Raw genomic sequence first — 57,671 nt, 5'->3', positions numbered from 1 at the left:
AAACATGCAGCCAGGTCGTTTTACCTTGTACGTCGGCGGGGGCGGGCGCTAAAATGAGGCGACTGAGCTTCCCAGCTCGGCTGGGGTAATAGCTCGGCTACACGGGAGGTTCGCAATGAAAATCGTATCGCAGAGCCTGCTCATTGCAATCGTTGTGCTCGCGAGTGCCGCTTCTGCACGCACGGCCCAAACGGCCGATGCGCACAAGATCGTCTCGCCGCAAGACATCAAATGGGTACCTGCGCCCGCCTCGCTTCCGCCCGGCGCAGAACTTGCTGTGCTGTACGGTGACCCGAGTAAGGAAGGCGAGTTTGCCATGCGGCTCAAGGGAGCGAAGGGTTATCACATTCCTCCACATACGCATCCGAGGCCGGAAATCGTCACGGTGATCTCGGGGACGGTCCGTCTGGGAATGGGAGAGACTGCGGATTACGGTAAGGCTCAGCAGTTGCCCGTCAGCAGCTTCTTCGCGCTTTCTCCAGGCATGGCGCACTATGTCTTCTTTGACGAAGATACCGTCGTGCAAATCAACACCTCCGGACCGTGGGGCCTCAACTACGTCAACCCGAAGGATGATCCGAGGAAGTCGCAATAACGCGCTCGTCCTGTAGTGCGCGCGGCCTGATGCAAGCGGTCGGGCACGGCTAATGGGTCGTACAATAGCTCCGGCCGGAGCGCCCTTGCCTCGTCGGCTGGCGGCGTCCGCCTATGGCACCTTTGAGACATGCCCGCCTATCCTGACGACGTCCGTTCACCGGGGTAAACTGGAAGTCGCCGTGGTGCGGCGAAATCGCCCTTGTTGTAGAATTCTGTATATTTCGCGTTTGCCGCCTCAATCTCTGCCTTCTGTGCCGATGCTGGTCCGATCAACGCCAGCACGAATGCAATGACCAGTGCCATCCTACTCATGATGGGACCTCCGTTCCGCCCCCACTCATGTGCGTCATCGAAACTAAGAGAAGGTTCAACCCACTTCCGAATCTGGCACCTTTGAGACATGGCATCGGCCCTGTCGATGTCCGTTCACAGGGAGAGACCGGATGTAGTCGGCCAACGGCCAAAGTGACGCGATTGATGTGGTGGACGACGCCCGCTCCCGGCATCGAATGTGCCAAAGGGGTGATCGTTGAACAACGAATCACCGGAGGGTCGTCCACATGCATGTTAACACCATCGGCGTTGATCTCGCTAAGAACGTATTCCAAGTTCACGGCGTGGTGGGCAAGGTTGTCATCACCCGTCAGTTGCGGCGCAAGCAGGTCTTGGACTTCTTTAGCAAGCTTCCCGGTTGCCTGGTCGGTATAGAGGCCTGCGGAACCTGTCATCATTGGGCACGTGAAATCTCCAAGCTCGGCCACACCGTTCGTCTGATGCCGCCGAGCTATGTGAAGGGCTACGTCAAACGGTCGAAAAGCGATGCTGCTGACGCGGCTGCGATATGTGAGGCCGTGACACGCCCATCGATGCGGTTCGTACCAATCAAGTCGACCGATCAGCAAGCCTTACTCATGTTGCATCGAACGCGGGATCTCTTGATCCGTCAGCGCACGCAGCTGATCAATGCGCTCCGAGCTCACCTTGCCGAGTTCGGCCTCATTGCAGAGAAGGGACGCGAAGGCCTCGCGCAACTTAGCGCTATCATCGCGGCCGAGATGAACCGCGAAGCTCTTCCATCAGCGATGAAACAGGCACTGCAGGCTATTGTCGATCAACTCGCTGCTCTGGAATTGCAGGTCTGAAGAGGCTTGGCAACGGGAGCGTGAGGCGACGGCGGAGCGGGACAATCGAATTGCGAGGGTGATGATGGCGTGATGCGAAACGGTCGAGCCGTCGATTGGGAAAACCCGCTTCTGGGTCATGGGCGTCAAAAGCCCGTGCGATTGATTGGGACCCGATCCGCGGACTACATCAGGGCCAGCGGTCATGGTGCCGCGCAAACAGGCCGGACACATGACTTGCACCCGACCGCAAGCCGAACGTCAGATTCCTCTTGCAATGCGGGCGTCGTCCACACATGACCCTGGCTGTGTGAAAACGCCACTGCTTTGCTATGATTCTCTCGTGATTCTGCGGGAGAAGCTGATGAGGCGCTTCGTTAAGCAGGCGGATCGAGGGCAGTGGACGCTATTGCCCGAATGCCTCGATGACTTCATTGACGATAGCAACCCTGTTCGCGTGATCGACGTGTTTGTCGATGCGCTCGATTTGGCTGAGATGAACTTTGAGGGGGTAGAGCCGGCGGCGACTGGTCGGCCATCGTACCATCCCTCGGTTCTGCTCAAGCTTTACATCTACGGCTATCTGAACCAAGTGCAGTCGAGCCGGCGACTTGAACGAGAGGCTGGACGCAACGTCGAGGTCATGTGGCTGCTGGGTCGGCTCGCACCTGATCACAAGACGATCGCAGACTTCCGCAAAGACAATGGCTTGGCACTGCGCAGGGTATGTGCGCGTTTCGTCGAACTCTGCCGTGAGATGGGTCTTCTCGCGACGGCGAGCGCCGCCATCGATGGCAGCAAGTTCAAGGCCGTGAACAACCGGGACAAGAACTTCACACGGGCGAAGGTAGAACGGCAGCGTGCCCAGCTGGAGGAGAGCGTCGCGCGCTATCTGAGCCAACTTGACACGGCCGACCGGCAAGAGCCGACGGAGGCACTGACCGGGAAGGTGACGAGGCTTACCGAGAAACTGACGAAGCTGAAGGAAGAAATGGGCAAGCTTGCCGTCTACGAGAAGCAGATGCTTGCTTCGCCCGACCAGCAAATCTCTCTGACTGATCCCGACAGCCGTTCGATGGCGACGAGCGGGCGTGGTTCCGGCGTCGTCGGCTACAACGTGCAGGTCGCCGTGGATACCGAGCACCATCTGATTGTGACGCATGAGGTAACGAACAGCGGCTCAGATCGGGCTCAACTGGCCAATATGGCCAAGCAGGCCAAGGCTGTTCTCCAGACCGAGACGCTTGAGGCCGTTGCCGATCGCGGCTACTTCAGCAGCCTGGAGATCCTCGCGTGTCACCAGGCCGGCATCACGGTAACTCTGCCCAAGCCGCAGACGTCGGGTGCCAAGTCAGATGGCCGCTTCGGCAAGCAGGACTTTGTCTATTTGCCAGAGGAGGACGCCTATCGCTGTCCAGCCGGGGAGCAACTACCATATCGCTTTACGAGCGAGGAAGACGGCAAGCGGCTACGGCGCTACTGGACCACAGCCTGTCAAGATTGTTCGCTTAAATCGCAGTGCACGACAGGGCCAGAGCGGCGGATTCCTCGATGGGATCATGAGCATCTGCTCGAAGCTGTGCAGCAGCGCCTTGATGCAAACCCACACGCCATGCGCGTGCGTCGCGAGACGGTCGAGCATCCGTTCGGCACCATGAAAGCACGCATGGGAGCGACACACTTCCTCACCAAAACGCTTCCAAAAGTAGCTGCCGAGATGGCTCTCTCGGTCCTTGCCTACAATCTAACACGAGTCATGAACATCGTCGGGACCAAGCCGCTGATGGCTGCGATCGTGGCCTGAGACCGAACCGGTCCAGACCTCTCACAAACATCCCTGGGAAGGGCGTTTTTACACGGCCAAGACCCAAAGCCGACATGCACTCGCTTCCGCAAATGTCAGCGTTTAGACTGTCACAAACGTCGCGGAAGCCCGTCCGTCAGGAGGTCTGATCCAAAGCATCAAGGAGCGCCTTGGCCGCCCGCAAATCCGGCGTCGCCAAGCCCTCGGTGAAGCGGTCGAACACCGGACGCAGGAGGGCCGCCCCTTCGCTTGTACGGCCGCACTCGGCCAAGCGGGTTGCCAATCCGCCGGCAGCGCGAAGTTCCAGCGCTAGCGCGCCCTGCTCTCGCGCTAGCTGCAGCGCAACTCGATACTCTTCCTCGATACGGGGGCTTTTTGGGTCCAGCCGATGCAGCGCCTCGGCGCGGAGGCGGTGGAGATCGGGAACAAACATCTGCTGATGGGTTTCGACCGATAGTATCTGCAGTTCCTCGAGGAAATTCAGCGCCTCTTCGGTACGGCCCATCTCAAGCTTGGTGCGAGCCACCAAAGTGCCCAGGAAAGTCAGATAAAGCCGCTCTTTCCTTTCTTGGAGAGTGCGAAAGCTCGCTTCCATTTGGTCAGTGCCGCGCCCGATTTGACCCTGTCGCGCAATCACCCACCCGGCCTGAAAGCGACCGAGGCGAGCAGGCCAACCCAAGTTGGCTTCGGCGGCCACCGCAGCCATGGCTTGAGTGTTTGAATCGGCAGCCGCATCGTCCTCGACCATCATGGCGAAGAAGGTGCCCATCATGTGCGCGTTCGCCATGCTCAATGGATGGCCGAGTTCGGTGCCGAGGCCAATCGCCCGCACGCAGAGATTTTGAGCGCGTTCAGCCAAACCGGCCTGCCAAAAAGTGATAGCGCCACTGCTACAGGCACAAACGCCAGGATCATGAGCGCCATACATCGACCAGTGGTCGCGATGTTGGCCCAGATTGTACCGCGCAAGCCCATGTTCTATGGCTTCTCTGGCAATTAAGACATGACCGCGCGCCACCGCCGTGGTCCAGCGCGCATGGTGAGCCTGCAATTGTAAATCCTCGGCTCCGATCCGGTTGGCCATCCCCACCAGCACATCAGCGCGCGCGGCGGCTTCGGGCAGTTTTCCGCCCACCGAATGGACCATCCAATCGGCCCACCGGGCGCGGAATTGCAGCGGATCGTCGCCTAACGGCGCGCTAACTGTAAGCGCGTCGGTCGCTATCTGGGCGTGTTCAGTCGATGATGGACCCTGCAGTGCCACCATCGCGATGCCACGGTCCAGCAAAAGGCCGGTTTCCTCGCGTATCCTCGCTTCCGAAGGCGCCTCCTTTGCCACCAGCGCCAATGCCTTGGCGAAATGATTTGTTGCCTCGGCGTAGGTCGCGTTTGCCAGAGCCAGCCGGCCAGCACGGGTCCAATACTCCTTGGCTGGTGTCTCCAGTCCAGCCGCCTCGCAATGGAACGCAATCGTTTCGGGCTGCCGCGCCGTCAGATCCGGAAATTTCTCCGGCAGAACCTGCGCAATTCGGGAGTGGATTTGCTGACGTCGCGCCCGCAAAAGGCTGGCATAGGCGGCGTCCTGAACCAGCGCATGCTTAAAAACGTAGGTGGCATCGGGCGGCTCTCCCCGAACATAAACGAGTTCGGCGTTGGCCAATTGTCCCAACGCTTCCTTCAGCTCGTTGTCGCGCAACTCGGACACGGCAGCGAGCAGATCGTAGGAAAATTCGCGGCCGATCGCTGAGCCTATCTGCGCAACTTCCTTGACTGGCGACAGACGCTCGAGCCGCGCCATCAACGAATCTTGAAGGGTACTGGGAATCGCCATCGGCGGCATTGGGCCGGTATGGGCGTAACTTCCGTCACGTTCGATCAGCAGACCTGATTCTAGCACTGTCTTGGTCAGTTCCTCAATGAACAGCGGAATGCCATCCGTCTTGGTTACGATCTGCTCAACGACATCTGCCGGCAGCCGCTTGCCAGCGCACAAGCTGTCAATCAGCTCGGTGGATTGCCGTCGCGCGAGCCGGTTGAGTGTGAGCCCTGTCACGTGTGGCAAATGCCCCCAGGGAGGGACGAACTCCGGACGGAAAGTTATTAGCGCGAAGACCGGCAGGTCCCGAACGCGATCGAGACACAGGCCGATGAGCTCGCGCGTCGTGGGATCAATCCAGTGAACGTCCTCGACCAGCCAATAGACCGGCTTGATCCGCGCCAGCGCCACGAGCTGGCCGGCGAGCGCTTCGAGCGTGCGCCGCTTGAGCACGTCAGAAGTAACATTGGGCATGACATGGCCGCTGCCGAGCGGAATGCCGAGCAGGGTTGCCAGCAACGGCACCACCTCTTCCCTGTTCCGGGTCAAGGGCGCGAGCAGAGCTTCGAGCTTGGCCAAGCGGATAGTGGCATCGTCGTCCACGTTCAGGCCGGCGGCGTATTCGAGCTGGGAAATGACCGGCTGCAGGGCGCTACTGACATGGAATGGAGAACACTGGTAGCGGATCCAGGTGTGGTCGACCCCCTCCAGGCGCTGGCGCAGCTGCTCGGCGATACGAGACTTGCCAATGCCGGCCTCGCCGCACAGCAGCACGGCTTGCCCTTCGCCGCTTAGCGCCTGTTCCCAGCGACTGTTCAGCAGCGCCACTTCCGACTCGCGCCCGACGAAGCGGCCGAGCCCCGTTACGTGTGCCGCCTCAAAGCGGGAGGCAGCAATATCGCCTGCCACCTGCCAAACACGCGCGGGTTCGGAAATGCCCTTCAGCTTGTGGTCACCGAGATCGACATAGCGGAAAGCGCCACGCGTCAGTGCGCGTGTACTGTCCGCGATCACCACAGTGTTGGGCTCGGCCAGCCCCTGCAACCTTGCGGCCAGGTTCGGAGTGTCGCCAATGGCAGAAAGCTCGGAAGCTCCGTCCGGCGCGGAGACCGCGCCGACCACGACCATTCCTGTTGCGATGCCGACCCGCACCGACAGCCTATGGCCGCTAACGGGCGCCAATCGACCAATGGCCTGGACGATGTCGCGCGCCGCACGCACCGCGCGCTCCGCTGCGTCCTCGTGTGCATGAGGATAGCCGAAGTAAGCAAGCACGCCGTCGCCCAAATACTTCGCCAGGTAGCCGTCGTAGCGCGCGATGGACCCGGCACAGGCGTCCTGATAGGCGCGCATGACGTCGCGGACGTCTTCAGGATCGGCACGGGCAGTGAGTTCAGTCGAGCCGACGAGATCGGCGAACATTACTGTGAGCTGCCGGCGCTCGCCATCGGTTGACGATTGGCTCGCTGCGCCGCGGACTTCGGCTGGAGGCATGGCGATCTTGCCTGCATCGCCGACGACCGGCGCCGGCGTGCCATTCGCCATGCGCAATTCGACGATGGCCTTCATCAGGCGAACGCGATGGCCTAGCGAGAGCCCGAGTTCTTTGAGATGAGCCTCTTCTAGCTCGAGCAGCGCTGCGCCATCGATGTCGTTGTCGGCGAACGTCCCGGTATATTGAGACAACCCCAGATCTCTAAGGAATGGGGCAAGTTCGACCATCGGATGCCTCCCAAGAGCGGTCTTGGATGCTGACGGTCCCAAGCCCCCTGAACCAACATTAGCCTAGTCATTCCCAGGCGGGTTGGGGCGATTTGTCGCTCGCCGCGTCGGCTCAGTGATGTCCGGTTCGGGGCGGGAGCACGGCCGGTCCATCCTATTAGCGGACGTCAGCTGGGCTAGCCGGGCGACCAGCGACACAGCCCAATCCGCCCCTTCCTGAAGGACGGTTTAGCCCGTTAAGATGGCCTTCTTGACCCTGGGGGCGGATATGGCGCGGCCATCAAGAACGGGCGGCAAGATAAGCGAGGCGAAAGCCCGCAACGCAAGCCCAGCAAAGGGCCGCAAGACCACCAAGACCAAGCCCCGCATTGCGCCAGCGGCCACTCGAGTTAAGCGTCGTCCAGTCTCCGGTCCGAGCAAGGACCTAAAGGAAGCCCGCGAGCAGCAGGCGGTGACGGCCGAGATATTGAAGGTGATTGCCAGCTCACCGAACGACGTGCAGCCGGTGTTCGACGCCATTGTAGCGAGCGCCAATCGGCTGATCGGCGGCTTCTCGGCCGGGGTATTTCGCCTTGTCGACGGCATCGTTCATCTGGCGTCGTACACCCCGGTCAGTCCGACTGCGGATGAGGCTCTAAGGGCCTCATTCCCGCGCCCGGTCGCGGAACTGCCCTATTTCGATCTGGCGAAGGACGGCGAGGTGTCCCAGGAGGCTGACACCGAAACCAGCCGTGACGACCGCCTGAAGAATCTGGCGCGCGCCCGCGGTTTTCGCAGCAGGCTGCTCGCGCCGTTGATGAGCAACAAGACACAGATCGGTGTCATCGCGGTCACCCGAACGAACCCCGGTCCGTTTGCCGCGCATCAGGTCGAGTTGCTGCAGACCTTCGCCGACCAAGCCGTGATCGCCATCGAGAATGTGCGCCTGTTCAACGAGACCAGGGAAGCACTGGAACGGCAGACCGCCACCGCCGACGTGCTCAAAGTCATTGCGTCGTCACCAACTGATCTGGGGCCTGTTTTTCAAGCCATCGCTGATCGATCGAACCGACTTCTGGCTGGCCATTCCACGGCTGTTGCCAGGTTTGTAGACAACGTTGTCGAACTATCCGCCTTTACGCCCGTGAACCCTGATGCTGATGGCGCACTGCAGGCGGCTTTTCCAAGACCTTTGTCAACTTACCCGCTCTTCGAGTTGGCGCGAGACGGCGAGGTAGTGGAGATCGCAGACAGCGAATCCGAGCTCGGCGCGCAGGCTGGGTTGACCATGCTGGGCCGTGCTCGGGGTTATCGAAGCCTTCTCATAGTTCCTCTTGTTGGGAACAATGGCACGATCGGGCTGATCAGCGTAACCCGTAAAGAAACGGGACATTTTGCGGCAAACCATGTGCAACTGCTCAGGACATTTGCGGATCAGGCAGTTATCGCCATCCAGAACGTGCGCTTATTCGAAGAGGTGCAAGCACGGACCAACGACCTCACAGAGGCTCTGCAGCAGCAGACCGCCACCGCCGACGTACTCAAGGTCATCAGCCGCTCGGCATTCGATCTTCAGAACATTCTCGACACCCTGATCGAGTCAGCTGCTTTGCTTTGCACCGCAGAACGGGCAACCCTAGTCCATCAACAAGGGCAGACGTATGTCAGGGCGGCTTTGCACGGCTTTTCGAAGGAAGCAGTTGCGGAGATGAAAAACTCCGCGGTTGACCTGAAAGCTGGCACCATTGCGTCGCGCGCGCTGCGACAATGCGCAGTCGTTCACGTTGCGGATGTCAGTGCCGACCCGGACTATCCAGAAACGGCAGCTCTAGTTTTGGGAGGTGTTCGCACCGTACTAAGCGTTCCGCTGGTGCGCGACGGTCGGCCAATAGGCGCGATCACGCTGAGCAGAACTCGAGTTGACCCTTTTACGCCGACGCAGATCGACCTGATCCGGACCTTCGCCGACCAGGCGGTGATCGCCATCGAGAACGTCCGCCTGTTCGACGAGGTGCAGGCAAAGACCCGCGATCTGTCGGAATCCTTGCAGCAGCAGACCGCTACCGCCGACGTGCTCAAGGTTATCAGCCGCTCGGCGTTTGACTTAGGTTCGGTCATGAACACGCTAACACATTCGGCTGCCGAATTGTGCAAAGCAGAGATTGGCGCACTCTACCTTCGCGAAGGTGATGTTCTTGTCGCGCGCGGCGTCGCCGACGCTGATCCGGAACAGGTCGATTTTCTCCGACGAACGCCGCTACAGAACGACAGCTCAACCTATGTTGGTCGGACCATTCGTGCAGGCGCAATCCGCAATATTGCTGACGTTGCAAACGAGACAGAGATCGGCCTTCTCAAGAGGTTCAGCGAAGCTCTGGGTTTCAGGTCCATTCTGTTTGTCCCTTTGATGCGCGAGGGACGTGGAATTGGTGTCTTTGCCCTGGCCCGCAAGCGAACGGGACAATTCTCGCCGCGCGAAGTCGATCTAGTCCAAACCTTCGCCGACCAAGCCGTGATAGCGGTAGAGAACGTCCGCCTATTCGACGAGGTGCAGGCAAAGACGCGCGACCTCACGGAGGCCCTGACCTATCAGACCGGTAGCGCCAACATCCTCAAGGTGATCGCGTCCACTCCGACCGATGTCGGACCGGTGCTCAACGCGATTGTTGAGAGTGCTTGCGAACTTTGTGAAGCCTATGATGCCGTACTTGTCTTAAAGCAAGGCGACGAGTTGTGGGTTGGAGCGCATCACGGCGAGGTACCGCTGAATCGAACGAAATGGCCGACTGATCGCAGCACCTTATCTGGGCGATCGATTGCTGACGGGTTACCGGTGCATGTCCATGACATCACCCTTGAAGGTGCGGAATTCCCCCTCGCACGCGAAATGGCGCTCCGATACGGAGGTCGCAGCGTATTGGCGGTCCCAATGCTTATTGACGGGGAGAGCATCGGCGCGATCGTACTTCGCCGCACCGAAGTGCAGCCATTCGGCGACAAGCAAATCGCCCTGCTGCAAACCTTTGCCGATCAGGCCGTGATCGCGATCGGCAACGTCCGCCTGTTCGAGGAAGTGCAGGCCAAGACGCGCGACCTGGAAGAATCCCTGCAACAACAAACAGCCACCGCCGACGTGCTTCAGGTCATCAGTTCGTCGCCGGGCGATCTGGCACCCGTGTTCGACAAGATGCTGGAGAATGCAATTCGGGTCTGCGGCGCAGAATTCGGGTCGATGAATTTGAGTGAGAACGGTGGAATGCGGCCGGCCGCGCAATACAACGTGCCCGACGAATATGCCGCGGCTCGGAGCGACCATGTTTTTGTGCCGCATCCGCAGAGTCCGTTGGCCAGGGCAATCAGCACCAAGCAGGTAGTCCACTGGGCCGACTTGCGAACAACCGAGGGCTATCTCGAGCGCTACGCCCGGACGGTTGAATTGGTCGAACTCGCAGGCGCCCGTACGGTCGCCATCGTGCCGATGCTTCGCGACGACGAAGTGATCGGTGCGATAACGATCTTTCGCAACGAGGTGCAGCTGTTCAGCGACAAACAGATCGAACTCCTGAGCAATTTCGCCAAACAGGCGGTGATTGCCATCGAGAACGCGCGGCTGCTGAAGGAATTGCGCCAGCGCACCGACGACCTCTCAAAATCCCTCGACGAACTCCGCACGGCGCAGGATCGCCTGATCCAGACGGAGAAGCTCGCCTCACTCGGCCAGCTCACCGCCGGGATCGCACACGAGATCAAGAACCCGCTCAATTTCGTCAATAATTTCTCGGCCCTGTCTGGCGAGTTGATCGAAGAGGTTAACGATGTGCTGTCGGATGTCCCGCTCGATCCGAAGAAGCGCGAGGTGCTCGACGAGTTGATGCAGACGCTGAAGAGCAATCTTGAAAAGGTCGTGCAACACGGCAAGCGCGCTGACTCCATTGTAAAGAACATGCTGCTGCATTCGCGTGAAGGCTCCGGCGAGCATCGTGCCGCGGATATCAATTCGCTTCTCGATGAGAGCCTCAATCTCGCCTATCACGGCGCGCGCGCGGAAAGAGGCGAGTTCAATATTACCCTGCAGCGCGACTTCGATGCAGACGCGGGCATAATCGACGCGTTTCCGCAAGAGATCAGCCGCGCCTTCCTCAATCTGATCTCGAACGCTGTCTATGCTGCGACCAAGCGCAAGTTGGATGGCAAGGAACCCGGTTTTGAACCAATCCTCCGGGCCACAACGAAAAACCTCGGCAGTACCGTGGAGATCCGTATCCGCGACAACGGCAGCGGTATCCCGTTGGAGGTGCAGCAAAAGATGTTCAACCCGTTCTTCACGACCAAGCCAGCCGGCGAAGGAACCGGCCTCGGTCTTTCGATGACACACGACATCATTGTCAAGCAACACGGCGGTAGGATTGAGGTCGCGACCGAATCTGGGCAGTTCACAGAGTTCACCATCGTGCTGCCGAGAAAGAGTAATGTTTCAGGCACGGATCGAGGCAAGCCGTGAGCGTTCTGGTTCTTGTGGTCGACGACGAGCCTGACGTCGAGCCGTTGTTCCGCCAACAGTTTCGGCGCGACCTGCGTGCACAGCGCTTCGTCATGGACTTTGCCATTTCAGCAGCGGATGCGCTGACGCGAATCGCCGACCCCATCGAGCAAACCCTGATATTGATTCTCTCGGACATCAACATGCCAGGCATGACCGGACTTGAGATGCTGCCAAAGGTCAGGGAAATGCGGCCCGAGGTGCCAATTATCATGATCACCGCCTACGGCGATCCTGAAACCAAACGAAAGGCGCTAGAGGGCGGCGCGACTGGACTGCTGACTAAGCCCATCGACTTCACCTTGCTGCGGTCGGAGATTGACAGCCGCCTCCAGCCTGGACCTGCGAGCTAGTTGGACGATGTTTGCTTGTGGCACGTTTTCGACATGCCGGGCTCGTTCGGCGATGTCCGTTCCCGGGGGTAAACCGGAAGTAGTCGCCCGACGGCCAAGCCGACGCTTTTTGACCCGACTCGGACTTTGGCGCAGTAAGCCTTTCGCGACGCAGCATCATCGTTTTGCGTGGAGGGTTCCACTAGCGCATGATAAGGTCCGCAATGTTGGTTGGCGGGAGGCAACAATGTGGAGGAACGCGGGCACTATCATTGCTGGCTTGATGCTCTGTATGCCAATGGCGCATGCTCAGTTTGCTCGGCAGGACTTCATTCCGATACCGATTGAGGACATGACCGAGGCGGAATTCCTAACTGGGCAAAAGGGCAGGATTGTTACGGTTGCTGGGGCGCTCCGTCTCCCGAAAATCGGTGCGAAACTTCCTGTAGTTGTGCTGCTGCACGGTGGGAGCGGCATCGGCGGATCCAAAAACTATGTCGAAGTGTGGGCATCCGTTCTGAACACGGCCGGGTATGGTACGTTCACGGTGGACAGTTTCACCGGACGCGGCGCTTTTTCGCCTGCTGACGTGCGCATTCCGTTCGGAACGGTTGCCCCGATCCCGCGGACTATAGATGCGTACCGCGCGCTGCAGGTTCTCGCGAAGCATCCGGGCGTCGATCCAACTCGGATCGTCCTGATGGGATTTTCGCACGGCAGTCATGCTGCCCTCTACGGCAATACCGAACGCTTCCAAAAGCAATATGGCTCGCCGGATCTCCAGTACGCGGCATACATTTCTGTCTACGGTATCTGCATTACCAGATTTCGCGGTGACGAGGGTCTGACGAAGCCACTTCTCATGCTGCACGGGGTCGCCGACGATTGGGTGCCGATCAGCAAGTGCCGCGAGTATGCGGCGCGGCTACAGAAAGCCGGACGGAAGGTGAGCCTCATCGAGTACGCGGACGCACATCATGCGTTCGACGCGCCGTTCCTCCCTGCCGAGGTCAAGGTTTCCGATGGCAACTCGGTCATCAACTGCTCGCTCGAAGAGGGCGAGAATGGAGCCATCTTGAACGCCGTCTCGAAGCAGCCCCTCACACCGCAAGACCCGTGCGTGCGCAAAGGCCCGACGGCAGGCTACAACGAAGCAGCGATGAAGAAGGCGCATGAGGACGTGAAGGCGTTCCTCTTGGAGGTGTTCGCACAAAAATAGCGGGGGTTGAATGGCCACGTCCTGCGTAGAAACCATCGAGGCAGCTTGGTCTGTTGTTGGGCACTTTTCGGACATGGCGCGATGTCCGAGTTGAGTCCACTTTCTGGGGTAAAGCGGAAGTTGGAATTCCGGGTGGTCAGGGCAGCTTTTGATCCACAACAGGCTTCGCATATGGACGCGCCGGTCGATTATTGATGTGTGGGGTGGCCTTGCTCTCGCAAAGTGTTAAGGTTCCGGGCATCGGATTGCGCGTGTTCTTAGTAGGCCCGCCATGCGCCGCAAGGATTTCACCACCTTTGCTACGCGTGCGGCTGCTGGTGTGGCCGCGAGCAGCCTCATTCTCGCTGCCAACTCCGCCATAGCGCAGCAACATCACCATCCACCGCGAGATCAGGCCATCCATGAGCGGTTTTATTCCACCTGGATGATGCCAGACAATCGCACCGTGCCATGTTGCGACAACCAAGACTGTTCGCCAGCAGAATCTAGGGTTGAAGACGGTAATTGGGTTGCCCGCAAAGTCGGCGGTGACGGCTATTGGACCGTCGTTCCGTCGGCGAAAATCGAGCATGATCGCGAGAGTCCTGACGGCCGTAGCCACCTCTGTAGCCGGCGGGTTACCTGGCCCTGGGCTTTGAAGCTTGGCCTCGGGGATGTCGTGTTTTGCTTTATTCCTGGTGCAAGCTTTTGATCGGAACCTTGTCCGCCCACGCCGACGGGTTAATCTAAAACCTGAGCCTCTTCCGCTGTTGATGCACTTTCCGAACCTGCCGAGGCGGCCCGATGATGTCCGCTCCTGAGGGGATTGTGTTGAAGAAGTCGGCGTCCCAAATGTTTGGGATGTTGCAAGGAATTAGGGCGCACGTGAGTTTGTTTGCTCTCAGGCCGGCATTGGGCCACGCAGCGGGATCAGCTTTGCCAGTTTTCGGAGGTTCTGGGCGGTGGCAGCCAGCAGGAACTCGTCCTGAGCACCAAATGGACCTCTCAGCCTGAGCCGATCGAGGCGCAGGATGCGCTTCAGATGCGCGAACAGCATTTCGATCTTCTTCCGCTCACGGCGCGACCTGACATAGGCATCGGTCTTCGCGATGTCGCGCGCAACGTCTCGGGCCTGTTCGTGGATTGAACGCGGGACCTTGCGGGCAGGCATTTTCGGACAACACCGCGGCTTCAGTTCGCAAGCATCGCAGTCATATTTGCTGGCGCGGTAGAGCAGTGTTGCCCCATCATTCACCAGAGTTCCGGTAGAGCTCAGTACCTTGCCGGCTGGACAGACGTAGAGATCGTGTTCCTGATCGTAGGCGAAGTCTTCGCGGGAGAACGTCCCATCGTCCCGGGCCGACTTGTCGAACACCGGAATGTGCGGCTCAATCCCGTGCTCTTTAACCAGCCACCCCAGCATCTCGGCTGAGCCGTAAGCACTGTCGGCGGCCAAGCGCTCGGGACAGAGCCCGAAGCGATCTTCGGTGCGCTCAATCATTGTGCGTGCCGCACCGACCTCGGCCTGCCGGATAGCTCGCGTCGCCTCGACATCGACGATAATCGCGGCCTTCAGGTCGATCAGGTAGTTGTCGGCGTAGGCAAAGAAGGCATGCCCTTTGTGAGCGCCGGTCCATTGCGCGGCCGGATCCGACCTGGAGATGAACTTCGGTACCGTCTCGCTGGCTGCGCCCCAGGCAGCCTCATCCAGGGTATCGAGATATTCCCGGACGGATCGGCGCGTCCTGGCGACGGCCTCCCAGTCGACATCGTCAGACCCGGCAGCAGAGCGCTGCTTGTTGGCATCGGCGGCAATCAGGCTGGCATCGACACGAGCAGTTCGGGATCAATCGAAGGCCGGCCCGTCGAGCTATAAAAAGGCGCCAGATGGCCTCGAACCTCTGACAAATCGACAAAGCGATCAATCGACCTCAGCAAATGGCCGGTTGGAACATGTCGCTCAAGTGAGAACTCGTAAAACAGTGCCGCCTGATCGACCTGCCGAGGACCCATCATCGATTCAAATCTCCACCCACTAAGGGGAAATGAATCAGCGATCTCCTTCGGCTTCAACAGTCGCGTTTTTCAACACAATCGGTCAAAATCGGAAGTGGCGACCGGCCGCTTCGATGTCCGCTTCGCCCCCCACAACCGACATCACGCACCCGCAATCCGATGTCCGAAAAGTGCCAACGGACCTCGGCCCGCCGATGCGTCAGGTCCGTTTTACCCCCAGAAGCAGACTTCGGCAGGCCACACGCTCAGGTCCGTTCAGTGCCGCCATAGGCGGGCTCATGCACCGCAACAAACGACGTTCAAATGATGTAGTGGTTTACTCGAACACCTCGTCGGTGCGGGCGAGTAAGCGTGAACTCTAGCTCGGCATCATTCCGCTGACTCCGCGCGGCAGCCGATACGTCTGAAATGTGCCAGGCGCAGAACAATTTCTCGGGCATTTCGCGACGTTTGGCCTCACCCCTAATTTGTGAACCTCCAGTAGCCGAAACATACCTACTCACAAGCGGTAACCGTTCGCCCGGAGGCATCATGGGGCGGTATTGCGTAGCGCTGATCGAGTGCGGGATCTCGCGAATCGCTGTTAGTGCGGCTATCGCGATGATGATGTCGCCGGCGCCGGGACGCGATCTCGAGGGTCGCTATAGGAATTCACCGCTCCACGAGTGGTTCGAGAATCTGGCGAGCGGTAAGGGCCTCTGCTGTTCGTACGCCGACGGCCATGCCATCGAAGACGCCGACTGGGAAGCTGCGGACGGCCACTACCGCGTGCGACTACCGAAAAACGCCAACTCCAAAGAGATGATCTGGGTCGATGTGCCAGACGATGCCGTAATCAAAGTGCCTAACAAGGCCGGGCGCACTATGGTCTGGCCGGTCTACAACAACCTCTATCCAGACATATCTATCCGGTGCTTTATGCCAGGGAGCATGACTTAGATTGGCGGGCGATCTGGTCGCTAACGCCTTTCCGCTCGGCCGACGGCGGTCGATGCCGAAGGGGCGAGCATAATACCGACGCGGTCAAAACGATTGCGCTTGGCGGCGTCGGCACATTGCTGCCGGTCAGGACCGCCGCGGCCGATGCGGCTCACAGAACCTCGAAAGCAACGCCCGCAACTCTCAGCGGAGCCTCAGAGATCGATGCTGACCGCGATGTTACGGCCCGTCAATTCGGCAAAGGTAGCTGTGTGCGCGTACAGCTTTGTGAATGCTTCGTCCTTTGCCAATGCCTCCTGTACCTTTCCGTACACTTCCCAACTGGAATAGCGCGTAGAGATAAGGAACTCCCCGGCCCACATACCGGTGTGAAATCGGGAAAGTCGAAGAAATTCAGCACCGTGCTTTTCGAAGATTGCCTTCGCTTGCTTGGCGGTCTTGATCATGTCCTCAGGTTTGTCGCTCTTGAAGCGTGTAAATTGTACAATAGCCATGACCTAATCCCTCCGTTGAGCCCCCATGGGTAGGTCTAGGAGTGGCGGCAGAGGTTCACAGGAAATCCCTATGATGCAAGGTCCGGGTTAGGTCAAAAGCGCCGTTTTGGCCCTCTGCCGATGACTTCCGGTTTACCCCCATCAACAGACATCTCCCGGGTCGGTCGGCATGTCTCAAAGTGCCAATACCGGAAGTGACAAGCCTTACTCGATCACCTCGTCGGCGCGGGCGAGAATCGACGGCGGGACTTCAATACCAAGTGATTTCGCGGTCTTGAGATTAATGGTCATCAGATATTTGGAGGGCTGCTCAATAGGAAGGTCGGCCGGCTTGGCACCCCTGAGAATTCGATTGACATAGTGAGCACCAAGACGAGCCAAGGCGAGCATGTCAGGGCCATAAGAGATTAATCCGCCTGCCTGCACATTGTATTGGAACAGGTAGATCGACGGTATGCCTGCCTGCGACGCAAGATCGGGCACGCGGTTCGGAGGGTTATTAAGGATCGGGTCACCGACTACGTACAAAGCCTCCGCACCGTGGGCTTTTGCGGTGGCGATTGCGGCAGGAATTTCCCCAGCTTCGCGCACCTCGATAAAGTCGAGCTCAAAACCGAGAGTGGCGGCCGAAGGTGGCGCGTCCCTTGGGAATAACAGCTGATGGATCTCGTTTGCGGGGTTGATGAAAGCTGCCAAACGTTTCGCCTGTGGCAAGAGCTCTCGAAGAATGCCAAGCACCTTCCCGTTAAATTCGCCAGGAACCATTGTGGCGACACCCGTCAAGTTTCCGCCAGGGCGAGCAAGGCTTTGCACAAGTCCCATGCCGACCGGATCGGCGACGTAGAGTATCACGATTGGTATCTCGGCGGTCGCGTCCTTAACGGCGCGCGCGGCCGGAGGAGCGAAGGCGACGATGAGATCAGGTTTCGATCGCACAAGATCGGCGGCGAGCGCCGGCAGCCGATCGTAGCCACCACCCGCTTCCTTACACTCGATGACGATGGTCGTACCCTCGATCCAGCCGAGCTTGCGAAGCTCGTCCGATAGAGCGTTGCCAATCGGCCCCGGTGCACACGAGTTGGCGAGCATCCCTACGTGCGGCACTCTCCGGACGGCTTGAGCTGTGGCGGCCGACGCAAAGGCAAGCAGCACAACGAGAAGGACGGACATGGTAGCGGTAAATCGTTTCATTGATCACCGTGTCGGCGCTGAGGAGGATTTCGTAGCTTGCGCCGCCGAGCGCCATGACCCCGAGAGGTCCGAGCTATAGCAGCTTCAGAGCCGACCGGCGATCTAATGTCCGAGTTGGGTCAAAGTGAGAAGTGGGTGGCCTTCAACCGGCAGGTCGGCTTCACCCCCAACTTCGGACAATGGCGTTGCACCGCGCAAACTGATGTTTGTGCCCATTAACGGACATTGGATGATCAGCTCATTGGCATTCCGGCCTCTTGCAGGCCACTGTAGATACGGTCCCGAAGCGCCAAATAGCCCGGGTGTTGCGAGTAAGCCATGCGTCGCCAGCCCGCGACGGTCTTGATGCGCGCGTCTGGCAGCGAGAGATAACGCGCCAATTGCTCACGGGCCTCCTTCTCGTTTCCAGTCAGCGCAAGGGCAGCAACGAGGTACCCCGACGCAGCCGGGAATTCCGGATTGTTTGCCACTGCCTGACGAAGGCAGGCAACCGCGAGATCGTCTTCGTTCAGCATGATATGCGCCAGTCCCTCCTGAGTGTGAAATACGTAGAGATAAGGATCAGGCGGGCTCAGGCGTTTAACCTTTCTTGCGTGTTCAATGGCGTTCGCGGGCAAGCCAAGCATGAGGTTGGCCTGGCACAGGACAAGATAACTGGGAATGAAGCCAGGATTCAGCCGCAGGCTCCTTTCGGCTTCGATCAGCGCTTCCTCGGCGCGGCCCTGCGCGACGAGCAGGCGCGCCTTAGCATGATGCGCATGGTAAGAATTCGGGTCGGCGGCAAGTGCACGGTTCACCAGCTCTTCGCTTAACCTGATGTCGGCATCGCGATCGACGCTCTGCATGCCGGTGACCCGCATCGTTGTTCGTTCCGCCAGGATTCCGAGAGCGCGAACGTTGTTCGGGTCGATCGCAAGTGCGCGCTCGCAAAGCTGGAAACCTTGCTCGGACTCGCGCCGGCTTGGCCCATAACGGAGATAATTGGCCTCAGCTGCCAGAGCGAGATCCTCCGCACTGCAAAGTTCGACCGCACCGGGTGAGGTTCTGGCGCTCTCCAGCGCGGTCAGTTCGATTTGCAAGGCGCGGGCGAGACGCGTCACAATCTCGTCCTGCGCCTGCAAAGGATCGACGTAGCTGGCGTCGAAGCGCTCGGCCCACAAATGCGCGCCGGTGTCGACATCGATCAACTGAGCGCTGACGCGCACGAGCGAACCGGTATGCTGTTCGCTGCCTTCGAGCACGTAGCGCACGCCAAGCTCCTGGCCGATCTGTCTGACGTCAAGGGCCTTACCCTTGTAGGTCATAGCAATGCGGCGCGCGATGACGAAGGCATCTCGAATTCGAGACAGCAAGGTCGTCAGGCCATCGGTGATCGCATCGGCAAGATGGTCGTCCGTGTGACCGCCGCTCAGATTGACGAACGGCAGCACGACGAGAGAGAAGCGCCCTCCGTGGGATTTTCCGCCGGACGGGCTGCGGGCATGGCTGCGAGCGACGCCTTCGTCAGATACTTGATCCGGTTTCCCAGTCGAAACCGGGGCCTCAAAGACGTACCCGCGTCGGGTCACAGTCCTGATGACGGTTTGATCGCCATCCTCAAGGGCGAGCCGGATGTCGCTGATGCACCGTGTCAGCGATTCGTCCGTCACGGTCACATTCGGCCAGACCGTTTCAATGATTTCATCCTTGGGGACGAGGCGTCCGGCGTTCTCCACGAGAAAGCGCAGGACTTCGAAGCTCTTGGGTCGTAATTCGACTTCCCGATTATCGGTGCGCAGGCATCCGCGCCTGAGGTCGAGGATGAACTTTCCGAAACTGAAGCTTTTCCCGCTGGCGACTTGCATCGAAGTACCGAGGTGCTCCTTCAGGACAATTTCAGCATCTTTTCAGGGTTTCGGGACCCTCCGTTCAGGGCCCGGGTGAAGCGATCTTATAGCGTTCCGGGATCAAAGCTACCTGCGAAAACCTGCTCACGAGGCACTCATGACGGAAGCATTGAACTATCGGGCTCAAGCAGCCGCCGGCTACGACGGCATGTTCGCACAGGTCACGACCCATTTTGCACCCACCTTGCTGCGAGCGGCTCGTTTAGCGCCGGAAATGGACGTTCTGGACATTGCCACAGGCACCGGGCTCGTAGCCGAAGCCGCCCTAGACGTGATTGGCCCCACGGGCCGCATTACGGCCGCCGACCTCTCGCCCGCCATGGCCGAGAAGGCGCGGGAGCGCCTCGGCCAATCCGACAACGCGTCAGTCGCCGTGGAAGACGGACAGGCGCTTTCATTTCCCGATGCAAGCTTCGATGCGGTGGTGTGCAGTCTTGGTCTGATGTTCTTTCCTGACCCGCCGCGCGGTCTCGCCGAATTCCATCGCGTCTTGCGGCCCGGCGGGCGGGCTGCTGTTTCCGTGAATACCGTGCCGGAACGGTCCTACAATACCCGCATCAACCTCGCCATTGCGCGCTATGTGCCGTCGTTGGCGGAGGCTGCCGCTCGCATATTTTCGCTTGGTAATGAACTGAAATTAGCATCGCTGTTCGAGAGCGCAAATTTCCGCGACGTGGAGATCACCACAGAAACCAGAACTTTCAAGCTGCCTTCCTTTGCCACGTACTTCGAGCCTATCCAGCGAGGCGCGGGGTCGCCAGGGCAGGCATTTATCTCGCTGCCGGAGGCAGTCCGCTGCGCCGTGCGCGAGGAACTCCGCTGCGAGCTCGGCGATGCCGGCGGGCCCATTGAAGTAGAGGTCGAGTACCGGTTTGCGAGCGGGCTTCGATAAACCGAGCCCTGAGGAGTATTGCGATGGACAAGAGATCACAATGGCAGTCTCAAACCTCTGTCATGGAAGACAAGCCCTTGTCAGCAGACCCGGCGCTCCGCGAGGACCGTAGTAATGATTTTCCGTTCTTCTATGCGAACTGTTGTCTTGGTTTCTTTCCAGTGGATCCCCTCGATTATCAGGCGTTTGCAAAAGGACAATTGATAGCTATGGCAATCTTTGTCCCTGCTGCGATGGGGCTTTTCATTTTTTGCGCCTCGTAAAGCCTTCGTCAAATCGCAATGAAATTGGAAGCGTTGTGCCTACGCAAGAGAAGCGAGCCATTCGGACGCCGCTCCGGAGCCTGCGATAGACGTCCGGAACTTCCGCTTTGGGTCGGTCAAACTGAGAAGTTCGGACGCACGCGGAAGGTCGTCAAGCGCGGCTGTCAGGTCCGAAACGCGCGCCTTCTGAGGAAGCCGGGAACGGTGATGTCCCTTGAACGCCTATGGAGATTGAGGCGTTGACGCGATACTCGTTGATCCAGCACGTCCATTTTCCAAGCGCATTCCTAGCCGGATTTGCGTTTTGGGTAAGTTGGCTCGCGACCCGTGAATTTGGTGATGATTTCGCGCGGCTCGTATACTCAACCGCGTTCGCAAGCTGGGTAGCAGTCGGGTCGGGTATCACAGCGTTTATATTATTTAGGTGTGAGGAAGGGCGTACCAACGACCATGGCGTTCGCAGTCCCTGCAATAACGCGGAGCCCGGTCGCCCGCGCAGACGACGCGCGTGAAGCAAAGCCATTCCACGTTGGTACCGCACGAATTTTGACTAACGGTTTCATAGCCGACACCAAGCTCAGCTAAACCTCACCGCTTTCAGCAGCGACTCCAAGGCAGCAAGCATGGCATCGTCGCAGTCCCTTTTTTGGCATGCAAATCCGAGGGGCTCAAATTCACGGTTGTTGATCAGAATTTACCAGCTTCCGGTGAATGGACTTCGCGGGACGGACCGTGCATCCGGTGAACAACGCTCCTTTGAGGACCGATGTGCGCGCGCCGTCGCATCCAACGTCCCCAAAGACAAGGTTGCGGCAATATAACCGCCTAACCCCCTCACTTGGAAGGTGCCAAAGAGCCGGTCCGAGTTGAATTACTTTGGGAGCGAGCGAATGTCCGCATGGGAAAACTGGGAAGTCCGGACCTGCAACCGGGAGGTCGGCTTTGCCCTCAATTCAAAGGCCATTGGCATGCCTCAAACGTCCCCACACCAGACTTCATCCGCCTCACTCAGTTACATTGTTAGCGCGCAGTAGGATCGATGTCGGCAGCTCGATATTCAAGGCCTTTGCGGTCTTGAGATTGACAGCGAATTCAAACTTAGTGGGCTGTTCTACCGGCAGGTCGGCGGGATTAGCGCCGCGAAGGATCTTCGCAACGTGGCTGGCACTTTGGCGATACATGGCAATGTTATCCGCCCCGTAGGACATCAGGCCACCGGCCTCAGTGTACGCCCGGAAGATGAACATCGAGGGCAGGCGATGGCTCATCGCAAGTTCCGTCAACCGCTCGTTTTGTCGAGCAAAAAACGGGCTCGATAGGACCAGCAAAGTCTGCTGATCGGCGTCTGTAATGGATCGGAATGCAGCCTCGAAATCGTAAGGCGGATTTTGCATCTTCAGGGAATGAATTTGCAGGCCCAGTAGTTTGGCACGCCGCTCCGCTGTGCTGAACTGATTGGCCGAAATATCGTCCCAGAACACCGCCAATCGCTTCCTGTTTGGAAATGCTTCCGTCAATAGCTCGACCTGCTTCTCGGCCAATTCAGTCTGCCGCAAAAAGACGCCCGTAACGTTGCCGCCGGGCTTGGCCAAGCTCGTCACATAACCCAAAGCAATAGGATCAAAATTGTTGGCTACGAACACTATTGGAATTGTTCGGCTGGCGGAGATGCAAGCTTTCAACGACGGCTCTGCTCCAAGCGCCACAAGCGCATCAACATTCAAGCTCACCAGTTCCTTGGCGTCGGCAGAAAGAGCCGCCAGATTCTGCTCCGTCGGACGATGCTCTACTATCAGATTTTGCCCTTCATCAAAGCCAAGCCTGCGTAACTCCTCGACAAAAGCTCGATATGCGGGGCCCATAACAGGGTTGTCCGTGGCAGCACCAAGAACGCCGATACGCGCCCGTTTTGCAATCTGCTGCGCGTACAGTGGGGACGCCCATGGGACAGACATCCCAGCCAGAAGCGCAATGAAACCCCGCCGATGCATCACTGATCGCGCCTCCGACGCTGTCAGCGGGAGCGTATGCGATTTTACGGTACCGGTCCAAGCGGCCAAATGTCCGCCCCGGGTCAAACTCGGACCTCAGCGCTGCGTTGACGAGGTCCGCATTTCCCCCCGGGAACGGACATTGTCCGCGTCAGCGGCGAGGTTCGATAACTGCCAACGGGGACGTGCACCGTTCATTCGACGACCTCGTCCGCACGAGCGAGAATGGTGGGAGGCATCTTCAAATTGAGCGCATCCGCTGTCCGCAAATTAATCACAAAATCGAAGGCAACCGGTCCTTCAATCGGTAGATCACCCGCCGGGATGCCCCGAAGTATTTGAGCAACAAAGGCCGCCGTTCGACGACGAAGTTCGGCATTGACTGGCCCGTAACTGAGCAAGCAGCCCTCACGCGCCATATAGTCCCACTCGCACATTGTCGGAATGCCGATCCGAGTTGCGGCGGTTGACAAGATGGCCGCATCCCGCGCGAAGTCAGGTGCGGACGCAATTAACAGCGCTTCGACACGCTCGGCGCGCATTCGCTCGAAAGCCGGGGGATAATCCGTTGGGTCATCAGCGTAAAAGTAATGCAATTCGAGCCCGAGCTTTTTCGCCCGGTCGGACAAACCTTCCGTATTTCGGTCATGTCGCGGCGGGCGTCCCCTGAGTACGGCGATCCTCCTCGTCGTTGGAACGGCTTCTTGCAAAATTTCGAGCCGTTTTGCATCGAGTTGGTCAGAAAGCATCATAAGCCCAGTGACGCGTCCACCGGGCCGAGAGATACTTGTTGCTAGCCCCGCTTTTACCGGGTCGCTACCGATAAATGACATCACGACTGGAACTGTGGAATCCTCCTCTAGAATGGGGCGGATTGCGATTTCTGAAACGGCGATTACAACGTCGGGACGGGTGCGTACGAGGGTACGAGCTAATTCTGCCATCTTTTCAGGCGTGCCGAAGCGCTCCTCAACTGCAAGGTTTTTCCCCTCAATGAAACCTCGGCGGGCCAGTTCGGGAAGGGTGTATTGCCTAACGAGGGAAATCGAGGTTTCGCTCGGAGCAATTACTCCCAGACGAAATACGCGAACTGACTCCTGCGCGGTCGCAGACCCCGCGACCACGACCATCGCCATCGCCAGCAGCAACTTCATCTAATTACCCCGTTAGTTTGTGAGACATGTCATCCCGAAGTACTGTGGGCCAAATTATTTGAAGAGCAAAATCAAACGACCCCTTCGGGTCACAGGCCAACCCAGGGAAGCCCAGTGTAACGTCCGCTAAGCCAAACCAGGAAATAGCCCATCCTATTCAATCACCTCGTCGGCGCGGACGAGCAGCGAAGGTGACATGCTTATGCCGAGTGCCTTCGCCGTCTTGAGGTTCAAAACGAACTCGAATTTGGTAGGCCGCTCTACTGGGACATCAGCCACGCGGTCTCCGCGCAGTATCCGATCTGCAATTTGAATGGCCCGTGGGAAATACTCCTCCTGCTTTGGCCCGTAGCTCATCAAAATCCCATCCTTCGTCGGGGAACGAAGGAATGTCATGGTCGGAAGGCCGTGCAATTGCGCGGCTGTTGCATATCTGGCCGAGGCCGTGACAAAACCCGGAAATGTTAGCAGGATGATCCCGGTCCGCTTGGGTCCAGCAAGGACTGAAAAGCTCTTTGCGAAGTCATCCGTAGTCGAAGTTTCCAGAACAATAGCTTCGATGCCCAACGCACGGGCCGCCTCAAGGGCGACGTCTAGCTGGGTACGACCCATTGAAGGCTGCCAAGCCAACGCTATGCGTTCAATGCCCGGTATCGCCTCCCGCATCAGTTCAATCCATTTGGTAGCTAACGAGGGCAGGTCCAAGAAGAGGCCGGTTACATTGCCGCCAGGCCGGGCAAAGCTTGCTACCAAGCCCGTTTGAACAGGGTCGGTCTCCATATCGATGGCAACTATCGGTATGGTCTTAGTAGTTGCAGCGGCCACGCGGACCGCGTCCGCCCCCACCACCACCAGCACGCCCACATCCTTTTCGATGAGGTCGTTAATTACCGCCGACAGGCGTACCAGATTTCCCTCGGCGGAACGCGCTAGGACAGTTTCGCCCTCGACATAGCCTAAACGCATCCATTCCTTGCGCAGTATCGCGAATGTCACATGGCTTGGGCTGATCGTAACCGGGTGCACGTATCCGATTTTGCCCTTTCGGGTTTGTGCCGGAAGCGGCTCGACCGCGAGCGGACACGCGGCAGCGGCTCCAACAAATAATGTTATGAACTCGCGACGTCTCATGCCCACCAAGCGAACCGGTTCCCACCGAAAATATCACACCCCAAGCGCTATGTCTGTGTTTCAGCGCGACGAAAAGCGAATCCGACCATGTCGCCAATGGTCAGCACTTGGGTTTGACTGGATCACATCCGGTGAACGGATATTATCCCGTTCTGCTTGGCCCGCACACTCAAGGCGGCCCAGTAAGGGAAATCAACCTCGCGCCTTAGGTTTCAGGGTGCAGAGGCCAAAGACGGTCCATCACAAAGTAGGTGAACGAGGTAGACCACGCGATCAGAAATAGACCGTTGATTCCTTCGATACCTGAAATCAGACGGAGTGCGCCAGCCGGATAAACGTCCCCAATCCCCATTGTGGAATACGATGTCGCAGAGAAGTAGAGAAAATCTGCGAAGTGCTCTTCGACCTGCCCCTGCAATGATCCGAAGCCAGCTTTGTAAATGACAAAGAAAGCCCCAGCATACAGCCATACCTCAATCGTATGTGCCACAAAGCAGCCGAGCACCACGACCAGCACCTTGAGACGAACCGCTATTGGCAGACTGGGGACATAGGCCGACATCAGCCGCAGCACCTCGTAGTGGACAAGAATGTTGACCGTTACCAAGAATGCAGAAATTGCCATGGCTGCGAACATGAGTGTTTTCGCTCCTAGCGGTCGCGCGTCTTTCCGTCGTGGAAGGCGCCAGAATTCTGGCCGCGCGGGTTTGGCCAATGCCGGATAGCAATGGTAACAGCACGCTTGCAGGTGAGTAAGCGTCGTTATCCCACGTCTGTTGTGGGTCAAAAGCTGCCCTCGCGATCCTAGAATGGGACTTCCGTTCCTCCTCCGACAACGGACATCGCCTGCCGAACCGGCCATGTGTGGACGGCTCCGGTTTGGCAAGAGCTTTCTTCACGGTTTTGCAGCATTGGTCGTTGCAGCCATGTGTTCGGCCTTTTGATGCGGTTCATATGACCGCTGGCCATAATGCCCTCCGCGGATCAGGTCCCTACCAACAACTCGCATTCAAGAATGCCTTGGCACATGTGGGTTGTCCTGATCGCCGGATCGACCGGCTCTGCATTATGTGCTGTTCGCCCTCCCAACCTTCACATCACGCCAGTTGCCCGACGCGATCTCGTTTATCGCGCAAGCGCGACGGGTTCTTTGTATCGCTCGCCCGTGGCCATCATGGCCCAGACCATCCGCGCGATCTTGTTTGCGAGCGCGATAGCCGCAACCTTAGTCGGCCGCCTGGCCAACAACGCCGTAAGCCAGGGCCGATGTTTGGTTCCATGGACCTTGGCGTAGCGGATGACAGAAAGCGCGCCGGCCACGAACAGGCCGCGCAGATAGCGGTCACCTTGCTTGCTTATATTGCCTAGCCTGTTCTTACCTCCACTGGAGTGCTGTTTCGGCACCATACCGATCCAGGCCGAGAAGTTGCGCCCTGATCGAAAGGACTTTGGATCAGCAACGGCAGCGACCAAAGCGGTGGCCAGTACCGGACCGACGCCGGGGGCTGCCTCGAGCCTCATGCTCATCTCGTTGGCTCGGTGCCAAGCCCTGATCAGCCGGTCGAACTCCAGTATCTGCTTCTTGATGCTTTGCAGTTGATCCCCGAGTGCTGAAAGACACGCACGAGCTATGTCCGGAACTCGCTTGTCGTTCGGATCGGTGACAACATCGAGCAGTTCCTCGACACCGTGACGACCGACCGGCGCAACGACCCCGAACTCGGCAAGATGGGCTCGGATTGCATTGATCACCGAGGTCTGCTGGCGGACGAACAAATGGCGGGCGCGGTGCAGCACCAGACCGCTCTGCTGCTCGGCGGTCTTGGTCGGCACGAACCGCATGTTGGCCCTGGTGACCGCCTCGCAAATGGCCTCTGCGTCAGTCGCGTCATTCTTCTGTCGCTTGACGTACGGCTTCACATAGGCCGGCGGCATCAACCGCACGGTATGACCCAGTGCCTGGAGTTCGCGCGACCAGTGGTGCGCCGAGCCGCAGGCTTCGATACCGACCAGACATGGCGACAGCTTCTGAAAGAACGTCAGGACATAGCGACGCCTCAGCTGCCGGCGAACAATCACCTGTCCGCCAGCGTCAACGCCGTGAACCTGGAAAACCGACTTGGCGATATCTAAACCGATTGTCATTATCGTCTGCATGGCTCGCTCCTCTGAATCGCGGGAGCCTTAACAGCCCCCACATCCATGGCACGCATGTGCCGGTGGAGGAGCCGTCCACAGCATCAATATCGGAAGTCAACGAAGTCATTCGATCACTTCGTCGGCGCGCGCGAGCAAGAAAGGCGAGGCGGCAACGCCGAGCGCTTTGGCGGTCTTCATGTTGATTACAAGCTGGAGTGTCGTGACCTGCTGCACCGGCAGGTTTTCGGGTTTTTCGCCATTCAGAACCCGGCCAAGATAGTCGCCTAATTGTCGGTAAGCCTCTGGATAATTAGTTCCGTAACTCGCCAATCCTCCGCGAGCGGCGAATTCCCGGCTTGGATACACTGCAGGTATTTTGTGCCGGGCCGCCAGATCAACAAGTGCTGTTTGGTTCGAAAACATAAACGCGTCAGCCGAAACCAACATCGCGTCGGCCTTCGCACTTACAATCTTTGCGAAAGCTCCCTCGAAATCATCCGGACGGCTCGCCTCAACAAACAGCAGCTCCACACCCAACGCAGTGGCTGCTGGTTGCAATTTCCCGATGCGGTCATGATCTGATACGAGATTTGTTGAACTGCGAAGGTACGCGACGGACTTCGCCCTCGGTACCAACTCGCGAAGGAGCTCCAGGCGCTTGGCCAGCACCTCTGTATGTAGAACGGAAATTCCGGTGGCGTTGCCCCCCGGTCGATTGAGGCTCGCGACAAACCCACTTGAGACCGGGTCAAAGCCCGTGAAGAAAATGATTGGAATGGATGTGGTGGCAGCCTTGGCTGCAACGATTGGCGGTCCTGCCGGTGCAACGATCACGCTCACCCGCCGCTGAACCAGATCGCCGACCAGCGCTGCTAGCCGATCCTCCTGATTGTCGGCTGCACGATATTCAAAAGCTAGATTTTGACCTTCGACATAGCCCATCTCGGCCAATCGACGTTGGGCCGGGGCCAAGGATGCCCGAGTTCTCGGGAGCGATTCAAGTGCAAGAACGCCAATAACCCGTGTAGCCGCCTGTTGCCCCTGTGCTGCAAGAGGCCATACCGCAGCGCCGCCAACAAGCCCGATAAACTCGCGTCGTTTCATGGCCAATCCAGTCCCCGACAGCTCCAACCGATGGTATGCAATTTTCGTCACGGGTCCAGTGGCGTAATGTCCGCTTGGGGTCTTGGTCGTGTAAAAACGCCCTTCCAAGGAATTCGGTGACAAGTCAGGCCGGTTCGGTCTCAGGCCACGATCGCAGCCATCAACGGCTTGGTCCCGACGATGTTCATGACCCGTGTCATATTGTAGGCGAGGACCGAGAGCGCCATCTCGGCGGCTACTTTTGGAAGCGTTTTGGTGAGGAAGTGTGTCGCTCCCATGCGGGCCTTCATCGTGCCGAACGGATGCTCGACCGTCTCGCGACGCAGGCGCATGGCTTGTGGGTTTGCATCAAGGCGCTGCTGCACAGCGTCGAGCAGATGCTCATGCTCCCATCGTGGAATCCGCCGCTCTGGCCCTGTCGTGCACCGCGATTTAAGCGAACAATCTTGACAGGCTGTTGTCCAGTAGCGCCGTAGCCGCTTGCCATCCTCCTCGCTCGTAAAGCGATATGGCAGTTGCTCCCCGGCTGGACAGCGATAGGCGTCCTCTTCTGCCAAATAGACAAAGTCCTGCTTGCCGAAGCGGCCATCTGACTTGGCACCCGACGTCTGCGGTTTGGGCAGAGTTACCGTGATGCCAGCCTCGTGACACGCGAGGATCTCCAGGCTGCTGAAGTAGCCGCGATCGGCAACGGCCTCGAGCGTCTCGGTCTCGAGAACAGCCTTGGCCTGCTTGGCCATATTGGCCAGTTGAGCCCGATCTGAGCCGCTGTTCGTTACCTCATGCGTCACAATCAGATGATGCTCGGTATCCACGGCGACCTGCACGTTGTAGCCGACGACGCCGGAACCACGCCCGCTCGTCGCCATCGAACGGCTGTCGGGATCGGTCAGTGAGATTTGCTGGTCAGGCGAAGCGAGCATCTGCTTCTCGTAAACGGCAAGCTTGCCCATCTCCTCCTTCAGCTTCGTCAGCTTCTCGGTAAGCCTCGTTACCTTCGCGGCCAGCGCCTCCGTCGGCTCCTGCCGGTCGGCCGTGTCAAGTTGGCTCAGATAGCGCGCGACACTCTCCTCCAACTGGGCACGCCGCCGTTCCACCTTCGCCCGCGTGAAGTTCTTGTCCCGATTGTTCACGGCCTTGAACTTGCTGCCATCGATGGCAACGCTCGCCGTCGCAAGGAGTCCCATCTCGCGGCAGAGTTCGACAAAGCGCGCACATACCCTGCGCAGCGCCAGGCCGTTGTCTTTGCGGAAGTCCGCGATCGTCTTGTGATCAGGTGCGAGCCGACCCAGCAGCCACATGACCTCGACATTGCGTCCGGCCTCGCGTTCGAGCCGCCGGCTCGACTGCACTCGGTTCAGATAGCCGTAGATATAAAGCTTGAGGAGAACCGAGGGGTGGTACGATGGCCGGCCAGTCGCTGCCGGCTCCACCCCCTCAAAGCTCATCTCGGCCAAATCGAGCCCATCGACAAACACGTCGATCACGCGAACAGGGTTACTCTCGTCAATGAAATCGTCGAGGCATTCGGGCAATAGCGTCCTTTGCCCACGATTCGCCCCTTCAACGAAGCGCCTCATCGATTCCTCCCGCAGAATCACGAGAGAATCATAACAGCAGCGCGGCGTTTTCACACAGCCAGGGTCATTCGCGTCGTTTTGACCACCCGCTGGCGACTTCCGATCTAGCCGCGGAAGCGGACATCCTCGCGACCAATCGGCTTGTCTCAAAAGTGCCAAACCCGGACATCGCAGCTCTTCACTCGATTGCCTCGTCTGCGCGGGCGAGCAAGCTGGGGGACACCTCGAGGGCGAGCGCTTTCGCGGTCTTGAGGTTGATCACCAGCTCGAGCTTCGTCGACTGCTGTACTGGCAATTCCGCCGGTTTCGTGCCTTTCAGAATACGGCCGATATAGACGCCCGTCTGACGATAGGCGTCGGCGTAGTCGGGACCGTAGCTCATCAGTCCGCCGGCTTCGACGAAGTCTCGCAGGAAGTAAATCGCGGGGACAGCGTGGTGTGCTGACAAGGCTACGAGCTGCGCCCGTGAAGTAATAAAAAGCGGATCGGAGCCGACAAGCACCGCGTTCGCTCGCCAATTCGACAAGGCAGCGAAAGCCGCATCGATCTCCGCGCTGGTGCTTGCGCGGTAAATTTAGATGTTCAGGCTGAGAGTTCGTGCGGCGACCAACACCTCCCGCACCGTCGGTTCGGCCGTTGCTGCCTCTGCAGAATTGACCAGTACTGCGATGCGCCTAGCCACAGGCAACAGCTCATGCAGCAGCGCCAATCGTTTTGCCTGCAGCTCGTTGACGACCAAATAGAACCCCGTGATGTTTCCATCCGGTCGGTTGAAGCTCGACACCAGGCCCATCTGGACAGGATCCACACCGCTCATGAACACGATGGGAATGGTCGGCGTTGCGCGCTTCGCAGCGCGCGCTGCGGCTGGGCCCGAGGCGGCAATGACGGTGGCCCCGCGCCGCACCAGATCAGCGGCAAGCTCCTGCACCGCCTCTGCTCCGCCATCGGCTGAGCGGTACTCCAGCCTCACGTTTTGCCCGTCTGTGAAGCCCTCGCTGCCCAGGCCAGCACGGAACGCAGCTAGCCATTGCCGTCGCGCATCAAGACCAGCGCCCAGGAAGCCGACGACAGGCGTGCGCTGTTGCGCGAACACTGTGAGCGGCCACGCAGCCGCAGCAACCGCAGCACCGGCAATTATGTCCCGCCGTCTCATTTTTCGCTCCCGGGCGAAGTATATGGCATCGTAGCAACTAAATTGAGCTGTCCGGAAGGGCCGATGTCCGCTCGGGGGCCCAAGACCGGAAGTCGCGGCGCCTATTCGATGATCTCGTCGGCAAGCAATAATACCGACGTTGGCATTGTCACTCCGATCAAGCGTGCGGTCTTGAGGTTCGCGATCAATTTGAAGCGTGTCGGTCGCTCGACGGGCAGATCCGAGACTGCCGCGCCCCCGATGACTTTGCCGATGAGAAATCCGGCTTGCGCGAAGAGACTTTGGAGTTCGGGACCATAGCCGATGAGCCCACCATTCTGAGCGAAATCGGGGAAGATATTTATTGTGGGAATACGGTTCCGGATCGCAAGATCACTTAGCAATTTTGGATTTCCCGACACAACGGGTGCAGACAACATCAACAAACCAGAAATCTGCGCTTGTGCCATTTCGTTAAATGCCGCCTCGAACTCTGCGACCTTATCAACTTTGAATACCTGCAACTCGACTGATAGAGCAGCCGCAGACTGCCGAGCAGCATACAACTGGAGAGTGCCACTGGCCGGGTGCCAAAGAACCCCGATCTTGGCTCCGCCCGGAACTACTTCACGCAGTAGCTGCAATGATTTCGCGCTGAACTCCGGCAAGTCTAGGAAAATCCCGGTGATGTTGCCCCCCGGATGAGCAAGGCTGGTTGCCCACCCATTTGCGATCGGGTCTGACTCCAAATCCAAGGCGATTATCGGAACGGATCGCGTAGTCGCGCGAGCTGCTGTGACAGCCAAGGGAGCTACTGCGCATATCGCATGAACGCCTTCTTTAACGAGGTCCGCCGCCATGGCTGGGAGCTGATCAGGTCTATCATTTGCAATACGGGCCAAGATTTCAAAATCTTCCGCAGAACCGGCCTTGCCGAGGCCTTCCCGCAAAGCTGATATTCGGTTTGCCACAAGTGTCGATTGGCCTGGATGCAAAAACCCGATCCGCCATTTCCGCTTCTGCTGCGCGCCTGCCATCAAGGGCCATACAGCAGCGCCTCCGACCAGACCCATAAATGCGCGTCGTTTCATGCGATTGCCTTCGAGCCAACGGGACCATCGTCTGTTCTTAGCCGGTCAGAAGACAAGTATCTATTGAATTGGACCGTGCGTAATGTCCGGGTTGGGTCAATTTGCGAAGTCGACGCCCGCTTCAACGAGGTCGGCTCTGTCCCTGTGGGGGGACATTGTCACATCGGTCACGCAGGTCCGAAAAGTGCCCAGATTCAGACATCGCGTCGCATCACTCAATCACCTCGTCGGCGGTCGCGAGCAGCGACTGCGGTACGGTTAGGCCGAGCGCCTTTGCAGTCTTGAGATTGATAATCAGCTCATATTTGGTCGGCGCCTGCACCGGCAGGTCGGCCGGTTTCTCGCCCTTGAGGATACGATCGACATACCCCGCGCCGCGTCGGAACTGATCGACCCGATCGGACCCGTAAGAAATCAGCCCTCCGGCCGAAACAAAGCCGCGGCTGTAGTATACAGCCGGCAGTCTATGCTTGGCTGCTTGCGCGATGATCATACCGCGATGACTAATCGCCAGTCCGCTCGACGTTACAATCAGGCCACCATTCGGATTGCCTGCAAATGTTGAGACCGCGCGCTCGAGTTCTGCTGCATCGCGCAAGTTGATCGGACTCGCCTCCATCCCGAATGATGGGGCCGCCGTTTGAACCGCGCTCCACTGACCAACTCCAGCGGTGAAATTGGAATCTCGGAGGACTGCCACCCGCGTCACGCGCGGAGCGAGTTCCTTGAGTAGCTCCAGCCATTTCCCTCCGATGTCATATGAAAAACTCGTGAATCCCGTGGCGTTGCCCCCGGGGCTCGCCAGACTGTCGACAAGTCCGGCGCCAACTGGATCGGGAACGACCGTAAACACGATCGGTATGGCTCTTGTGGCCTGGAGGAGTGGCCCCGCCGACGTGTTGCCGGCCGCCACGATTACATCCGGTGCTAACGCGATCAATTCATCTGCAAATTTGCGATTAGCGTCGGCACCACCCCCGGCCCAGCGAACGTCGATCCGAACGTTGCGGCCTTCGCTCCAACCCAGTTGCTGCAGTCTCGTCACTAAGGCACTGACGAGCCCGGGATATTCGGAATCGTCCACAGTTGCGGGGAGTAGTATGCCGACGCGGCGGACGCGCTCGCCCTGCGCACGCGCCCCAAGCGGCAGCGTGGCTGCCGAACCGCCGAGAAGCGCGATGAACTCCCGCCGACGCATGGGTACCTCCGAGAACGCGCGTCTTGGCAAATGCCGAAGCCTAACACTTTGTGGCGAAACGGCGAGTGAGAACGGGCAAACAATCGGCTGCAAACGCTGCGTCCCAATGTCCGATGTGGGTCAAACGCTACACGCTGTTTGCCGCCAAGACCTAAGCGAAGTCCGCTTTAGTCAAAAAAAACAGACCTTATTCCAACGCCTGATCCGGTGGCACAAGCTTCTCGCCCTCTGTAACAGAGCCGAGGAGTATGGCCATGCAGGATCAAGTGGATGCCACCCTTAAGCCGAAGCGCGTGCCGTGGAACAAGGGGAAGCTGGCCGGGGCAAAACCGCCACTGCGACCCAAACACGTCTGGTCGATCCGGACAAAGCTGCAGATCGAGGGCCGCGCTCGCGACCTCGCCATGTTCAATCTGGCAATCGACAGCAAACTTCGTGGCTGTGATGTTGTCGCGATCCGGGTCGAGGACGTCGCCGCAGGCGGATACACGGCGGATCGCGCAACTGTCCGGCAAAAGAAAACGGGGCGGCCTGTCAGATTTGAATTGAGCGAGCAGACCCGCCAGGCGGTCGATGACTATCTGCGGGCCACCGTCAAACGGCCCGGCGAGTTCTTGTTCACCGGCCGTCGCGGTCCTGACCGCAAGATGACAACACGCCAATATGCCCGCCTCGTCTCCGCGTGGATCGGCAGCGTCGGACTGGACCCGAGGCTGTTCGGGACGCATTCATTGCGCCGTACAAAAGCTACCCTGATCTATCGGCGGACAGGCAACCTACAGGCTGTGCAGCTTTTGCTCGGGCACACCAAGATCGAAAGCACGGTCCGGTACCTCGGCATCGAGGTCGATGACGCTCTTGCAATAGCGGAACAAGTTGATGCCTGAAATACCCGGGCAGAGCGGACATGCTCTGCCCACCCTTTAACCGCCGATTTATGCCAATAAGCGACATAAAACCGGCAGCTGTTTGCTGCTTTTCCATAGCGGTCTGAATGCTCGACCAACTCGTTCCCGGTGAGCGGTTCTGAGCGGCTCGTTGCAGGCAGGTAATTGGTCGAGCGGCGGTCACACCAAAGTTGGAGATAGTGAACCACTTCACACTCCCTTTGTGCGTCTGGCCGTACAAAGGTCAATCCAACGTGGGAGCGCCGAATGCCACAATCCATTCGCCATGATGATAATCAGCGCGCACCCAGCTGTTGGGCAGTGTCCGATCTTCGTCGGAATAATAATTGCGTGCCTGTTCGGCTTCATCCCCAGTTACCCGAAGGTGGCGTTATGGGTATCCAATGCGGCAGAAGCTGAATTTGCAGGTGCCGTGACCCTGGGATCAGAGCCAACCCTTGTCGCGGCAAAGAAGCCTGTCAGATATGAAGCCGTAATTGCCAATTGGAAGCGCCACCGGTCGGTAACTGAACGTAGCGAATGAACCGCGTACCGGTCTAGCGGCCGCAACTGTCTATGCCGTTGTTTGCCATCACGGTGTTCGGTTTGGGTCCGCGCACCGCAGCTAAAAAAGGAGCAACCAGATGAGCTCCCTAATTCTAGTCGTCGATGACGAATCCGATGTCGAGATGCTGTTTCGCCAGCAGTTCAGGCGCGATCTCCGCGCCGGCCGCTTTACAATGGATTTCGCCCAGTCAGGTGACAGCGCCCTTCAACACATCAAGGATACCGCTGGCGCGTCGTTGGTCCTGATCCTGTCCGACATCAACATGCCTGGAATGAGCGGCCTTGAACTTCTGCCAAGGGCTAAGACAGCACGACCGGATGTTCCCGTCATCATGATTACCGCCTACGGCGATGACGTTACCAAGCGAAAGGCCCTGGAAGGCGGGGCGGAGGGGTTACTGACAAAGCCCATCGACTTTGTGGCCCTACGCAGTGAAATCGACAGCCGAGTCGCGAGGGCCGCGTAACTCGAATTATCGGTCCCATTAGTGCCCATGCCCGTTCAGGGTGTGCGCCGTGCAAAAGGCGGCGCTTTCCAGTGGGTGCAAGCCCCACCCGACAACCGCTCCAGCCGGAAGCAATCGGATCACATGGAGGTAACGAAGTGGCTGAAGCCTTCAATTAGCGTGTCACAAATTGGTAACAGCGCGAGTGTGCAGGCCGCAACGCGAAAAGGACAATGCGCAGGTCGACCCGACAACCCTGTCGGGGAAGACTGATACGTCTGGATGAAATGAGCGAAGCGATACGTTCAGGCGCTGCGCCGGGGTAGTGGCGGCGGCATGTACACAAGGAAGGCGCACGAAACACGGGAAGCCCAAGGCGTGGTCAGCGATGACCAACCGGAAGCCCGTAAGGGACAGGCTGGGCGCCCTGGGGTGGCGGAGAGTTCGTAGTACCGCGGAAGCCGGGTAACGCCGGTGGACGGAAGGGACCTCAGTTCAAAATGTTCAGAAGCTGCAGAAGGCGTTGCACGCGAAAGCGCGAAGTCTTGTCCGAGAGCCGCATGCGGGAAATCTGCCTGTCCGGTTCGATGAGCGGGATGTGGAAACGGAGCCATGTTGGAACCACTAAGGCACCGCCAGACGAAAGGGGCGGCAACAGATATTTTCTACCTAACGCCACCGCGCCACATCTCGACTCTCCATTTTCGGAAGTCAGCGATCGCGTTCACGAGGTCAGCTCCGCCCTCGTGAACGGACATTATCAGGCTAGGCGCTTTGGTCCGAAAAGTGCCATAACCGGACTCCTGCGCCTCAGCAAACAGCCTTCTCTATTCGATGACCTCATCGGCGCGTGCGAGAACATTTGGCGCGGACTTCGAGGCCGAGCGTTCTTGCGGTTTTGAGGTTGATGGCGAAGAGGAACTTGGTCGCTTGCTGGTACGGAATTTCGCCCGGCTTGGTTCCGCGCAAAATCTGATCGATTTGCCCGGCCGCGCCTCTATAGGCTTCGGAGAGCTTGATGCCGTAGGCCATCAACCCGCCGGAAGAGACGAACTCCGGATAGGCGTACATCGCCGGCAGGCGGGCGGCCGTTGCCAACTCGGAGATAAGCCCCCGGTTTGCGATGTTCTCGCTCTGGTCGCTCGCGAGGAGCGCTTGCGCGCCTGCATCGGCGATCGCGAGGATGACTCGGCGATACTCCGGCTCCTGGAGAGAACCATGAAGCTGCGGCCCAACAAAGTTCAGGCCGTGCCGGTGCGCAGCCTCCCGAAGGGCCGGGCCGTACCACGAGTCCCAAGTCTCGTGGTCCGCAAGGAAGCCTATGCGGGAGAGGCCAGGGATAGCTTCTTTCAACAGTTCGAGACGCTTCCCCCAGACCTCTCGACCAGCGTCGACACTAACTCCCGTAATGTTACCACCAGGCCGCGCCAAGCTCGTGGCAATGCCGGCAGCGACCGGATCGGCCGAAATGCCGACGATCGGCATGGTTAGGGTGGCGGCTTTTAGCAACAAAATCATTTCGTTCTTTCCCGACAGGATCACGTCTGGCCTGCGACCTACAACCTCACGGGCCAGATCGGCATATTGCGCGGTCCGCCCCTCGGCGGAATATCGCTCGACACGTAGGTTTTGGCCTTCGATATAGCCGAGGCGGCGAAGCTCCGCGAAGAACGCGGGGAACCACGGGAGACGGTCGCTCGCCTCGTTCATCTCGGACACGGGGTACGACGGATGCGCAATGGCAATGCGGTAAACCTTGCCCGCCTGCTGCGCCTCAGCGCGGCTGAGCGCGACGGTGCAAACGAGACCGGCAATGAACGCGCGGCGCTTCATTTGATCCCCTCCTTGGCTCCTGAGCCGGGAGCGTAACAGCGCTTTAATTTGCGCTATCTTATCACGTCGGAATGAGGGCGGGCGTGCTAAACTGGATACACCGGCTCACGTCACGGCTGTTCTGGCCGACTGCCAAATGTAGTTCGCCCCTCGTCGAGCTGTAAGCAGACGTAGATGCGTATGACTCCTGTTTCGAGACGGCTCATTTCAGGCCACGCAAGATATGGTGAAGTCGCTCAGAGTTTGGTACCGCGCCTATCCTGCTCGGGGCGCGCCGCATCGGTCCGCTTGCATCGCGGACAGCGGGTACGACTAGAAGCAGCGTCACACGGTCATTCGCGTCGGTATGACCGGACCACGGCGACTTCCGGTCTAACCGGTGAACGGACATTCTCAGGATCGGCAGGCATGTCTCAAGGTGCCACCACCGGACTCATGCGGTGCAGCAGCTAGCAGCCCTATTCGATCACCTCGTCGGCGCGAGCGAGCACAGACGGCGGTATGGTGAGGCCAAGCGCCTTGGCGGTCTTCAGGTTGATGGCCAGCTGAAATCTTGTGGGTTGATAGATTGGAATGTCACCAGGTTTTGCCCGGTTCAGGATTTGGTGCACGTTATCGGCGAGACGTTGGGCGAGTTCGCCGAGATCGGGCGCATAAGCCATCAGCCCACCCAAATCCACATAGTCGCGGTATGGATAGCAGATCGGAAGACGGTGTCTCTCCGCCAATTCAACGATCAGTACTCGTTGCGCCAGAAATCCACCTCCTTCGTCAATGAGGACAGCCTCGAATTCTTGTTGCGTCATCGCATCGAAGGCGCGGCGGATTTGAGTCTCGTTGAATTCCGCAGGGAATATCCCGTTCACAGCCACGCCCAAGCGGCTCCCGGCTTGGCGAGCCGACAATCCCGTGTCGTCCTCCCATGCTGCACGCGCCGACGCAAGGTAAGCAACTTTGGTCAACGACGGAACTGTTTCCTTCAATATTTCCAAGCGCTTTCCGGTGATTTCGTTTCCCGCGTTGATACTCACGCCGGTGAGGTTTCCGCCAGGGCGGGCAAGGCTTCTGCCTGATCCTCCCCAGATCGACGTTCCCGCGATTGCAACTATCGGTATCTCCGAAGTAGCCTGCGTGAAAGCCATTACGAGTGCGTGCAGATTGGTAACGATGACGTCGGGCTTGCGACTCACAACGGTGCCGGCGAGCGCGCTCAGATTGTCAGTGCGGCCCTCGGCGGAGTAACGCTCGACGACAAGATTGTCTCCCTCAACATCGCCCAACTTGCGTAGCGTCTCGTAGAACCGGCGCACCCAGAGAGGCCCGGCTGTCTCGGTGAGTTGTTCGGCCGGGATACCGGAATGAACGAACGCGATACGGCTCTGCTTTCGCGACTGTTGTGCGCACGCCGCAAAGGGCCAAGCGAACGACAAGCCGCCTATAAGCGCCATGAACTCGCGCCGTCTCATGTCCGCTCCCAAGGTCAGGTGACGGCATCGTAGCGGTTTAGTCGGGCACATTGATAGCCATGAAAGCCATATGCCGCACTGCACAGCCAATGTCTCAGTTGGGGTTATTCCCGTCGGTTTGGCCAGACCACGGCGACTTCCGGTCTACCCCCGTCAACGGACATTCTCACGATAGGCGAGCATGTCTCAAAAGTGCCCAGAAGCGGACATGGCAGGTTTGGCAGATTAGCGCACCTGGGCCAGCCGTCTGTCGATCTCCTCGCGAAGCAAAGTGAAGTTGATGGGCTTAGTCAGCAACCCGATCGCGCCGCCTTCTATCGCCGTCCGTTTGGTTTCGGGATCGCCATAGGCGGTGATCATGATGATGGGGACTTCGGGTCGTAGCTCCCTGACTTTTGGCAGCATCTCAAGTCCGGTCATGCCGGGCATGTTGATGTCCGAGAGGATCAATATCAGGGTCTGCTCAATAGGGCGTGCGATCCGCGACAGAGCATCCGCCGCGGAAATGGCGAAGTCCATGACGAAGCGTTGCGCACGCAGGTCGTGCCGGAATTGCTGGCGGAACAGCGCCTCGACGTCGGGCTCGTCATCGACCACCAGAACCAGAACGCTCACGGCTTACCTCGATCCGTGCCTAAAGCACTGCTCTTCCTCGGCAGGACGATCGTGAACTCTGTGAACTGCCCGGGCTCGGTCGCGACGTCAATTTTGCCGCCGTGTTGCTTCACGATTATGTCGTGCGTCATCGAGAGACCAAGGCCGGTTCCTTCACCGGCTGGCTTGGTGGTGAAGAACGGGTTGAACATCTTTTGCTGCACTTCGGCCTGAATGCCGGTGCCGTTGTCGCGAATACGAATTTCGACGGTGGCGCCGAGGTTCTTGGTGGTGGCCCGGAGGGTTGGCTCAAAACCGGGTTCTTTATCCTCGGACTTGCGCCGGGTCGCCGCGTAGACGCCGTTCGCGATCAGATTGAGAAATGCACGGGTGATCTCCTGAGGGAACAGTTCGATTGTACCCGCCTCCGCATCGAAATCGCGCTGCAGGGCAATGTTGAACTCGCCTTTTTCCGCGCGCGCACCGTGATAGGCGAGGTTGAGGCTCTCATCGAGAAGCGCATTGATATCCGTAGGTCGGTGCTCTCTTGGGCCTTCACGCGAATGCAACAGCATGTTCTTGACGATGGAGTCGGCACGTTTGCCGTGCTGGACGACCTTTTCGAGGTTGCCCTTCAGCAGCCCGGTCAATTCGTCGACTTCTTCGCGGACCTTGTCGTCCATCGCGACCGGCTTGAGCACGCCGTTCAGTTCGTCGGTCAGTTCCGCCGAAAGCGCGGAGAAATTGTTGACGAAATTGAGCGGATTCTTGATCTCATGCGCGATCCCGGCGGTGAGCTGGCCGAGCGAAGCTAGTTTCTCGGTCTGCACCAGACGATCCTGCGCGGCGCGCAGTTCTTCGAGCGACCGGGTCAGATCTTCGGTGCGTTCGCGCAATTCATGCAGCAAGCGTGCGTTCTCGATCGCGATCACGGCCTGGTTAGCGAAGTTGGCGACGACTTCGGTCTGTTTTTCAGCAAACGGCTTGACTTCCTGACGGTAGATTGTGATGGCGCCGATCAACTCGTTTTCCTTGAGCATCGGAACGACGAAATACGACCGGGCCCCGGCGAGATCGCCTATCGCAACAACGGAAGGATCGCCGCCCTGATAGGCCGGCAACGCTCTAATGTCCGCGACGTGGACCACTTGGTGGGTTCGGGCAACCATGCCGAGACCGCTTTGCGGGTGCGGGTGGAATGGCGGTTGTGTCGTCAGCCACGCGGTGTAGACCTCTGGCAGACTGTAATTGGCGACAGGGCGGAAGCGCCCCTCCTCGCAAAGATTCATCAGGCCGAAATTTGCACCGCAAATGTGTGTTGCATTCTCCAGCATCGTCTTGAACACCGGCGCGAGATCGCCAGGCGTGCTGCTAATGACCTGCAGCACCTCCGATGTTGCTGTCTGCTGCTGCAGCGACTCCGTGAGGTCTCGCGTGCGCGCCTGCACTTCTTCGAACAGACGAACGTTGCCGATGGCGATCACGGCCTGATCAGCGAAGGTTTGAAGCAAGGTAATCTGCTTTTCGCTGAACGGGTGAACTTCGGTGCGGCGAAGTACGATAGCGCCAATGCTTTCGCCCTCGCGCAGTAGCGGCACGCTGAGGATGGTGCGATGGCCCATGCGCAGCGACAGCTCGCGGCCATCGGTGAAGTCGGCGTGCTTCTCGTCGCTCAGATCCTCAATGTGAACCGGCGTCTGGTCGACGAAGGCACGGCCGGCGGTCCAGCGGCGGTTGATCGGCCACTTCTCGATGCCGATCGGAATTGGTCCGTGATGCGCGCTGATCCGCAGATATTCGCCGTCTTGCAGCACCACCGCTGCATCATAAGCATCGCAAAGCTGGCAGGCGCTTTCGACAATGGCATTGAGAACAGGCCCTACGTCGGTCGGTGAGGACGCGATCACTCCGAGGATGTTGCTGCTCTCTGTCTGATAGGTCAGCGCCTCCGTAAGGTCGCGCGTCTTCGTCTGCACCTCGTCGAATAACCGGACGTTCTCGATCGCGATCACGGCCTGGTCGGCGAAGGTCTGGACCAATTCGATCTGCTTATCGCTGAACGGGCGGACATCACGGCGTGCCAACACGAAGACGCCGATGGGTGCACCCTCGCGCAGCAAAGGGACACCGAGCCGCGTGCGCACTTCCGGATCTTGAAATCGGTAATTTTGGTCAGTCTGAGAGTCTTCGATATGAACGGTTTTACCTTCAAGCAAGACCCTTCCGATTGTGCTGCCCGTGCCCGGCTGGAACGAGCAGCTTTCAAGAAACACCTTCCTGGGAGGGGAAAGCCCACAGCTTGCCGTCAGCGGTAGGCGTGATCTCGGGGCTGAAATATCGTGCCCTCGTCGGCTTCGCACAGGCGGGCCGCGGATACGACCAAAGTTTCCAACACAGTCTGCAGATCGAACGCCGAGCGGCTGATCACCTTGAGCACGTCAGCGGTGGCGGTCTGCTGTTGTAGTGACTCCGAGAGGTCGGCGGTCTTCGCCTGAACCTCCTTGAATAGGCGCACATTCTCGATGGCGATCACGGCCTGGTCGGCAAAGGTCCTAAGAAGGCTGAGCTCCTTCGGCGTGAATGCGGCATTTGGCTCGCGCAGCACCGAGATTAGGCCGATCCCCTGGCCCTCCCAGATCATTGGGGTCATTACGACGGAAAAATTGCCAAACACCTGAACCACGCGACGTATGCTCGAAGGCACGTCAGCACCATTCATCACGTCGGGAAGATAGACTTGCCGTCGCTCGCCAAGGACGCGGGGAGCCGATGTCTGCTCGATTGGCAGCGGGTACACCTTGTCGATTGCTTCGTAGCCAGTTCCACGGCGTGCCGCCACATGCAGCAACCCATCGCCAGGAGCGAGAAAGATCGAAACCTGCCTGCAATCCAAAAGCCGTTCCGTGCTATCGAGTATGCGCTCGAAGACCGGCTGCGTGTCGGTCATTGACCTCCCGATCACCTGCAGCACTTCCGATGTGGCGATCTGATGCTTCAACGCTTCCTGCGTTTCGTTGAATAGCCGGACGTTCTCGATGGCGATGACGGCCTGGTCGGCGAAGGTCTGCATCAGTTGCACGTGATACTCGGCGAATGAACCTGTCGTAGCGCGGGTGATGCTGACGACGCCAATCGGCACGCCGTTGCTCATTAGCGGCACGAACAGCATGCTGCGGAAGCCATGCAGCCGCGCGATTTCCTTGATCGGCGCGTGCGGTATCTCTTCGGTGTCCGGGATCGGGAAGGGCTTGCCTTGCTGGGCTAACCGGAACGCCTCGAACGCATCGACCGGCCTGGGAAAATCCGCTTGGAGGGCTGCATCGGCAGCCGGACTTACCGGGGTGAACGCGGCAAGATGCACAGTATCGTCGAGAAAGCGGAAGACTGCAGTGGAGAATCCGCCGAGCAGCCGGTTGGCGCTTGAGGCAATCGCCTCAAACACCGGCTGCACGTCCGACGGCGAAGAGGCGATGACCTTCAATATCTCGGCAGTCGCCGCCTGCTGCTCGCGGGCTTCCTTCAGGTCTTTTATCGGATCGGAGACCGAACGACGCTTAACTCGCGCGGCTGCTGGCGCAGTGCGGGGCTTGGTCTTGGTGGTCTTGCGGCCCTTTGCTGGGCTTGCGTTGCGGGCTTTCGCCTCGCTCTTCTTGCCGCCCGTTCTTGATGGCCGCGCCATGTCTGCCCCCAGGGTCAGGACGAGCATCTTATCGGGCTAGACCGTCCTTCAGAAGGGGCGGATTGGGCTGAGCCACAGGTGCCAGCAGGCCAGGCAAATGCCCGTTTCGGGTCATTTGCGTCGGTTTTGGCCGGACCACGGCACTTCCGGTCTACACCTGCCGGCTCAACCGATCGACGCAACACAGGCGTTAAATCTCTCTGCTGGCGTCTCAAATAGCAAGGTCTCACGTGGTCGCTCGTTTAGTTGACGAGCCACTTTGTTCAGATGGGCTTGTGAATGCACCGACAAATCGGTTCCCTTTGGAAAGTACTGTCTTAGCAGGCCATTGGTATTCTCGTTCGACCCGCGTTGCCACGGGCTTTGCGGGTCGCAAAAATAGACATCGATGTTGGTCGCCATCGTAAAGCGCCGATGATCCGTCAGTTCCTTGCCCCGGTCCCAGGTCAGGGACTTATACAGCTCTTTTGGAAGCTTCTTCGACTGCTTGATGAGCGCATCGACTACAGTCCGGGTGTCCTTGCCTGCCACCTTGGCCAACATCACGTAACGGGTATGACGCTCGACCAAGGTCGCGATGTAGGTGTTATTCGGCCCAGACAGCAGATCGCCCTCCCAATGGCCAGGCACCGCTCTATCTTCAACCGCAGCCGGTCGTTGACGGATTGAGACGGCATCCTTCATATGTCCGCGTCTGTCACCATTCGGATCAACCGGTCTGGAGCGACGCATCGAGCGCGTCGATCGAAGATGGCAAAGCAGCTCTTTTTTGAGCACGCCACGCGCCTGGACAAACAGGCTGCGATAGATGGTCTCGTGTGACACCTGATTGCACTCGTCTTCAGGATACGTTCTCTTCAGCCAGCCGGCGACTTGCTCGGGTGGACCAATCTAATCTGAGCTTCCTTGCCACTGCCTGGCGAAGCCGCGGATTGGTCGCCAGCTTACAACATTTTGGACGACGAGATCGTGCCCAGGCAATCTCGTCCGCAACTGTCGCCCGGTAGCGATCGCAGCCGCCATTGCGGCTCATTTCACGGCTCACCGTCGAGGGCGAGCGGCCAAGTAATTTGGCGATCGACCGGGACGATTGGCGTGCCGTAACGCCTCTGGAAATCACCTCGCGTTCCGCAAGCGTCAACGCCAACCTGGAGCGACGTCGCTCCGCAGGACGATACCCTCCATGTGGGGCAACTAGAAAATAGATCGACGATGACTGCTTACCAAAAGCTCGCCCGATCGCCTTCAGTGACTCTCCGCGCTTCCAACGGTCCCATAATTCCGTCTTTTCAGCCGCGGTAAACCCTCTATGAAATCTCCGCTCCATCCCACACTCCCATCTTTTCCTCTAAGATAGAGTGTTGCGTCGATCGGTTGAGACCGCCACCGGTGAACGGACATTCTCAGGACAGGCAGGCATGTCTCAAAAGTGCGAAAAGCGGAGGTCGCCACTCTAGTTCAATCCTCGTCGCCACGGGCGAAATCCTGGGTGCGATGGTCATTCGGGCAACCCGGCTCGCCGCAGTCCATCTGCGTATCGCGCAAAATCTTCGGTATGCTGGTAAGGGCCCAGTACATCTCTAAGATTTGAAATCCGTAGCGTGGGATTGAGTTGCCGCAGCCGAGCCATTGCCTTGTGTGCTTGGTCAGCCCGTCCGGCCATTGCGTGGCTTGCGGCGGCTTGGCGTAATGCGGGCTGAAGGTCCGGATTGTCCTGCAATGCTATTGCAGCCCATGATGCCGCCTCGTCATAGTGGCCGAGGAGGAAGTGTGCATACGCGGTCCCACTTCGCATACGCCCCGCCGTTAGATCGACTGGGCTCAGGCGCATAGCTCGCTCGAAGCGCTCGATCGCTGCTTCCGGCTCGCCAAGCCAGTTTTTAGCCCAGCCGCCGTTAGACCATGCCTCTGCCGAATTGGAATTGAGCCCAAGCGCTCGATCGATCAGGGTGGCGCCTTCCCAAAGATCACAAGCAACATACATCAACGCGTACCCGCTGGTAGCGAGAGCGATCGCGTCATCCTTGCCCAACTCGACCGCTCGTTGAGCAAACCTTGTCATCTTAGCAATCTCGTCCGGTGTGATTGCAAAATAGCCATTGGCCTTGGCATAGACGTAGCAATACGCCGCACGACCATAGGCAGATGCAAAATCAGGGTCTAGCTCGATCGCGCGGTTGAACAGATGCGATGCCTCCTCGTTCGCTTGTCTATTAAACTGATAAAGCCTGGCCAGACCGCGTATATAGAGGGCATAGGCGTCGAGACTTTCGGTTGGCTGGCGCTTGGCACGCTCGATTTCGGCTTTTTCCACTGCCGGCGCGATCGCCCCGACAACGCTCTCGGTCACCTGGTCTTGCAGATCGAAGACGTCGCTGAGACCACCATCAAACCGGTCTGCCCAAAGATGTGCCCCCGTGGCAGTATCGACAAGCTGTCCTGTGATGCGCACGCGATTTGCCGATTTGCGAACGCTACCTTCCAACACGTAGCGCACCCCAAGCTCGCGCCCGACTTGCTTTACGTCGACGGAGCGCCCCTTGTATGTGAAGCTCGAGTTGCGGGCGATGACGAACAGCGCCTTGAAATGAGACAGCGCCGTGGTGATGTCGTCCACCATTCCGTCCGCGAAATAGTCCTGCTCCGGATCGGAGCTCAGATTGGTGAAGGGGAGAACCGCGATCGAGGGTTTATCGGGCAGCGCGAGGGCAGGTTTCGGCGGTTGACCCGGATTGTCGGCGGTTGCCGCGCCTCCGCCCCCCTGAGCTTCCCTCACTAATCCGACGAAGCGGAAGCCCTTTCGCGGCAACGTCTTGATGAGGCGCTGCTGCTCGCCCGAGTCACCGATGGCGCTTCGCGCGGCATTCAGGCGGGTCGTGAGCGCCGTTTCGGAGACGATACGCCCCTTCCAGATGGCGTTGATCAGGTCGTCCTTGCTAACGACATGCTCCCGGTTGCGGATCAGGTAGTCCAGCAAGTCGAAAACCTGCGGCGGGATGGCAACCAGTTCAGCGCCGCGACGAAGTTCACGGCGGTCGGTGTCCAAAGCGCAATTCTCGAAGAGGTAGCGCAAGTTGCCATTCCCCCAAGCAACGTCCGATCACTGGGCTCCACTACGGCAGGGCAAAGATTAAGCTGCCGGTGACAAAAATGTAAGGAGCGAGTAAAGCGGGCTCGCTCATGCCTTGGCATCCTATAGGCCGATACAACGCCCAAGGAGAGACCGCCATGAGCACGATAACAGTATTGGGACAGCCGTCCGTGTCGCCCCGGCAAGTCTCTGGCTTCATTGGGCGATGCTGGAATGCGCTTCAGGAGCGACGAGCACGCGAGAGGGTGCGGACCGCCTTGAGGCGACGGCCTTCTCCCCGGCTTGCAGCGCTTCTTCATGGCGACGTTGAAACAAGCGCACGTATCCGATGACCGTGTAGGCCTCGCCGCAGCCCGGGTCGGCTGCCAAAGCACGAGCAGCGCACTTCAGTGCCGCTTCGTATAATGCGGTCCGACCTTGTTCCCAACTAAATCGAGCTTGGTCAGTCAGTGTCCATCCCAGTTGAACCAGAACCGGGGTGAAGTCGGGATTGATTTCGAGCGCCCGCTCTAGGAAGTTCCGTGCTTGCGCGTGGGTGTGTCGTGAGAAGTTAATGTATAAGGTTCGACCTTTCAGAAAATGCTCATAGACCAGCGGACTCCCGGAGCGCTTTCGCCAAACTCGGGCCTGTTCGCCAAGCGTTAGCCGAACCTCAAGAGCGGCGACAATATCCTGCGTAATGCGATCTTGAAGATCGAACACGTCATTTAAGTCGCCATCGAAGTGATCGGCCCAAAGATGGTGCCCATCCAAACTGTCGATCAACTGAGCCGTCAACCTCACTCGATTGCCAGCTTTGCGAACGCTCCCTTCCAGCACATAGCGAACACCGAGGGTCCGGCCGACCTCGCGCACGTCCTTTGTCTGGCCTTTGAATACAAAACTTGAATTGCGAGCGATAACGAACAGTTCTTGGATTTTTGACAACGTAGTTAGCACGTCTTCGGCGATCCCATCTGCGAAAAATTCCTGCTCAGGGTCATCGCTCATGTTCTGAAACGGCAACACGGCTATCGAAGGCTTATCAGGTGGAGGAGGGGGAATTCCAGTGCCGGACGTCGAGGTCGACACAACTGACGGTGCTATTTCGAAATGATCCCTAATTCTTGCTGCGTAGACGCGCACGGGACGGTTTATGTTTTTGAGGTTGTGCTCCCCCAGATCGGCAAATGCGACAGCAACCTTGCCACGAACCTGTTCGTACGCTGAAGATGAGATACAGATGCCGCCAGGTGCGGCAATGCCCTCAAGTCGTGCTGCGACATTGACGCCGTCACCAAGTATGTCGTCGCCCTCGATCAGGATGTCTCCGAGATTGATCCCGATGCGGAAGAGCATTTGCCGGTCTTGCGGGATATCCTGGTTGCGCTCTGCCATGACCGCCTGCACAGCAGCCGCACATTCGACTGCGTCCACCACCGAAGGAAACTCAATCAGCACCCCGTCTCCCGTGCTCTTCACAAGGCGACCCCCGTGTTTGGCCACGAGAGCATCGGTCACCACGCGGTGTGCGCGGAGTGTGCGGGCGGTGGCGACCTCGTCTGCCCCCATCAAACGGCTGTAGCCGGCAACATCCGCCGCCAAAACCGCTGATAACCGGCGTTCGACCCGATTGCCGCTCAATGTGACACCCTCAAATGTGACACCCTCAAGACCGGATGGTCGCTAGCTAGGATCAAATCATACCAAGGTGCTAATCCGCTAGGCCAAATGTCCGCTTTGGGGTCACTGGCGGAAGTCGATATCCATTCTGGCGGAGGTCCGCGCCGGCACCGTGAACGGACATTCCCGGGCTGCTCGCATCTGAATTAGATCTGGGCCGCAGGCCTTGGGCTGGGGTAGCCGTTTTAGGGTTCCCCAGCAAGGAGAACGCCTGCGACTGTGATTTTTCGTTCGACTACAGGGAAATTTGGGTACCCTTTGCCGATACCGGCAATGGCTTCCCGTACTAGCTTCCGTAGAAATTCGTTCTCGCTTACTGCCGCATATTCGAAGGCACTCTTTAAACTTGGAGTCGTTACCCCTTGGGTCTTGTCTCGGCACAACCAAGCACTGTAAGGAGCAAGTAAGCTCGAATCCGCGGTGATTGTGAACCTCGAACCGACCCTAAATATTCGGACATCTCAGTATCGGCGCACTCATGATCGCGCCCCACGCCCTTCCGAATAGGTGAGTACGTGTGGAAATCCCGGTGGGCTGAGACACTGGTCGGCGCGTCCGGGCTACCCTGCCTGACGTGTCCTTGGACTAAACGACCCAAGCAGGCACGGTCGATAATCAAAGCCTGACGAGAGACGGGAAAGCTTTAGACCGTCAAAGGGTGACGTGATCGTCGGGTCGGTCCGTCGCCAACTTATGATCGCGCCCCACGCCCTTCCGAATAGGTGAGTACGTGTGGAAATCCCGGTGGGCTGAGACACTGGTGCGCGTCCGGGCTACCCTGCCTGACGTGTCCTTGGACTAAACGACCCAAGCAGGCACGGTCGATAATCAAAGCCTGACGAGAGACGGGAAAGCTTTAGACCGTCAAAGGGTGACGTGATCGTCGGGTCGGTCCGTCGCCAACTTCGCGCAGACAAGCAGAGGATAATAGGGGCTCACCGCACTGCCGGTCCCGACCACGAAGTGGTTCCTCTGATCCGGTGATACCGAAAGCCGTAATACGCACGGGTCATTTTGCTGCGGAGCAAAGGGATGTTTCGGACCAACTTCAGCTCCGGATAAATTCGTGATAAGAAGCGATTACCAAACGCTCGAACACACCGTCACCAATGCCCACATTACTAAAAGCCAAGCACGAGATGGTCGCGCAAGCACTTGCGGCTGGCAAAACCCAGCGCGAAGCATATCAGGCTGCCGGCTATAGCTATAGACCGGCGAACGCCCATCGGCTTTGCACAGACCCTGCAATCGAGGCACGGGTAAATGAAATCGCCGCGCACCGCTACGTAGACGAGCGCCGGGTTCGAGAGATTGCCATTAACGAGGCTGGCCTCGATGAGGCTTGGATCATCAAACGGCTGAAATACCTGACGGATGTCTCACTACAGGGACGGGCAATTAAGAAGAACGGCGTTTCAACGGGGGAGCACACCAAGCCCGACGGGCCAACCGCGGTGAAATGCCTGACTTTGGCCGCCAAAATTATGGGAATGCTGGTCCATCGGCACGAGGTTGGCGATCCTGGGGAGTTCTCCCGGATGACCGATCAAGAACTAGACGCCTGTCTGAGGGCTCAGGGAAGAGCGCTGGGACTGCCTGAAGATGCGATCAAGAAAATGTTGAGTGGGCCAACGCCGAGCGAGGCTGTGCAATAGTCTGCTGATGATCTGCCCGCCTGTGTGTGACCTATGATTTGCTTACCAGCCATACCCGTTGCCACACGAGCAGCGCCACCACTTAAATTCTCAACTACGTTTGTATATGAGTTTGTGGACCGGGAGCTTCCCAAACACCTAATCCTTTGAAAAATAAACGAAATCAAATTACCTTTGGAGGACACTCTCTCCGCCACCCGCCTTCGCTTGCGCTTCGGCGCGGCACGCCCGCGGTGCATTGGTAATGCCGAGGAACCAACGCCGGAGCATTGGCCTTATTGGTGGATGAAGGCGTCAAAATCAGCCACGACCGATATCATCGCCGGGCTTGCGCTCGCCATCGCGCTGGGCGCGACCGGCTATTACGGCTATTTGGCGTGGCTGCTGGTGTCGCCAGATTGAGCGTGCCTACGCCTTGCCGATCCTGCGCGGTGCAAGCATCAACAGGCCCGCCGCGACAAATGCCAGTACCGCTGCGAGCTGAAAGGTCTGCTGGAAGGCTTCGAAGAAGGCGTGCTTGGCTTGCAGAATCTCGAACACCAGAAAGAAAACCGACGCCGCGGTCACGGTGCCGAGCGTTCGTGTGAGGAGCGCAAGGCTGCCGGCAACGCCGCGCTCCGTCAGCGGAAGTGTTGCCGTCACGATGTCCGAATAGGCGAGCTGGAACAGGCCGAGGCCGATCCCCTGCACGATCAACCCTGTCACCCGCAGTGCAGTCGGGGTCTGCGCCGTCCACGCGCCCAGCAGCAGAAGTCCGGCGCCAATGATGGCGGCACCTGCGATGGCCAGCCGCTCCGATGAAAATAGCCGCCCGGTGAGGCGGCCGCCGATCGGCGCTGCCAGCGCCGCGCCGGCCGCGCCAGCGGCCAGGATGGCGCCGCCCTCCGTCAGCGCGTAGCCGGGCATTCGCGCCAGATAATAGGGCACCAGCAGCCAGACCGAAAAGGCTGCGAGATTGGCCAGCACGCTGACGAGATTGAGCAGCGCAAAGCCCGGCAGCTTCAGAATTTCCATCGCGATGATCGGTCGCGCCGCGCGGGATTGGCGGAAGGCAAAGGCTGCAAACGCCACGACGGATAGCAATCCGAGCCAGACGGCGGAAAACTCTCTGACGCGGTTGATCGCCATCAGCATGGTCACCAGGCCCAGCGCCAATGCGATGCCACTCAGAATGTCAAAGCGTTCGCTTGTCAGGCGCAGCGGGGCTATGGGCAGGCCGCGGAGCAGCAGCAGTGCCCCGATCGCGATGGGAATCCGGAACCAGAACACCGCCGGCCAATCCCAGATCGCCGTCAAAGCGCCGCCGAGCAGCGGACCGAGCATCCAGCCCAATGCCATCATCATCGTGTAGATGCCGAGCGCCCGGCTGCGTCGCGCTTCGCCGTAGAGCGACGTCACCAGTGCCACGCCGCAGCTCATCACCAGTGCCGCGCCGATCCCCTGCAGGCAGCGAAACACCAGCATCGCGCCGTAGCTGGGCGCACAGCTGACCAAGAGCAACGCCACCGCGCTGCAGATCAACCCGGCCCGGTAGACGACCGCGTGACCGATGGTGTCGCCGATGCGCCCGAGCGCCAACAGCAGGCTGGCGTAGGTCAAGACGTAACAGATCACCACCCACTGGATGTCGCCGATCGAAAGTTCGAAGCCGCGGGTGATGGCAGGGAAGGCAATATTGACTGACGTGTCGAGCTGCGCCGTGGCCGTGCCCAGCCCGATCATCGCGATCTGCCACCCCTTCGAGTGGAGCAGGCCGGCTGATATTTTGGGCGGCTCGGGTTCGGTTGCTGAAGGCACGTTGTGTTACGCCGGTGCGAAGCTGATCGCACCATTAGCATCGACATCGCGCGTCAGCCTGCCAATCGAAGCCAGCATGTTCAGATGCGCAAGCGACTCGCCAAAAGCCTGGCGCGGATTGGCGTACAGCACCCGCGGAAACACTTCCTGCGCGATTGCAAATGCCGTGGTCTTGCCCGTGACGACGGATGCCACGTCGTCGAGCCGCACCTGATGATGTTCGCGCAACTGGGCGAGCCGGGCATGCAGCCCACGAAACGGCAGGCCGTGCGACGGCAGCACCAGGGTATCCGGCGACAGCGCCTCTAGCCGCGTCAGCGCCTCCAGATACTGCTTCATCGGGTTGGCTTCCGGCTGTGCCGACGGCACGATGACTGACGGCGCCATGTGCGACAGGATCTGGTCGCCGGCGATCAGGATCTTGTCGCTCTCGCAATAGAACATCGCATGTTCGGGCGAATGTCCGCCCGCCGTGATCGTCAGCCACTCGCGCTGTCCCATGGCGATCACATCGCCGTCCCGGATACGAATGAATTCGCGCGGCGGCCGCAGGCCAAGATATTGCGATGGGCGCTGCGCCTGGATGATTCCGGCGGCGTCCTCGTCGGAGGCGCCGTTCCGCTTCATGAAGGCGGCAAAATGCTCGTCGGGACCCTCTTCGCGCTCATGCCACATCTTCCAGCCGCTGAGCCATTCGGCGAGCGGCATGCGGACCGTGCATTTCATTTCCTTCACCAGATACCCAGCGAGGCCGAAATGATCGAGATGGGCATGCGTGAAGGTGAGGTTCTGCAACGGACGGGCGCGCAACAGCCCGCGCCAGAGCTTGTCCCAGATCTCAAAACTGTCGTCGGTGTTCAGCCCGCAATCGACCAGCGTCCATCCCGGACCGTTGTCGAGCAGCCAGCAATTGACGTGATTGGGAATCGTCGGCATCGGTAGCCGCACCCAGAACAATCCGGGCAGCACGTCGGTGAACTCACCATAGGCCGGCGGGCGCTGGACCGTGAATTTCAGATCATCGGACATTCGTTTCCCCTGCCGCATAGCTTACGCGATTTCGTCAGGCCATCAACGTCAAAGGGATTTTCATGCCTCCCATGCGGGCTTGGGCAGCAAAATCTTCCATTGGGGCCTTGAGGGAGAGCCGTTTTTCCTAGAGAAGGTGACGTACGGCCTCGCGCGCTCGGCGACGCGCGACGCCTCCCGAGGTCTGTTGGGCAAAAAACAATAATGGATGCACTGAACCCCCAATCAGGGCTCAAGCCGGAAGCGGATCCCGCGCAGGACCTCGACCGGCGCGCGCGTCGCAACCTCCTGCTGCTGGCGTGTTGCCAGGCGGTCGGCCAGTCCTGCAACACCATGATGTTTGCGGCGACGGGATTGTCCGTCATTACCTTCTATCACCATCCCGAGTTCGCCAACCTGCCGGTCACGATGCAGCACCTCGGCGTCATGATCTGGGTATTCCCGGCGGCGCTCTTGATGCAGCGGGTCGGCCGCAGCATCGGCTTTCGCGTCGGCTCGCTGTTCGGCATGGCCGGCGCCATCATCATGTGCGCCGGACTGTACACCGCCAACTTCATGGTCATGTGCGCCGGCGGTCTCATCCTCGGCTACGCGGTAGCCTGCCTGCAGATGTACCGGTTTGCCGCGGCGGAACTGGTGCCGATCCATTACCGTGCCAAGGCGATTTCGTGGGTCACGGCCGGCGGCGTCGCCGCTGCGGTGATCGGCCCCAGCCTCGTGCGCGTGACGCATGATCTGGTGATGCCGCTGTATCTGGCGACCTATGCCGCCATTCTCGGCCTGCATGTGATCGTCTTTGCGGTCATGTCCTTCATTACCTTCCCCTCGGTCGCGGCTTCGGTCGCTGCCGAGGGTGCAGCCCTCTCTTCAGCGCCGCCGCGTCCGCTGTGGGTGATTGCCAGCCAGCCGCGCTTCATCGCCTCTGTCATCGCCGGCATGCTCGCGTTCGGCACGATGTCCTTCATCATGAGCGCGTCGCCGCTGGCCATCGTCGGCTGCGGATTTCCGCATGCGGAAGCCCACTGGGTCATCTTCATGCATGTGCTTGGCATGTTCGTGCCGTCGTTCTTCACCGGCAATCTGATCAACCGGTACGGCGCCACGACTGTGATGGCCTGGGGCGTCATGCTCATGCTGGCCGGCGTTGCTGCCGCGCTCGCCGGGCTGAGCGAATGGAATTTCCGGATCGCGCTCACGGTCAACGGCGTCGGCTGGAATTTCCTGTTCGTCGGCGCCACCACTGTCGTGACGACCTGCTACCGCCCGAGCGAGCGTGGCAAGACCCAGGCGCTGAACGATCTCCTGGTTTTCAGCACCACCGCGACGTCGAGCTTCATGGCGGGTTTTCTGCAGGACCGCTGGGGCTGGCATCCGCTCAACTGGTTTTCGGTGCTGCTGATGCTGGCCGCCGCCGCCGCGGTCATATGGCTTCGCTACCAGCGGCCGACATTGAGCTCGGCGCATTAGGAATTCCCGCGTCGCATTGTATTTGATTTGCAGGCGTACAATCAGCATGATCTGAACTCACGCGATACCGCCTGCTTTGCTGCAGTGCGATTTCGCGGACGCGTATACGACCGCAAACATGCGGCATGACAAGAAAAACCATGGGAGAGACGCCGTCGTGATCAATCGGCATTTTAGAAGCGCGTTTATCGGCTTTGGCCTCCTGCTTGGCGCGCTTGCAGCGCCGGCCCATGCGCAATCGTCTCCCAGGACGGTAACGCTGGTGGTTCCCTATGCGGCCGGCGGCGGCACCGATACGGTCGCGCGCCTGATCGGCGAGCGGATGTCGGGCACGCTTGGCCAGACCATCATCATCGAGAACGTGGTCGGCGGCGGCAGCACGCTGGCCAACGACCGTGTTGCCAGATCGGCGCCTGACGGCTCCACCATCCTGATCAATCACGTCGCGTTGCTGGCGGCGCCCAGCCTGTTCATCAATCTGCGCTACGACACGGCAACCGCATTCGAGCCGGTCGGCCTCGTCAACAACGCGCCGATGGTGTTGATCGGCCGCAAGTCAATCCCCGGCACGGGACCGAAGGACTATGTGTCCTGGATCAAGGCGCAGGGCGACAAGGCGAACTTCGCGCATGGTGGTATCGGCACCAACAGTCACTTGTGCGCTGTCATGATGGGCAATGTGCTCGGCTTCAAGCCGACCGTCGTGGCGTATCGCGGATCGGCGCCGGCGATCGGCGATCTCCTGGCGGGACAGATCGATCTGCTGTGGGACCAGGTGACCAATGCGCTGCCGCAGATTCAGGCCGGAACGCTTCACGGCATCGCCATTACGTCGCCAAAACGGCTTGAACAATTGAAAGACGTGCCGACCACCGCCGAGCTCGGCATGCCCGAGGTCAGCTACACGATGTGGCATGGCCTCTACGTGGCCAAGGGCACGCCCAAGGAGACCGTCGGCGCACTGAATTCGGCGCTCCGCAAGGCGCTGGCTGACCCGGTGCTGCTGGAGAAGCTGACGCAACTCGGCACCCTGCCATTCCCTGAGAGCGAGTTGACGCCCGAGGCGCATGCACGCCTGTTCGCCGCCGACCTGCCACGGGTGGCAAAGCTGGTTGAAAGCTCTGGCGTGAAGGCGAGCGAAGCGAAATAGGGCGCTGTGCCTCGCAGTTCAATTTCCGGATTGACACGCGGGAGTTGAAAGAACAAAATAGGAACATGTGGAGGCTTTGGCTGCACTTCGCGCCGGTCGCGGTGACGCGGCGCTGAAGATTCGCGCAGCGCTTGCGGTTTGATTTCAACGCCTCTTATGATGGACGCTCATTTGAGTGGATCGAAATGAAATTTGCAATCAAAGCAATTGTTGCCGCGTTCTGCCTGATTGCGACGCTTTCAACCTCGGATGCCCGCGGCCCCTATGGCACGATCAATGTCGGTAACTGGAAGGGCGGAGCCTATACCCACGACCAGAGCGGCGCTTTCACGCATTGCGCTGCGGGGGCGCAATACGCCAGCGGCATCTATTTTGCCGTCACGATCGACAATAAAGCGGGATGGAGTCTGGGGTTTGCCCACGATGGATGGGCGTTTGCGAACGGACAGGCATTTCCGATTGTCCTGACGTTTGATGGTCAGACGCCGTTCAATGTCCATGGTGTTCCGCTCTCCGGCAAATTGCTCCAGGTGCCGATGCCGGATAACTCGGCGCTCATTGCGCAATTCCGCAAGGCCAAGACGATGACGGCCTTTACGCAAGGGCAGCTTTTCCAGTTCAAGCTCGATCAGACCGCGCAATTGTTGCCCGCGCTCGCCAATTGCGTGGCTACCGTCAAGAAAGGCGGCGTTGCTGCCGCCGGCGAGTTCGCGGTCGCCCCGAAGCAAGTCGCGGCGGCCGGGCCGGCGCAACCGAACGCAGCGCCGCCGAAGGGCGGCAGATCTGTCAACCAGACGGGTACCGGCTTCGTCGTCAGCGCCACCGGGCACGTTGTCACCAATCAGCACGTGATCAATGGCTGCGTTGGCGACATCCTCGGAAATTTGACCGGCGAGGCTCCGCTCAAGCTGCGTCTCGTTTCGAGCGACGAAACCAACGATCTCGCACTGCTGCAGGCGCCGAGCCCCTTCAAGGAAGTGGCGACAATTCGGGGCAAGGCGATCCATTCGGGCGACACCGTCGTTGCCATCGGCTATCCGTTCCACGGCCTGTTGTCCTCCGATTTCACGGTCACCACGGGGATTGTAAGCTCCCTGAGCGGCATCATGAATGATACCCGCTTCCTGCAAATCAGTGCTGCGGTTCAGCCTGGCAACAGCGGCGGGCCGCTGCTGGACACCAGCGGCACGATCGCCGGAATGGTTGCGGCAAAGCTCAATGCGTTGAAAGTTGCCAGGGCGACCGGCAACATCCCCGAGAACATCAATTTCGCGATCAAGACCGGCGCGCTGCGGGACTTTCTGGACAACAGCGTCGTGCCCTACCAGACCGCCGTCGAGGCAAAGGCCGAGCTGAAGACGTCCGACATCGCGCGCAATGCAAGGGCGTTCACGCTGCTGATTTCCTGTACGGCGACCGAACAGAGCGCGAGCGCGAAAAAATCGAGCGAGTGATCCCGCTCGCTTTTCAAAAATCCAGCGGCGCGTTGTCGACGACTTCCTTCATGACGAAGAAGGTTCGGGTCTGGCGCACGCCGGGCAGTGCGATCAGCTGCTCGCCATGGATGCGGTTGAAATCTTCCATGTCGCCGACGCGGATCTTGAGGAAATAATCGAAATCGCCGGCCACCAGGTGGCAGTCGAGGACGAATTTCAGTTTCGCAACGGCGCGCTCGAACGAGGCGAAACTTTCGGGCGTGGAGCGGTCCAGCACGACGCCGACCATGACCAGCGCGCCCTTGCCGACCCTGCGCGGCGCCACCATGGCGCGGACCGTGCTGACGAATCCGTCGTCGAGCAGGCGCTGGGTGCGGCGATGACAGGTAGCCGGGCTGACCCCAACCGCTTCGGCCAGCTCAGCATTGCTGAGCCGTCCGTTATTCTGCAGCAAACGCAACATCTTGAGGTCGATGCGGTCCAGTCGGGTACTCACGGAAGAATCTCTCATAAAATTGGTAGTAGATGGACGAAAACTACCATCTGTGACCATTCTGGCAACAAATCTGTCAAAATCCGGAAGCAACTTAGAGAGCACCTTTCCGTCGTCTGATGATAGGCGTTCCCGCAAGATCAGACATCAACGGGGATGACGCATGCTGGAAAAATTCGAACGCTATCCGCTGACATTCGGGCCGACCCATATCGAGAAGCTGGAGCGGTTGACGCAGCATCTCGGCGGCAAGGTCGAACTCTACGCCAAGCGCGAGGACTGCAATTCGGGGCTGGCATTCGGCGGCAACAAGCTGCGCAAACTCGAATACATCGTTCCCGACGCGATCGCTTCCAACGCCGATACACTGGTCTCGATCGGCGGCGTGCAATCCAATCACACCCGCATGGTCGCCGCCGTCGCCGCCAAGATCGGCATGAAATGCCGCCTGGTGCAGGAAAGCTGGGTGCCGCACGAAGACGCCGTCTACGACCGCGTCGGCAACATCCTGCTCAGCCGCGTGATGGGCGCCGACGTCCAGCTGGTGGATGAAGGTTTCGACATCGGCATTCGCCAGAGCTGGGAAGAGGCGATCGCAGACGTGAAAGCCAAGGGCGGCAAGCCCTATGCGATCCCGGCAGGGGCTTCCGTGCACAAATATGGCGGGCTCGGCTATGTCGGCTTTGCCGAAGAAGTCCGGGCCCAGGAAAAAGAACTCGGTTTTGCTTTCGATTACATTGTGGTCTGCACCGTCACCGGCTCTACCCATGCCGGCATGCTGGTCGGATTTGCCAAGGACGGCCGCGCGCGCAAGGTGATCGGCATCGATGCTTCCTTCACGCCTGATCAGACCAAGGCCCAGGTGCTCGATATCGCCCGCAACACGGCTTCCCTGGTTGAACTGGGCAAGGAGATCGTCGAGGACGACGTTGTGCTGATCGAAGACTACGCCTATCCCGCCTATGGCGTTCCCTCGGAAGAGACCAAGGAAGCGATCCGGCTTTGCGCGCGGCTCGAAGGCATGATCACCGATCCGGTCTACGAGGGAAAATCCATGCAGGGCATGATCGATCTCGTGAACAGGGGCTATTTCCCCAAGGGATCGA

The 57,671-nt window shown here is 59.1% G+C and carries 40 protein-coding genes and 4 pseudogenes (1 of these 44 running past the window's edge); 16 read left to right on the top strand and 28 right to left on the bottom strand.

Annotated features, from left to right (window positions below; all coding sequences use genetic code 11):
- Positions 1 to 115: 115 nt before the first annotated feature.
- Complete coding sequence (locus ABIE49_RS18995) at positions 116 to 595, top strand: cupin domain-containing protein (protein ID WP_192735637.1); 480 nt, start codon at positions 116 to 118, stop codon at positions 593 to 595.
- Between the two features lie 137 nt (positions 596 to 732).
- Here the strand turns inward: ABIE49_RS18995 and ABIE49_RS18990 are convergent, their stop codons facing one another.
- On the bottom strand, positions 733 to 909 hold the full coding sequence (locus ABIE49_RS18990) for a hypothetical protein (protein WP_354066878.1): 177 nt from the start codon (positions 907 to 909) through the stop codon (positions 733 to 735).
- Between the two features lie 248 nt (positions 910 to 1,157).
- Here ABIE49_RS18990 and ABIE49_RS18985 point away from each other — a divergent pair.
- Together ABIE49_RS18985 and ABIE49_RS18980 are read left to right on the top strand one after the other, a co-directional pair.
- Positions 1,158 to 1,724: pseudogene (locus ABIE49_RS18985) on the top strand (IS110 family RNA-guided transposase); the annotation flags it as partial.
- A gap of 358 nt (positions 1,725 to 2,082) precedes the next feature.
- Positions 2,083 to 3,522 carry an IS1182 family transposase gene (locus ABIE49_RS18980; protein ID WP_192735636.1) on the top strand — a complete coding sequence of 480 codons (1,440 nt, stop codon included), beginning with the start codon at positions 2,083 to 2,085 and terminating at the stop codon, positions 3,520 to 3,522.
- Between the two features lie 136 nt (positions 3,523 to 3,658).
- On the opposite strand, the gene ABIE49_RS18975 is transcribed toward ABIE49_RS18980, so the two are convergent.
- Positions 3,659 to 7,060, bottom strand: a complete 3,402-nt coding sequence (locus ABIE49_RS18975) for an adenylate/guanylate cyclase domain-containing protein (protein WP_192735635.1) — start codon at positions 7,058 to 7,060, stop codon at positions 3,659 to 3,661.
- Between the two features lie 250 nt (positions 7,061 to 7,310).
- Between ABIE49_RS18975 and ABIE49_RS18970 the strand changes: the two genes are divergently transcribed.
- From ABIE49_RS18970 to ABIE49_RS18960, 3 genes are all read left to right on the top strand, one after another.
- Complete coding sequence (locus tag ABIE49_RS18970) at positions 7,311 to 11,540, top strand: GAF domain-containing protein (protein ID WP_192735634.1); 4,230 nt, start codon at positions 7,311 to 7,313, stop codon at positions 11,538 to 11,540.
- Positions 11,537 to 11,932: a response regulator gene (locus tag ABIE49_RS18965; RefSeq protein ID WP_192735633.1), complete on the top strand. Its 396-nt coding sequence runs from the start codon at positions 11,537 to 11,539 to the stop codon at positions 11,930 to 11,932. The genes ABIE49_RS18970 and ABIE49_RS18965 overlap by 4 nt, the downstream gene beginning before the upstream one ends.
- 226 nt (positions 11,933 to 12,158) lie before the next feature.
- The gene (locus tag ABIE49_RS18960; RefSeq protein WP_192735632.1) at positions 12,159 to 13,130 is read left to right on the top strand and encodes a dienelactone hydrolase family protein; all 972 of its coding nucleotides are present in this window, start codon (positions 12,159 to 12,161) and stop codon (positions 13,128 to 13,130) included.
- A gap of 136 nt (positions 13,131 to 13,266) precedes the next feature.
- Here ABIE49_RS18960 and ABIE49_RS18955 read toward each other — a convergent pair whose 3' ends face one another.
- Both ABIE49_RS18955 and ABIE49_RS18950 read right to left on the bottom strand, forming a co-directional pair.
- Complete coding sequence (locus tag ABIE49_RS18955; RefSeq protein ID WP_192735631.1) at positions 13,267 to 13,701, bottom strand: hypothetical protein; 435 nt, start codon at positions 13,699 to 13,701, stop codon at positions 13,267 to 13,269.
- A 309-nt stretch (positions 13,702 to 14,010) separates the two neighbouring features.
- Positions 14,011 to 15,125: pseudogene (locus ABIE49_RS18950) on the bottom strand (transposase).
- 531 nt (positions 15,126 to 15,656) lie between these two features.
- On the opposite strand from ABIE49_RS18950, the gene ABIE49_RS18945 reads away from it, so the two are divergent.
- Positions 15,657 to 16,064 (top strand): hypothetical protein, encoded by a 408-nt coding sequence (locus ABIE49_RS18945; protein ID WP_192735630.1) that lies wholly within the window; start codon positions 15,657 to 15,659, stop codon positions 16,062 to 16,064.
- A gap of 194 nt (positions 16,065 to 16,258) precedes the next feature.
- Here the strand turns inward: ABIE49_RS18945 and ABIE49_RS18940 are convergent, their stop codons facing one another.
- The 3 genes from ABIE49_RS18940 to ABIE49_RS18930 all read right to left on the bottom strand — a co-directional run bounded on the left by ABIE49_RS18940 (position 16,259) and on the right by ABIE49_RS18930 (position 19,593).
- On the bottom strand, positions 16,259 to 16,558 hold the full coding sequence (locus tag ABIE49_RS18940; protein WP_192735629.1) for a hypothetical protein: 300 nt from the start codon (positions 16,556 to 16,558) through the stop codon (positions 16,259 to 16,261).
- 204 nt (positions 16,559 to 16,762) lie between these two features.
- Positions 16,763 to 17,749 (bottom strand): ABC transporter substrate-binding protein, encoded by a 987-nt coding sequence (locus tag ABIE49_RS18935; protein WP_192735628.1) that lies wholly within the window; start codon positions 17,747 to 17,749, stop codon positions 16,763 to 16,765.
- Between the two features lie 233 nt (positions 17,750 to 17,982).
- Positions 17,983 to 19,593 carry a winged helix-turn-helix domain-containing tetratricopeptide repeat protein gene (locus tag ABIE49_RS18930; RefSeq protein ID WP_192735627.1) on the bottom strand — a complete coding sequence of 537 codons (1,611 nt, stop codon included), beginning with the start codon at positions 19,591 to 19,593 and terminating at the stop codon, positions 17,983 to 17,985.
- A gap of 139 nt (positions 19,594 to 19,732) precedes the next feature.
- Here ABIE49_RS18930 and ABIE49_RS18925 point away from each other — a divergent pair, with 139 nt between their 5' ends.
- Both ABIE49_RS18925 and ABIE49_RS18920 read left to right on the top strand, forming a co-directional pair.
- Positions 19,733 to 20,527 (top strand): class I SAM-dependent methyltransferase, encoded by a 795-nt coding sequence (locus tag ABIE49_RS18925; protein ID WP_192735626.1) that lies wholly within the window; start codon positions 19,733 to 19,735, stop codon positions 20,525 to 20,527.
- A 23-nt stretch (positions 20,528 to 20,550) separates the two neighbouring features.
- Positions 20,551 to 20,790, top strand: a complete 240-nt coding sequence (locus ABIE49_RS18920; protein WP_192735625.1) for a hypothetical protein — start codon at positions 20,551 to 20,553, stop codon at positions 20,788 to 20,790.
- 1,004 nt (positions 20,791 to 21,794) lie between these two features.
- Here ABIE49_RS18920 and ABIE49_RS18915 read toward each other — a convergent pair.
- From ABIE49_RS18915 to ABIE49_RS18870, 10 genes and pseudogenes are all read right to left on the bottom strand, one after another.
- Positions 21,795 to 22,781, bottom strand: coding sequence for an ABC transporter substrate-binding protein (locus tag ABIE49_RS18915; RefSeq protein ID WP_192735624.1), 987 nt, complete (start codon positions 22,779 to 22,781; stop codon positions 21,795 to 21,797).
- A gap of 194 nt (positions 22,782 to 22,975) precedes the next feature.
- On the bottom strand, positions 22,976 to 23,935 hold the full coding sequence (locus ABIE49_RS18910) for an ABC transporter substrate-binding protein (protein WP_192735623.1): 960 nt from the start codon (positions 23,933 to 23,935) through the stop codon (positions 22,976 to 22,978).
- A 153-nt stretch (positions 23,936 to 24,088) separates the two neighbouring features.
- Positions 24,089 to 25,066 (bottom strand): ABC transporter substrate-binding protein, encoded by a 978-nt coding sequence (locus tag ABIE49_RS18905; protein ID WP_210337220.1) that lies wholly within the window; start codon positions 25,064 to 25,066, stop codon positions 24,089 to 24,091.
- A 205-nt stretch (positions 25,067 to 25,271) separates the two neighbouring features.
- Positions 25,272 to 25,703: an ion channel gene (locus ABIE49_RS18900; RefSeq protein WP_192735621.1), complete on the bottom strand. Its 432-nt coding sequence runs from the start codon at positions 25,701 to 25,703 to the stop codon at positions 25,272 to 25,274.
- A gap of 488 nt (positions 25,704 to 26,191) precedes the next feature.
- Positions 26,192 to 27,223 carry an IS110 family RNA-guided transposase gene (locus ABIE49_RS18895; RefSeq protein ID WP_192735620.1) on the bottom strand — a complete coding sequence of 344 codons (1,032 nt, stop codon included), beginning with the start codon at positions 27,221 to 27,223 and terminating at the stop codon, positions 26,192 to 26,194.
- Positions 27,224 to 27,328: 105 nt separating this feature from the next.
- Positions 27,329 to 28,309 carry an ABC transporter substrate-binding protein gene (locus tag ABIE49_RS18890; protein WP_192735619.1) on the bottom strand — a complete coding sequence of 327 codons (981 nt, stop codon included), beginning with the start codon at positions 28,307 to 28,309 and terminating at the stop codon, positions 27,329 to 27,331.
- A gap of 140 nt (positions 28,310 to 28,449) precedes the next feature.
- Positions 28,450 to 29,889, bottom strand: a complete 1,440-nt coding sequence (locus tag ABIE49_RS18885; protein ID WP_192735618.1) for an IS1182 family transposase — start codon at positions 29,887 to 29,889, stop codon at positions 28,450 to 28,452.
- Between the two features lie 178 nt (positions 29,890 to 30,067).
- Positions 30,068 to 31,045: pseudogene (locus tag ABIE49_RS18880) on the bottom strand (ABC transporter substrate-binding protein).
- A 101-nt stretch (positions 31,046 to 31,146) separates the two neighbouring features.
- Positions 31,147 to 32,115: an ABC transporter substrate-binding protein gene (locus ABIE49_RS18875; protein ID WP_192735615.1), complete on the bottom strand. Its 969-nt coding sequence runs from the start codon at positions 32,113 to 32,115 to the stop codon at positions 31,147 to 31,149.
- Positions 32,116 to 32,326: 211 nt separating this feature from the next.
- On the bottom strand, positions 32,327 to 33,313 hold the full coding sequence (locus tag ABIE49_RS18870) for an ABC transporter substrate-binding protein (RefSeq protein ID WP_192735614.1): 987 nt from the start codon (positions 33,311 to 33,313) through the stop codon (positions 32,327 to 32,329).
- Between the two features lie 254 nt (positions 33,314 to 33,567).
- On the opposite strand from ABIE49_RS18870, the gene ABIE49_RS18865 reads away from it, so the two are divergent.
- Positions 33,568 to 34,200 carry a tyrosine-type recombinase/integrase gene (locus tag ABIE49_RS18865; RefSeq protein ID WP_192735738.1) on the top strand — a complete coding sequence of 211 codons (633 nt, stop codon included), beginning with the start codon at positions 33,568 to 33,570 and terminating at the stop codon, positions 34,198 to 34,200.
- Positions 34,201 to 34,844: 644 nt separating this feature from the next.
- Positions 34,845 to 35,234 (top strand): response regulator, encoded by a 390-nt coding sequence (locus ABIE49_RS18860; RefSeq protein WP_192735613.1) that lies wholly within the window; start codon positions 34,845 to 34,847, stop codon positions 35,232 to 35,234.
- Between the two features lie 819 nt (positions 35,235 to 36,053).
- On the opposite strand, the gene ABIE49_RS18855 is transcribed toward ABIE49_RS18860, so the two are convergent.
- The 8 genes and pseudogenes from ABIE49_RS18855 to ABIE49_RS18820 form a co-directional block, all read right to left on the bottom strand.
- Positions 36,054 to 37,046, bottom strand: a complete 993-nt coding sequence (locus tag ABIE49_RS18855; RefSeq protein ID WP_354066875.1) for an ABC transporter substrate-binding protein — start codon at positions 37,044 to 37,046, stop codon at positions 36,054 to 36,056.
- A 458-nt stretch (positions 37,047 to 37,504) separates the two neighbouring features.
- Entirely contained in the window at positions 37,505 to 38,512 is a 1,008-nt protein-coding gene (locus tag ABIE49_RS18850) for an ABC transporter substrate-binding protein (RefSeq protein ID WP_192735611.1), read from the bottom strand.
- Positions 38,513 to 38,737: 225 nt separating this feature from the next.
- Positions 38,738 to 39,127: a response regulator gene (locus tag ABIE49_RS18845; protein WP_192735610.1), complete on the bottom strand. Its 390-nt coding sequence runs from the start codon at positions 39,125 to 39,127 to the stop codon at positions 38,738 to 38,740.
- Positions 39,124 to 41,322 (bottom strand): GAF domain-containing sensor histidine kinase, encoded by a 2,199-nt coding sequence (locus ABIE49_RS18840; RefSeq protein WP_354066874.1) that lies wholly within the window; start codon positions 41,320 to 41,322, stop codon positions 39,124 to 39,126. The genes ABIE49_RS18845 and ABIE49_RS18840 overlap by 4 nt, the downstream gene beginning before the upstream one ends.
- 89 nt (positions 41,323 to 41,411) lie before the next feature.
- On the bottom strand, positions 41,412 to 42,785 hold the full coding sequence (locus ABIE49_RS18835; RefSeq protein ID WP_192735609.1) for a GAF domain-containing protein: 1,374 nt from the start codon (positions 42,783 to 42,785) through the stop codon (positions 41,412 to 41,414).
- Positions 42,786 to 42,950: 165 nt separating this feature from the next.
- Positions 42,951 to 44,112 (bottom strand): annotated as a pseudogene (locus ABIE49_RS18830) (IS30 family transposase).
- Between the two features lie 171 nt (positions 44,113 to 44,283).
- The gene (locus tag ABIE49_RS18825; RefSeq protein WP_192735608.1) at positions 44,284 to 45,858 is read right to left on the bottom strand and encodes a winged helix-turn-helix domain-containing tetratricopeptide repeat protein; all 1,575 of its coding nucleotides are present in this window, start codon (positions 45,856 to 45,858) and stop codon (positions 44,284 to 44,286) included.
- A 213-nt stretch (positions 45,859 to 46,071) separates the two neighbouring features.
- Entirely contained in the window at positions 46,072 to 47,499 is a 1,428-nt protein-coding gene (locus ABIE49_RS18820; RefSeq protein ID WP_354066873.1) for an adenylate/guanylate cyclase domain-containing protein, read from the bottom strand.
- A 1,178-nt stretch (positions 47,500 to 48,677) separates the two neighbouring features.
- On the opposite strand from ABIE49_RS18820, the gene ABIE49_RS18815 reads away from it, so the two are divergent.
- Positions 48,678 to 49,193 (top strand): terminase small subunit, encoded by a 516-nt coding sequence (locus tag ABIE49_RS18815; RefSeq protein WP_354066872.1) that lies wholly within the window; start codon positions 48,678 to 48,680, stop codon positions 49,191 to 49,193.
- A gap of 408 nt (positions 49,194 to 49,601) precedes the next feature.
- Here the strand turns inward: ABIE49_RS18815 and ABIE49_RS18810 are convergent, their stop codons facing one another.
- Together ABIE49_RS18810 and ABIE49_RS18805 are read right to left on the bottom strand one after the other, a co-directional pair.
- Complete coding sequence (locus ABIE49_RS18810) at positions 49,602 to 50,990, bottom strand: MFS transporter (protein ID WP_192735606.1); 1,389 nt, start codon at positions 50,988 to 50,990, stop codon at positions 49,602 to 49,604.
- Between the two features lie 6 nt (positions 50,991 to 50,996).
- Positions 50,997 to 52,019 (bottom strand): MBL fold metallo-hydrolase, encoded by a 1,023-nt coding sequence (locus ABIE49_RS18805; protein ID WP_192735605.1) that lies wholly within the window; start codon positions 52,017 to 52,019, stop codon positions 50,997 to 50,999.
- 204 nt (positions 52,020 to 52,223) lie between these two features.
- Here ABIE49_RS18805 and ABIE49_RS18800 point away from each other — a divergent pair, with 204 nt between their 5' ends.
- From ABIE49_RS18800 to ABIE49_RS18790, 3 genes are all read left to right on the top strand, one after another.
- Positions 52,224 to 53,486 (top strand): MFS transporter, encoded by a 1,263-nt coding sequence (locus tag ABIE49_RS18800; protein ID WP_192735604.1) that lies wholly within the window; start codon positions 52,224 to 52,226, stop codon positions 53,484 to 53,486.
- Between the two features lie 157 nt (positions 53,487 to 53,643).
- Positions 53,644 to 54,636 carry a tripartite tricarboxylate transporter substrate-binding protein gene (locus tag ABIE49_RS18795; protein WP_192735603.1) on the top strand — a complete coding sequence of 331 codons (993 nt, stop codon included), beginning with the start codon at positions 53,644 to 53,646 and terminating at the stop codon, positions 54,634 to 54,636.
- A 185-nt stretch (positions 54,637 to 54,821) separates the two neighbouring features.
- On the top strand, positions 54,822 to 56,090 hold the full coding sequence (locus ABIE49_RS18790; RefSeq protein WP_192735602.1) for a S1C family serine protease: 1,269 nt from the start codon (positions 54,822 to 54,824) through the stop codon (positions 56,088 to 56,090).
- Positions 56,091 to 56,103: 13 nt separating this feature from the next.
- Here ABIE49_RS18790 and ABIE49_RS18785 read toward each other — a convergent pair whose 3' ends face one another.
- Positions 56,104 to 56,568, bottom strand: a complete 465-nt coding sequence (locus ABIE49_RS18785; protein WP_192735601.1) for an Lrp/AsnC family transcriptional regulator — start codon at positions 56,566 to 56,568, stop codon at positions 56,104 to 56,106.
- A gap of 160 nt (positions 56,569 to 56,728) precedes the next feature.
- On the opposite strand from ABIE49_RS18785, the gene ABIE49_RS18780 reads away from it, so the two are divergent.
- On the top strand, positions 56,729 to 57,671 hold the 5' portion of the coding sequence (locus ABIE49_RS18780) for a 1-aminocyclopropane-1-carboxylate deaminase (RefSeq protein WP_192735600.1). Its footprint extends 71 nt past the window's final position; only the first 943 of its 1,014 coding nucleotides appear in the window; the start codon lies at positions 56,729 to 56,731; its stop codon lies off the right edge, out of view.

Source organism: Bradyrhizobium sp. OAE829 (assembly GCF_040546575.1).
Classification (GTDB): domain Bacteria; phylum Pseudomonadota; class Alphaproteobacteria; order Rhizobiales; family Xanthobacteraceae; genus Bradyrhizobium.
This window is presented reverse-complemented; position numbering and strand designations above follow the sequence as displayed.

What these genes read in the sequence shown, in the direction of transcription:
- ABIE49_RS18995 (WP_192735637.1), top strand. Translation starts at nt 116, where the DNA reads ATGAAAATCGTATCGCAGAGCCTGCTCATTGCAATCGTTGTGCTCGCG.
- ABIE49_RS18990 (WP_354066878.1), bottom strand. Translation starts at nt 909, where the DNA reads ATGAGTAGGATGGCACTGGTCATTGCATTCGTGCTGGCGTTGATCGGA.
- ABIE49_RS18980 (WP_192735636.1), top strand. Translation starts at nt 2,083, where the DNA reads ATGAGGCGCTTCGTTAAGCAGGCGGATCGAGGGCAGTGGACGCTATTG.
- ABIE49_RS18975 (WP_192735635.1), bottom strand. Translation starts at nt 7,060, where the DNA reads ATGGTCGAACTTGCCCCATTCCTTAGAGATCTGGGGTTGTCTCAATAT.
- ABIE49_RS18960 (WP_192735632.1), top strand. Translation starts at nt 12,159, where the DNA reads ATGTGGAGGAACGCGGGCACTATCATTGCTGGCTTGATGCTCTGTATG.
- ABIE49_RS18955 (WP_192735631.1), bottom strand. Translation starts at nt 13,701, where the DNA reads ATGCTCGATTTTCGCCGACGGAACGACGGTCCAATAGCCGTCACCGCC.
- ABIE49_RS18945 (WP_192735630.1), top strand. Translation starts at nt 15,657, where the DNA reads ATGGGGCGGTATTGCGTAGCGCTGATCGAGTGCGGGATCTCGCGAATC.
- ABIE49_RS18940 (WP_192735629.1), bottom strand. Translation starts at nt 16,558, where the DNA reads ATGGCTATTGTACAATTTACACGCTTCAAGAGCGACAAACCTGAGGAC.
- ABIE49_RS18935 (WP_192735628.1), bottom strand. Translation starts at nt 17,749, where the DNA reads ATGAAACGATTTACCGCTACCATGTCCGTCCTTCTCGTTGTGCTGCTT.
- ABIE49_RS18930 (WP_192735627.1), bottom strand. Translation starts at nt 19,593, where the DNA reads ATGCAAGTCGCCAGCGGGAAAAGCTTCAGTTTCGGAAAGTTCATCCTC.
- ABIE49_RS18925 (WP_192735626.1), top strand. Translation starts at nt 19,733, where the DNA reads ATGACGGAAGCATTGAACTATCGGGCTCAAGCAGCCGCCGGCTACGAC.
- ABIE49_RS18920 (WP_192735625.1), top strand. Translation starts at nt 20,551, where the DNA reads ATGGACAAGAGATCACAATGGCAGTCTCAAACCTCTGTCATGGAAGAC.
- ABIE49_RS18915 (WP_192735624.1), bottom strand. Translation starts at nt 22,781, where the DNA reads ATGCATCGGCGGGGTTTCATTGCGCTTCTGGCTGGGATGTCTGTCCCA.
- ABIE49_RS18910 (WP_192735623.1), bottom strand. Translation starts at nt 23,935, where the DNA reads ATGAAGTTGCTGCTGGCGATGGCGATGGTCGTGGTCGCGGGGTCTGCG.
- ABIE49_RS18905 (WP_210337220.1), bottom strand. Translation starts at nt 25,066, where the DNA reads ATGAGACGTCGCGAGTTCATAACATTATTTGTTGGAGCCGCTGCCGCG.
- ABIE49_RS18900 (WP_192735621.1), bottom strand. Translation starts at nt 25,703, where the DNA reads ATGTTCGCAGCCATGGCAATTTCTGCATTCTTGGTAACGGTCAACATT.
- ABIE49_RS18895 (WP_192735620.1), bottom strand. Translation starts at nt 27,223, where the DNA reads ATGCAGACGATAATGACAATCGGTTTAGATATCGCCAAGTCGGTTTTC.
- ABIE49_RS18890 (WP_192735619.1), bottom strand. Translation starts at nt 28,309, where the DNA reads ATGAAACGACGCGAGTTTATCGGGCTTGTTGGCGGCGCTGCGGTATGG.
- ABIE49_RS18885 (WP_192735618.1), bottom strand. Translation starts at nt 29,889, where the DNA reads ATGAGGCGCTTCGTTGAAGGGGCGAATCGTGGGCAAAGGACGCTATTG.
- ABIE49_RS18875 (WP_192735615.1), bottom strand. Translation starts at nt 32,115, where the DNA reads ATGAAACGACGCGCATTTATGGGTCTGGTCGGAGGCGCTGCTGTATGG.
- ABIE49_RS18870 (WP_192735614.1), bottom strand. Translation starts at nt 33,313, where the DNA reads ATGCGTCGGCGGGAGTTCATCGCGCTTCTCGGCGGTTCGGCAGCCACG.
- ABIE49_RS18865 (WP_192735738.1), top strand. Translation starts at nt 33,568, where the DNA reads ATGCAGGATCAAGTGGATGCCACCCTTAAGCCGAAGCGCGTGCCGTGG.
- ABIE49_RS18860 (WP_192735613.1), top strand. Translation starts at nt 34,845, where the DNA reads ATGAGCTCCCTAATTCTAGTCGTCGATGACGAATCCGATGTCGAGATG.
- ABIE49_RS18855 (WP_354066875.1), bottom strand. Translation starts at nt 37,046, where the DNA reads ATGAAGCGCCGCGCGTTCATTGCCGGTCTCGTTTGCACCGTCGCGCTC.
- ABIE49_RS18850 (WP_192735611.1), bottom strand. Translation starts at nt 38,512, where the DNA reads ATGAGACGGCGCGAGTTCATGGCGCTTATAGGCGGCTTGTCGTTCGCT.
- ABIE49_RS18835 (WP_192735609.1), bottom strand. Translation starts at nt 42,785, where the DNA reads ATGGCGCGGCCATCAAGAACGGGCGGCAAGAAGAGCGAGGCGAAAGCC.
- ABIE49_RS18815 (WP_354066872.1), top strand. Translation starts at nt 48,678, where the DNA reads ATGGTCGCGCAAGCACTTGCGGCTGGCAAAACCCAGCGCGAAGCATAT.
- ABIE49_RS18805 (WP_192735605.1), bottom strand. Translation starts at nt 52,019, where the DNA reads ATGTCCGATGATCTGAAATTCACGGTCCAGCGCCCGCCGGCCTATGGT.
- ABIE49_RS18800 (WP_192735604.1), top strand. Translation starts at nt 52,224, where the DNA reads ATGGATGCACTGAACCCCCAATCAGGGCTCAAGCCGGAAGCGGATCCC.
- ABIE49_RS18790 (WP_192735602.1), top strand. Translation starts at nt 54,822, where the DNA reads ATGAAATTTGCAATCAAAGCAATTGTTGCCGCGTTCTGCCTGATTGCG.